The organism is Bdellovibrio sp. (genome assembly GCF_036384735.1).
Taxonomy (GTDB): Bacteria; Bdellovibrionota; Bdellovibrionia; order Bdellovibrionales; family Bdellovibrionaceae; genus Bdellovibrio.
The window spans coordinates 114,550-172,220 of sequence record NZ_DASVLT010000048.1 but is presented as its reverse complement, the minus strand read 5'-3'; the positions used below and the strand labels follow the sequence as shown (position 1 = coordinate 172,220).

Here is a 57,671-nt window from a genome sequence, read left to right as displayed (position 1 = left end):
CCGCGTATCGCTGATCAAATAGCGGAATGGCTTCCGGCAAGTCATGCTCCGAATTGGTTCAAAGTTTTTGCAAGCTCACAAATGATTCCGAATTGGCAGACAGTTGCTTTCATCATCTTAGGCGTTGAGTTCGCCATCGCCATTTCCTATATCATCGGTTATGTGGTTCGGCCCGTGGCTTTGTTAGGTGTGCTTTTGTGTGTGACGATGTTGTTTATCGCGGGCCCCGGCCATGAAGATCTTTATAAAACATTCTTGGCCATTCATTTGATCCTAGCTTGGGTAGGCGCAGGTCGTTGCTTGGGACTTGATTACTATTTCTTCAAACGTCGCCGCGGCATCTGGTGGTAAGCTTCTATGAGACATTTTATTTTATTCATCGCGGTTATCTTCTTAGGGCTTTTCCTTGCAGTTTTAAATCGCACTGATCAGACAAGCATCAGTGGTGGGGTGCCAACATTGCGCGTGTTTGGCTATTCTTCATTCACGGGTCGCTGGGGACCGGGGCCGCTTCTTAAAGAGGCTTTCGAGAAGAACTGTAAATGCAAAGTGGAATTCATCGAGGGCAGTGATTCAGGAATTCTTTTGCAACGTTTGCGCATTGAAGGTGAAAGCCTAGGGGCCGATCTTGTTGTGGGCCTGGATCAATTCGATTTATCAAAGGCGATGGACGAACAGAAGTGGCGAAGCCTGAGCGTCGGCAAACTTGATGTCTATGACACTGTGAAACCTGCTTTGTCGAATAGTTATTTCGTGCCTTATGATTGGGGTGCTTTGACCTTCGTGACTCACAAAGGAGAGCTAAACCAAATGCCATCCACGATGGATGATCTATTAGCGCCGGAGCTTGCGAAAAAAATTGCTTTAGAGGATCCGCGCACAAGTTCCCCAGGCATGCAGTTTTTGTACTGGGTGATTCGTTCTAAAGGGGAAGAGGAAGGGTTTAAATTCATTGGTAAGATGATGAATCAGGCCCATAGCTTTTCACCGACTTGGTCAACGGCCTATGGTCTTTTCACAAATCGTCAGGCTAAAATGGCGTACTCTTACGTGACGTCACCTCTGTATCACGAGATTGAAGAAAAAAGAAAAGACTTTATTGCCATTCCGTTTACAGAGCCACTTCCGGTTCAATTCGAATTTGTGGGCATTCCTGATTTCTGTCGTCACTGTGAGTTGGCAGAACAATTCGTGAATTTGATGCTTTCAAACGAAGGGCAGAAGATCATCATGGAAAAAAACTATATGCTTCCGGTGATGAAGGGCGTTCGTGATAACACTCCGTTTGCAACAATTCCAGTAGTGAAAACCATGGATAAGTTTGAAATCCTTCCGACCGCTGAAGTGGATCGTTTGTTGAAGCGTTGGACTGATATACGTCGAGGCGAGCTCAATTGAAACTGCGCGAGATCCTGCGAACTAGCTTAGTTCTCTTTTTGCTTTTTCCATTTTTGTTTCTGATCACGCAATTTCGTTTTCATGGAAACATCAATTGGGGAGAGCTTGTCTGGGCATTTAAAAACAGCTTTCTTCAAGCCTTCTTTTCATCCCTGATATCGTTGCTTTTGGGGTTCTGGGCTGCTTTGGGTATTTTGAGTTTTTCAAACAATAATCGCAAGCACTGGCGCTTTATTTTAGAAATCCTGTGTCTGCTTCCTAACTTCTTGCCGCCAATATTTATTCTATTAGCGACTTTAAACATCGTAGACCCATTTCCCATGGGAGTGATCGGCATTGTATTCATTCATACCTTGATGAATTTCGGTTTGGTGGCGGTTCTTTTGGCAGGAATCATCGAAACCAAAGTGGGCGGTGTCATCGAGCTGGCTTACGTTGAAGGGGCCTCGCGCTTTGCCTTCTTAGGTAAGGGCCTTGTGCCTATGATTAAGAAGGATCTTTGGCTCATCGCTTTATTTATTTTTGTTGTCTGCTTTGGAAGTTTCGCAGTTCCTTTGGTCGTCGGTGGAGGAAAAGGAACAACTGTTGAAGTCTTGATTTATGAAAAGATCCGCCTTTCAAGTGATTGGAGCAATGCCGTTTTGTTAGCCTTCTTGCAATCGGTATTTATTTTCAGTCTTTCTTTGATCGCAAGTCGCGGCAAAGGAACTCACCGCACTCGATTGGCGAATTTGAATCTGATCCGCATGCCGACTGGAATCTTTGTTGTCATAGGGATCTCGCTTTTGTATTTAGCGGGGTATGCACAGGGATTTGTTGCGGGCATTGGAATGATTTCGACTTTCTACGATGTGCAGTCAGCCATCCTTTGGAACTTCCTGGGAAGTCTTTCTGTGGGCTTGTCTGTAGGAATTCTTTGTTATCTAGGGCTCATGGCCATTGCTTTTTGTTGGCCCAAGCGTTGGTTTGAAAAATTCTTAAATGGTTATGTGGCCCCATCGACATCGCTGGCCTGCTTTTCTTTATTACTACTTGGTTCCAATGAAGGCGTTTGGCCTTTTATCAAAATTCCATTGGCTTTGACGTTATTGAGCCTAAACAGTCTCTTCCGCATGGGATGGGACGGTGAGCTTCAATCACTTCATTCGCAAATGACGGTAGCCTATGCGATGGGCGCTTCTCCAAAGCAGATTTTCAAAGAAATTCTTTTTCCGCAAATTTCTTCTCGGGCGGGGATTCTAGCTGGGATCGCTTCGATTTGGGCTTGCGGGGATTTCGCGGTTTCTAGAATTTTGGCCCATCAGGACATCAGCGTGGCGATGATGACTGAAACATTGATGTCAAGTTATCGACTCAATCAAGCCACTGTGTTGAGTCTTTTGATTGTTATTGCCGGTCTTATTTGTTTCGCAGCCTGTGTAGGGGGGAGTCGTGTCCTTCGTCGAAAATTTACGTCGTGATTATGGTGACTTTAAAATTGAGATTCCACAGTGGGAAATCCTGGATGAGGGAGTCACTGTTCTTTGGGGTCCGTCAGGCTCTGGCAAAACCTCTGTTTTCAGAGTTCTTTTAGGACTTGAATCATGTCCTGGCATGAAATGGACTTTTAATGGAGTGGATCTAGCGAAACTAAAAACTCCACAGAAAAAACTGGGCGTTGTTTTTCAAACGCTAGATCTATTTCCGCATATGACTGCGAAGGAAAATATTCTATTTGCGGCAAGAGCACGCGATGTCAGCGATGAAAAAGCTCGCAATCGTTTGAAAGAGCTTGCGACAGTTTTAAAAATGGAATCTTTCTTAGAGCGTCCTGCCGCCGTTTTATCCGGCGGTGAAAGACAACGGGTGGCTATTGCTCGGGCCATTATGGGAGAGCCGCGCTTGTTACTGTTAGACGAGCCATTCTCGGCCCTTGATCAAGAGTTGCGAGAGGAAAGTCGTCGTCTTGTAAAACATGTGATTGAAGTAGAAAAAATTCCGACGCTGCTAGTAACTCACGATCAGCGGGATGTCGAGATTTTGGCAAATAAAGTTAGCACGATTCGCAACGGAAGAATTGTCGAAGAATCTCGTGTGAACTAAGTCACATAAGTCAGAACTGTTTTAAATAGAATATTCGAATCGATTGGTTTCGTTAGATAATCGTTGCAGCCCGCAGCCAAGCAGCGATTTCTATCTTCCATCATGGCATGCGCCGTCAGTGCGATGATGGGCTTTTTGAAGCCTTTTTCGCGCAAAGTTTGAGTCGCGGTATAACCGTCCATGATTGGCATCTGCATGTCCATCAAAACTAAGTCATAGTTATTGGTAAGTGCCTTGTGGACAGCGGCCGCTCCGTTATCGGCGAACTCGGAATGAATGCCACGCTTTTTCAAATAAAGCTGTATTAAAAGTTGGTTGTCATTCGAATCGTCGACGATCAGAACTTTCTTACCAATCAAATGGTCAGCATGAGTGACTGCGCTCGGCACCGGTTGGATGGGTTCCATCTTCGGTGCCGGTTCTGCCTGGCTGTCTTTGGAAATCGTAATTCTAAATGTCGACCCACGGCCTAATTCGCTTCGCAGAAGAACAACGTCGCCACCAAGTGATTGCGCAATCCTTTTAGAAAGAACCAGTCCCAAACCTGTCCCTTCATAGCGACGTGTGCTTGAAGAATCAATTTGTGAAAAAGTTTTGAAGAGATCTTTCTTAGATTCCTCTGGAATGCCAATGCCTGTGTCGAAGACATCGAAGTAAACCAAATCTCCATTCATGCCGTAACGAATTTGAATCAGTCCATCTTGTGTGAACTTGATGGCATTGTTTACAAGATTCAAAAGAATCTGATTCAGTCGGCTGCGATCGGTTTGAATGAAATTTGGTACTGCTGTTTCTTCAACAACCTCGAAGGTGTTGTCATGCTCTTTCGCTTTGATTGACATCATCGAAGAGATCTCTTTCAAAACTTCTGGCACATTAACTTCGCTTCGTTGAATTTGCAGATGGCCGGATTCCACCTTCGTGATATCTAGGATATCGTTGATGATGCGAGTAAGATTGCGGCCTGTATTTTCGATAATCTGAATATATTTAAGACGCTCGTCTGAATTTAAATCTGGATCTTTAATGATCTCAGTTAAGCCGATGATCACACCCAATGGAGTGCGAATCTCATGACTCATGTTCGCAAGGAAAAGGGTTTTAATTTGGCTGGCATTTTCGGCACGTACTCGCTGTACGATACTTTTGTCCAAATCCTGTGTCATTTTGTTCAGGGTCTGTGCAAGTTGTCCTAGCTCGTCGTTTGAGCGAACGGGAACTGATTGTGATAGATTGCCCTCGCCGAGATCTTTTGCCGCTTGACTGATTTCAGTCAGACTACGACTTAGATTTCTATTGAAAGAAATAGTAAGAAGGATGCCGGTTCCCTCTACAGTCATCACTGCGATGATCAAAATCACCATCAGGATGTGCTCAAGCCAGCGTGACCCGCTTCCTAAGGTCGCGGAGAAATCGTCTTCCAAAATGGAAAGCTGAATATTTAATTCGTGAGTGCGCGCCACAACAGATTTTGTTTCAGGCGAGTCAAACTGACCGGCTTTAATCAATTCATGAAGTGTGCGAGCATTATCAATCAAGTCATCAAGAAGGGCGTCGGCTTGAGCCCACACTTGCAATGCGTGACCGATGTAAGGAGCACTGTGAAATCGACGAAGCATATTCACAACTCCGGGCACATCACTTTCTGCAATCGTTCCCTTTACGAAATAGTCAGTGACCAATTTTTCATCAAAGTTCGGCTTTTGCAATTCAAGGCGCGCTTGGCGAAGACTCATGTTTACAGAAAGATTTTTATTAAAACCGTCGTAGAAGCTTTCATCTTTCGTGTACATGTAAAGGTAAAGATCATGAATGGCATTTTTTTGTGCTTTTGACCAAGAGCTTTCTCCACCGACAAAGGCACGCAAAGTGGACAGTGTATTCATCGCGAAGAGCAGCGTCAGAAGTTCCATAGCCACAAGGAAGGCCATGACACCTACGACAACATAAAGCTTCTTTACGACTGAAAGGTCTCGCCAAAATCTAAACATCTAGGGCTATATTAATGGACAATCAGAGAGTATCAATAACTTCCGATTTATCTGAACATTTTCCTAGATGGTGTATCTTTGCACCATTTCAAGAAGTGCAGTTTTCTTAACCGGTTTTGTGAGATGTTCCGTGCAACCTGCGTCCAAAGATTTTTGGACATCTTCGGCCATCGCATTGGCACTGACGGCAATAATAGGAATCGGCTTCTTTTGATGAACCTTTTCCCACTCCCGAATCTTTTGAGTGGCAACATAGCCATCCATGACTGGCATTTGGATGTCCATAAGGATCAAATCGAAGCTTTCTTTGGTAGCTTTATCAACAGCTTCTTTACCATTTTCAGCTTGAACGACGTCGAACGGATATTTTTTTAGATAGGTCAAAAGCAAGAAGCGATTGTCCTCGGTGTCGTCTACAACCAAAATGCGGGCGTTACGCGTAACGTCTTTTTCCGTCACGGCTGCAGGAGCGGGCTCTTCATAGACTCGTGATATTTCAAAGTTCGCTTCTGCTTGAACGTAAGGAATTGTGAAATAGAAAGTACTTCCCTTGCTTTCTTCGCTGGTGAACCAGATACGTCCACCCATCAACTCGACGAGGTTCTTAGAGATAGTTAAACCGAGGCCGCTACCACCAAACTTACGCGTGATAGAACTGTCGGCTTGTACGAAGTTTTGGAAAAGCAGATGCTGTTTGTCTTTCGGTATGCCAGTTCCTGTATCGCGAATGGCGAAACGAACAAACCGACCATCACGATTTTCGAAATCCACAGATACGGTGATTTCACCAGTCTGTGTAAACTTGATAGCATTGCCGATCAAATTGAAAAGAATCTGACGCAGGCGAGTTGGATCGCCCACAACCATGTGGGACTCGCCCTCACCCAGACTGACCTTCAGGTTGAAGTGCAGATTTTTCTCGTTGGCTTTTTGCTTCAAGATGTCGCAGATATTTTTCGTTGTTGCTTCTAAGTCGAAGGCAATTTTTTCTAAACGCACTTCACGAGCTTCGATTTTCGAAATATCCAGGATGTCATTGATCAAAGCCAAAAGATTTTCACCCGCATTCGCGCAAACTTTTACCAGTTGTGCTTGATCGGGCTTTAGATCCGATTCAGCCAAGATATCTGTGATACCGATGATCGCATTGAGTGGAGTTCTGATTTCGTGACTCATGCGAGCCAAGAATTCTGATTTTGCCTGAGAGGCCTTCACAGCTTGCTCGCGAGCTTCGATCAAGGCATTTTCTGCTTGGATGCGATCCGTGATGTCTGTGCACACAAACACGAATGTCAGATCTTTACTTGTATGACTTGGAAGAGCGGCCCAATTCATCAAGATGGGAATGCGACGTCCTTCGTGATTGATGATCTCAGCTTCGATACTGTGGCGAGTTTGCAAAAGCCATGTGTAATTTTTGAATTCGTCTTGGGCATGGATCAAAGTTTTCAAGTCAGTTCGAGAAACTTGTTGCGAAGAAAGCCCTAACAGTTTCAAGGCGGCTTCGTTCGCCGTGGAAATCATGTATGAACACTGGCGCCAATCATCGTGATGCGATACGCGCACGATGAAAAGAAAAGCTTTGATGGACTGAATAACGCTGTCAAGGAACTCTTTGGAAACCGTTGTGGTTTCCAAGCGGTCTGCCAGCTGGTTGTATTTTGCCACCAGCAAACCAATTTCGTCCTTCGAATGATAATTAATTTTTTGTGTTAGATTGCTTGTACCTAGTTTTTCCAAGCGATCCGTCAAAAGTTGAATCGGCTCGACGACTTTTCCTGTTGCCGCGAAGGTAGCAAAGAAGAACAAGATAAAGATCAATACGGCAGCTGCGCTGGATGCAATGGCGATGCGATCTAAGACAGCAAAGGCTTCACTTTCATCGATCTTCGTTTGGATGTACCAAAGTTCTCCGTTGGGAAGATAGATCTTACCGATGGAGCGAATGACTTTTTGATTGCGGTAATCGATACCCAGTTCGCGAACCTCACTAAGATTTTCGATTTTCTTAATGTCCTCGTCGCCGCGATTGCTAGTTAAGATTTCCGCTTCGTTGCCGTTGTTGCTTGCTCCGTTTTCGACACGGAAGCGGCCGGTATTGCGCAGAGACCAATCTTCTCCGTAAATCAAAGTTTCGCCGGTTTGACCCATCCCGTGCGTCGCCCAAGCAAAGTTATCGCTGGTGATGCGATCGATTTCAGAAATGGAAATTTTTAAAATCACTGCGCCGAGAAATTTACCACGACGGTAGATAGGGGATGCCACAAAGCCCGTTGTAATTTTTGGATTCACTGAGTCTTTGTCGAAATCTAGGAAAAGCGTTGAACCATCTTGAGCCTTAAGGGCCCAAGTGAAAAGATCTTTCAATTTGCTGCCGTTGGGAATCCCTTTATAAACGGAGGTGCCATCTTCGATGTCCTTGCGGGTGGTGTAAATGATCTTTCCTTTAGGATTGATCAAAGCCATATCGTAGATATTGAAATCCAAGACATAGTTATCCAGAAGACGACGGAATTCAGGTTGAGCGTCAGGAGCTTCGCTTGCCAACAAGTCATCTGTTAATTCATGACTTGAGATCAGATTGATGGCCATCTGCAAATCACGAAAATAGTTTTCGATGGCAGTTGTTTTGGCGATGCGAATTTGCGTGAGGCGTTCGTAGGTACTATCTACGACAGTGGACTCTACGATCTTGAGTCCAATGATGGCAACAACAAAGGTCGCAAGAAAGACCGAGATCAAGTTGAATAAGAAAATTCTTAGTCGTAAAGTCATGCTTAAAGTTGCCCCGCAAAAACATTGATAACTTACAGGCATGCTCACTTGCAACGAGTACTTGCAAAAGTAGGCGAAAACAGGTCGTTATTTTTTGGCGTTAAATGAATGTAATGAAATAGGCTCTCAAGAATGCGAGTAGGGTGGAAAAGTAAAGACTGCTCTGAAGCCTGTCAATTTTAAACGCCGGTTACTGATAGTCTCCTAGAGCTGGTTTCCTAAAGCTCTGCCAATTAGGGGCACCTTTCTTGACAATCTTGCAAGGTTGGCAAAAGCCCTTTGTGTTTTTCACGAAGCTCCTGAAATAATCCCACAGTTTTGTTATCTATGTGGTTAACGAAGGAGGAATCATGACCGCAATGAAGTCTGGCTTAATGCTCATCGCATTCGCTTTGTTGTTAGTGTCTTGTGCCGCTTCGAAAGCTTCCGACAGCGGAGTTTTAAGTCCGACGATTTACTACAAGCCTACAATTCATATCGATCGTACAAAGTGCGACTCCAATGATTTGATCGACATGAAAGATCCTCATGACAAAATTTTAGCTACGATGTGTACCAAGGATTTCAATAACTGCGTGATGCAGGGATCATGCTTTGTTGTGACTGAAGACAATCGTATGCGGTCGTTCAATTATTATGCACGCGGAACAGATACGATTCCTCGTTTTATGGAAGTGGATTTGCGCAAATGTCCTTACGGATTCGGCGTGCGCAATACTTGCCTTGATCCTTACTTCACAGTGGCTGCCGACTTAAAGATCTACAAGGTGGGGCAAGTTATCTTCGTACCTCGCTTGGTCGGAGCTGTAATGCCTGATGGGGAAACTCATGATGGTTACCTGATCATTCGCGATGCGGGTGGTGGAATTAACGGGTCGAATCGCTTCGACTTTTTTACGGGTTTCTACAATCATTTATCGTCCGTTAACACGATGGCACGCCTAGGTTTTGGAGATAAATCTAATGCTTTTGAATTTCGTCTTGCTACGGAAGAAGAAGCTCGGCAAGTGCGCGAGAAGCGTGGTTACCCGGGCCTTAAGCAGGAAGTCGTTGTAAAGCCCGGCGGAGGCCCTTCTTAGTGCTTCGAAAGTTTTAAAAAACGATGAAGTTTTAGTCATCGTCATTCGTACCTCTGTAACATAAATCCTTCATAAAAATTCGCATTCAGTGCCTTGGTCGAGGTCTTCCTGGACCTTTGTCTTAACTTTTTTAAAATTAAAATTTCAATGAATTCGCGGATTAAGCACAAACTTCCAAAAAAACCTAGACCTTGGGCTAAAGTTTTCTGGACCTTCGTCGATAAGTAACCTCGTACACGTTGGCAGCATCCGAATGAGACTCCCTTCTCTGTAAAACGAGAATCCTCCTCGGACAAGTTCCTCGACGATGACGTCAGTCACCGTTGTCTTCGAGGAACCTGCTCCAACCTTTTATTTAAATTTAAAAATTTAGTTTTGGTTTTAGGAAAAGAAAAAACAAACGCAGATCATAGGACGTTGTTGGATACCGGAGTTTTCTGAAGGTAAGTGGTGCGACCACAGATCCATTCCGATTCCCTCGAAAAACAGCGAACTAGGTCTCAAAAATCCCAAGGAGGATTACTATGGGCTTAAGAATCGCGACTAATACTGCTTCGATCGCAGCACAGCGTGTGTTGGGTACTCAGCAGAAACGTTCAGAACACTCGGCACAGGCTTTAGCTTCTGGTAGCCGTATCGTTCATGCCGCCGACGACGCTGCCGGCTTGGCAATCTCGGAAAACTTCAGAGGACAGTTAAGAGGTATCTCTTCTGCCCGTAACAACGCCAACAATGCGATTTCATTTGCGCAGGTGGGTGAGGGTGGTCTCTCTGAAATCTCAAATATCTTGATTCGTCTTCGTGAGCTCGGTGTTCAAGCCTCATCTGACACTATTGGTGAAAAAGAGCGTGGCTTCCTGAATAAAGAGACACAACAACTTCTTCAAGAGGCGGATCGTATCGCTAAGACGACGACTTTTGGTAATAGAAAACTTCTTGATGGTTCTGGCGGCGAGTTGCAGTTCCAGGTGGGACCAAATGCCGGCAAGGACAATATGATCAGTGTGACTTTTGATGCCGATGCCTCGGCAAGCAACTTGGGTATCGATGGAATCGCGATGGCCGACAAGGGTGATGCGCGAGACTCTCTAGATAAAATCGATAAGGCTTTGGTGAAAGTTAGTGAAATGCGTGCGGGTTTTGGTGCGACTCAGTCGCGCTTGGAATCGACGGTCAGTAACTTAGATGTATCTTACGAAAACTTATCTGCTGCGAACTCACGTATCCGTGATACTGATATCGCAAAAGAAACTTCAGACATGGCCTCTGCTAATATTCTTCAAAATACGGCAGTGTCTGTTTTGGCTCAGGCCAACCAGATGCCGAACGTAGCAATGAAACTTGTTGGTTAGTTATTAATACGAACTAACTTTACAGGGTCCCCGTATCCAAACTAAGTTCCCACGCTCAGATTGATCCTCACAGGATCGATCTGTGGTGGGAACGCTTAACGAAAAAAACTAAACCACTTTAGCAATTCGAGAGGGTGTTCTTGGGATAGAGCCCTCTCAATGAGTAGTCGCCCACAAAAACTGCTCATGTTAAGCCCAGCCCCAGAAGGCCCCAGCCTTCTGGGGATTTTTAGGGTGCCTGCCGTTTTTTTGGGTCTACAGTGCGTCAGTCTCTAATATCGAGGAACGCTTGTTGATTTTGCTAAGTGTGAACTCGGGCCTTTTAAGAGCCTTTCGTACCAAATCCCAATTCTCACCTGTTGGAGCTGCATTTAGCCATTCTAATGTCGCATCTCTAGTTTCTAATAGTCCCCAATTTTCATCCTCTTGAACCGGCACATCCAACCAAGTATTTCCCAATAGCCCTTGCAGTGAGCTGAATTTATAGTCCTCAACTCTTTCTACTAATTCTGCCATGACAGGATTTCGATAAACATATTTATAGGCATGCAGGTAATAAAGCGGTGATGAGATGAGTGATCGATGATAGCGACTTCCGTAGCAGTGATTAATTCTTTTGCTTAGTTTTGAAATCTCTTTACTTGTCGAGGTCATAAAGAAAGTCATCGCTTCACTCAGATTCGTGTCTGGAGCGCGAACAAGCATGTGAAAGTGATTGTTCATTAAAACAAAGGCGTGCACTCGCAAGTTGAATGCATGATTGATGAAAAAAAGATTGCGAGTCATGACCTCCCAAATAACTTCTGGTTCATGGCCGAACCATTCTTTGTTAATGCATCTTGCGGTGATGTGATAAGGAAATTCGCCTTGATTGATAAATGTTTTTCTTCCCATTCATCTTTGTGAAGCAAACGGCATTCTCCTCTGTAAATGACGGCAATAAAAGCTGGTCTGAATTTAAATCCGGAAATCAGTAACGCGCTGTAGACCCGAAAAAACGGCAGGCACCCTTTTGGCGGGGGAGGCGTTGGTCGGGGCTGGGCTTTGGTCTGGGATTTTGCCGGGTTTTGGGCTGGTTTTCAGGATCTTGGTCTAGGTTTTTCTGGATGATGGTCTAGTTTTGCTGGACGCGACTAAAGCCTTCACAGACCTCGCCGAAAGGTATGTCAGAAGCAACGACGGAACTAAAGTCGAAACGCTCGAGAGACTCAAAGGGAGTGACTGCCTGATGAGAATCGTTTGCAGAGTGCTAGATGGAAGTGAAGTCCCAACGTGTACAACAGGCAAGCCTAAGTAGGTATAAGGCTGCCGCATATAAATGGGGGTCCCAAATGGGAATGAGAATTTCTACAAATATTTCTGCCGTGAATGCGCAAAGAACGATGAGCCAGTCTCAACGTGCAATTGGCAAATCTATGGAGCAATTGGCTTCTGGATCGCGCATCAATAAAGCAGCCGATGACGCTGCCGGCTTGGCGATCAGTGAGGGTATGAAATCCCAAATCAGATCTTTAGGTCAAGCACAACGAAACGCGAACGATGGTATCTCGATGGTACAAACTGCTGAGGGTGGTTTGAATGAGGTTTCAAATATCTTAACTCGTATGCGTGAGTTGGGTATCCAAGCATCTTCTGACACTATCGGTGATACAGAGCGCGGTTTCCTAAATAAAGAGGTTCAACAACTTAAAGCAGAATCACAACGTATCACTCAAACAACTAAGTTTGGTAATGCGAAATTGATCGACGGTTCTGGCGATAAGTTTGATTTCCAAGTAGGTATCGGTAACGACGCTGAAGCGGACCGTATCACTTATAATGCATCTGAGACAAACGCATCTATCGACAACTTGGGTATCGCTGGTTTCGACTTCTCCTCTAAAGAGGGAGCACAAGAAGCTCTAGCGAAAATCGACAAAGCGCAAACTCAAGTGAACGGTTTCCGCGCAGGTCTTGGTGCCCTTCAAAATCGCTTGACGTCTACAGTTGATAACTTGGGCGTGCAAAACGAGAACATCTCTGCAGCGAACTCTCGTATCCGTGATACAGATATCGCAGCAGCATCTGCTGAGTCAGCTCGTAACACAGTGTTGATGCAAGCTAACACTAGCGTTCTCGCTCAAGCGAACCAAATGCCACAAGCGGCATTGAAATTGATCGGTTAATTGTTGTTAGATTTGAAAGATTGATCTGAAGGGACGCCTCCGTGTCCCTTCGGTACCAACCTACCCAGGATGTCTAGCGACTTCCTGGGGTACTTAGGATGGCAGTTCGGGTTCGGGCAGAGCGTAATAAATCTGTCCTTTTGTTTTTTAATGAGTTGTTCGTGGCTGATCATTTTCTTTAGAAGATGAACCAAGCAAGGAAATATCCACAGAGCCAGCGGCAAAGACCTCAATCATCTTTGCATTGAAGGCCGGAATGTCATCAGGTTTACGACTTGTGACCAAACCGTTATCAACAACAACTTCAGTATCCATCCAATCCGCTCCCGCATTGAACATGTCAGTGCGCAATGAATGGTAGCTTGTCATCTTTCTTCCACGAAGCATTCCCGTCTCAATCAAAGTCTGAGGACCGTGGCAGATCGCCGCAATTGGTTTTCCTGCATCTACGAATTTTTGCACAAATTGAACTACGTTTTCGTCATCGCGAAGTTTGTCGGGATTCATAACTCCACCGGGTAACAACAAGGCATCGTAGTTTTCTGCGTCGGCCTGATCGACTGTCACATCCACCTTGATAGGTTTGCCCCAATTGCCTTTTTGCCATCCTTTAATTTCACCGGCCCTCAAAGAAATAATATCCACATCAGCACCGGCATCTTGAAGTGCTCTCAGCGGTTCGAAAAGTTCTGATTGTTCAAAGCCGTCTGTGGCAACAAGAGCGACGTGTTTTCCTTCGAGTGTTTTATCCATAGAGCCTCCTGGTTATAGAATAAAGTCTGGGGCCACGCGGTCCCAGCTTCAATGACGACGGCGAGAATTTGGAGAATGACAGGAGCCTTCTGTGTAAGAAGCCACGCTAGGCCTTTCCAAATGGATATTTACAAAGACCTTCAGGAAAATAAGGGGAGGAGGATCCATGACTCGCTTCCATCAAAACACACAATCGATTTGGCAAGAAGACATCGTACTTTCCGACATGCCGACACTTTCTAAATCTGTCAGTGCGGATGTGTGCATCGTGGGCGCTGGATTTGCTGGACTTCTTACCGCTTATCAACTTTTAAAAAAAGAATTCAAAGTGGTCGTGATCGATCGCGATGATTTGGGCCATGGAGAGACTGCCTTAACCTCGGCGCATATTTCTGATGTGTATGACGATCTTTTTACTCAATTAATTAAGAAGTTTGGAAAAGACAAAGCGCGGGTGGCCTATGCAAGTCATAGGGCAGCCATTGACCTTATTGAAAAAATAATTTTGGAAGAGGATATAGATTGTGACTTCAAGCGTGTGAATGGATTTTTATTCCTTGATCCAAAGCATGATCCTAAGTTTTTAGAAGAGGAATTCTATGCAGCGCTTGATTGTGGTGCTGAAGATTCTCATTTGCAGGGACATCCTAACGATGTGTTCTTCGATACAGGTGCTTGCATTCGCTTCGGGCATCAAGCTCAGTTTCACGCATTGAAATTCTTGAACGGGTTGTGTGAGCGTATTCATGCGATGGGGGGACAGATTTATACCCGCACAAAGGCTGAATTTATTCAGGACGGGAAAAATCCCCGTGTTGACACATCGAATGGCTATCATATCTCTTGCGATCATGTATTGGTTGCAACCAATGTTCCGATCAACAATATGTTGTCGTTGCATGTGAAAGAAGCGGCCTATCGTTCTTATGTGATCGGTTTAAAAATTCCTCGAGGCCAGGTGCCTTTGGCGTTGTATTGGGATACAGAGTCACCTTATCACTATATCCGCGTCGACTCTGCCCCTGAGAGGGATTTTGATGTGCTTATTGTGGGAGGTGAAGATCACCGCGTGGGGCAAGAAGCTCATCCAGAATTTATTTTTCAAAAACTGCGAGATTGGGTCGACATTCGCCTCGGAATCAAAGATGCAGAAGTTGTTTATACTTGGTCTGGACAGATCATTGAGCCAGCAGGGGGCCTTGCTTATATCGGTCGCAATCCCGGTGATAAAAATGTCTATGTCTGTACGGGTGATTCAGGACAGGGAATTACACATGCGGGAATTTGTGCGATTTTGATTCCAGCCTTGATCGAGGGTGCCGAAGATCATCCTTATGAATCTGTCTATGATCCCAATCGCATTGTCTTGCGCAATCTTTCCCAAGTTATCAGAGAAGGAACACAAACCAGTTTGCAATATGCTGACTGGGTTTATCGAAATGAAAAAGACGTTCACGATTTGGTGCCAGGCGAAGGCTGTGTGTCGACACAAGGGCTTTCGAAAGTAGCTGTGTATCGTGATCATGATGGAGACCTACATCGTTTTTCTGCTGTGTGTCCGCATATGAATGGCATAGTAAAGTGGAATTCGGTGGAAGAAACATGGGACTGCCCATGCCATGGTTCGCGTTTTAGTAAAATGGGCGAAGTTTTGAATGGCCCGGCCATTCACGATTTATCTCCACACAAAGGTGAAGAACGTTCGATAGAAAATATTTCTATTAAGAAGAAATCTGACAACGATATCGATCTCACTATGCGTGGATCGCGTTAGAAGTTGGTCCTGAAATTCCCGACCTGAGACGAGTGTGCTTAAGTGCTGTGCACAAAGAGCCGAAGAGTCTTTCAGAATGAATATCAAGGGACTGATTCCAAATATTTTGCCGCAAGAAGTGAAAGCGATTGATCGCGCGGGCAGAGCTATTCAGTCTGATTCAACTCATGATCGAGATGCCAACGGGCAAGAGTCTTATTCGCAGCAACAGCAAGAACACAAAGAGCCAATGAATGAAGAGCAGCTGGAAAAAGCGATGGAGCATTTACGCTCTCTGTCTTCTTTCAAGGAGCATCGTTGGACGGTAGAACTTGAAGATGGCGAGAAGGGTTCACGCTTTGTCTTAGTGAAAGATAACTTGGGAACTTTGATTCGTAGAATTCCAGAGTTGGAGTTATGGACTTTGCCATCGGATGATTCTCCTCGAGGGCAGCTTCTAAAGCGTTCTGCTTAGGACCTTTTTGAAAGAATGCTTAAATTTATTTTCTATTCTGCATTTACTTCCTATATGTACGTCCTGAAAAACAGGCCCCTGTCAAAACCGCTGCTGCATAAAACGCATTAGAGGCGTTTTCATTCTTACGCTGGCCCTAGCGACGGACATTTAATTGACTCACGGTCACTGTATGAATTTGAGACGATGAATTCATGGCAGGGATACGTATCACAGGCATGGCCTCTGGATTACCACCAAATATCGTGGAGCAGCTTATGGAAGCTGAGCGTATTCCTGTGAAGCAAATGGAGACTCAGAAAGCTGGTAAAGACGAAAAGTTGAAACTGGTGACTGAGTTGGAAACGAAGGTCAACGACATCACGAAAAATTTGAGTGAGTTGACCAACACTCGCGGCTTTGCGGATAAGAAATTCACAAGCAGTGATGACACAGTTGTTGGCGGTCAGTTGGATCCACAAGCAGCGGTGCCAGGTGATTACTCTTTGGAAGTTGTACAATTGGCAGAACAGCCGGGTGCTCTTTCAAATGGCTTCCCTGATAAAAATGAAACGCAAATTGGAACTGGATACATCAAGTTCGAGACTTCCAAGGGCACAAAGGAAGTTTATATCAACGGGAAGACGTCTACGTTGGAAGGTGTTGCTCATCAGATTAACAACGCCGGGGTGGGGTTGAAAGCCCAAGTGCTCGAGGACCGCAAGGACAAAGAAAATCCATTCAAGCTTTTGGTAACAGGCTTGGCAACGGGTGACGATAAACAAATTTCGTTCCCGAAAATTTATCTCTTGGACGGTGATCAAGACATGTACTTCGATCAAACTCGTCCGGCGAAGAATGCCAAAGTGAAAGTGGATGGATTTGAAATTGAGCTTCCGGAAAACAAATCGACGGATTTGGTTCCTGGTGTGACGTTGGATTTAAAGTCCGCAGCTCCGGGAAAAGTCATTCACATGACGGTGAAAGAAAACTTGGAAGTCATCAGCGGTAAGGTGAAGAGCTTCGTTGATGCTTATAACGCGGCATTAGGTTTCATTCAAAAGCAACATCAGTTGCAGCCTGGTGAAAAGGGTGGAAACCCGAAACTGGGTCCTTTGGGTGGTGATGGTTTACTTCGCACGGTGGAACAAAGCCTGCGCAGTACGATTCTAAATCCGGTGAACGGTGTGGAATCGCCTATCGTTCGCATTAGCGAATTGGGTATTACGTTTAACAGAAACGGTACATTGGATTTCAGTCAGGACAAGTTCAATAAGGTCTTGAATGCCAATCCAAATGGAGTCGCTCAGTTTTTCCGAGGCGACGGTTTCAAAACGGGCTTTGTTGCAGTCGTGAAAACAGCGATTGGCAATCTCACCAACGGACAGTGGGGTGGGATCGCGAATCGAAAGAAAGGTTTGGATGATCAAATCAAACAAATCAATTCACGTATCGACACCAAAGAAAGACAGCTCGAGAAGAAAGAAGACAGCTTGCGGATGAAGTTCGCAAATCTCGAGCAAAAGATGTCAGAGATGCAGGCGCAACAAGCGAAGTTTGCAGCGATGGCACATCAAGGATGATTTTGAAAGGTTAGAACTAAGAGGGGACAATGAACAAAAACGCATATCAAAAGTATAAGCAAACGTCGGTACAAAGTGCGAGTCGTGAGAAAATCTTGTTGATGCTCTACGAAGGCGCAATCAAATTCACAAAGCTTGCTATCAAAGCGATTGAGGAAAAAAAGATCGCAGACCGCGGTATGAACATCGGTCGTGCTTTTGATATCGTGATGGAGCTCAATAACACTCTAGATCACAAAGTAGGTGGGGATATCGCGTCTCAGCTTGAACAGCTTTATATGTTCATGATGGAGCAATATACGAAAGCCAACATCAGTGGTGATGCAGCACCTTTACAAGCAAATTTAAAGCTGTTGAATACATTGTACGATGGCTGGGTTCAGGCAGTAGAAAAGTTGAAAAAAGAAACAGACGATTCAGGACAGAAAGCGGGCTAATTCTCATGGAGGAGAACATGACAAGAATCATCACGTTGTTGAACGAAAAGAATCATTATTTGGAAAAGTTCTACTCTTTGAATGAGGTAGAATTGGCAAATTTCGCTCAGGGGCAATTCGATAATCTCGAATACTTCTATCAAACTCGCGAAAGAATCCTGGAAGTGCTTAAATACGTCGATGCACAACTGGATAAAGCGCAATCAGAAATGGAAGCAACTCAAACAAATCTTGATGAAGCGGCACGCGCTGAAGTCAGAGAAGCTCTGACGATTAAAGATGAATATGTTACTCGTATCATTGAGCAGGATATTCAAGTGTTGGCTTGCATTGAAATGGCGAAGAACTCAATTATTAAAGAGTTGCAAGAAGTGCGTCGCAATCGTAAAGGTCTAGGCGGCTATAAGACGAAGACATTCACAAATCGTCTTGATGAAGAAGTCTAGGAAAATTTTTCCCGAACATGACTCCGACGAAATCGGAGGGTAGACAAAATACTGACGGCAAGTAAGACCAAAGAGTCAAACCCTTGGGCGTAACTTGCCTCAGTTCTAATTAAAACCAAAAAGAAGTATTGGCATCTGTGTTGCTCCATCACATTGGCGAAGGAGATCCATGCAGATGTTGGAAAATCAGTTCGTTCAAAAGTCCAGTGAAACATACAGAGATCAAAACTCTGTTGAAAGCCAAGGCGAAGGCGCTGGCAAAATCTATTTTGATCCACAACAAGCCATTCAAGAATTTGAGGCAGAGACTTCACAGGATCAAGTTGCAGCAACAACGCGTGACGCTCGTATTCCGACATACCTACTTAATGCACGCATTCTAGCGAAGCATCGCGAATACAAATTAGCTTTGAATCTTTTGCGTGAAGCAAGCAATCGTGACTCTCATAACGCAGAGACTTTGAAGTTATTGGCGTTCTGCTTGGAAAAAACAAATCATCTTCCTGAAGCTTTGATTGCACGTAAAACACTGGTTTCTGAGGATTATGGATTTGAAAGTCTTTTTGGCCTGGCGACCGTCTACTATAAATTGGGCCGTGACCAGGAAGCATTGGAAAGATACTTCGAGGCTTTGTCTGTATTGACCGAAGAAAACGACAACCTGTTCGAGCTTTACAAAAACATGGGCAACATCTTCGTTCGTCAAGGCGACTTCGATGGCGCGGAAGAATATTATAACAAGGCTTATACTGTGAATACTCAGTCTGATGTTCTTCTTGTAAACTTCGGAACCTTGGAAGTACAAAGAAATGACTTTGATAAATCATTGTATTGCTTCCGCAAGGCTGTGGAAATCAATCCTGAAAATGATAAAGCGTGGGTTGGTCTTGCAATGGTTCACAATCAATTCGGTGATGCTGAGCTTGCCTGGGCTAATCTAGAGACCGCTCTTGATATCAATCCACAAAATCGCACGGCAACTCACTTGGCCGCAAACTGGGGCCTTCGTGATGGAAAAACTTCGAAAGCCATCGAGGCCTTGGAAAATTATCTGGGCTCTGTGGAAGAAGATGAGGATATGTCCCTTGTTTTGATCAATTTATTCTGCACAACAGGGCAAATGGATAAAGCTCTTCTAGAGATGGAGAGAGTTCTTCTATGGAATCCAGATCATAAAGAAGTTCGCGCATTGAAAAAGAAAATCACATCATCGCAAAGGGCAGCATAATTATGTCAATGATCAGCTTTTCAGAAAACCATGAATCGTCTCTAATTTCCTTCGAAGAAGGTCAAGCGTTGGCTTCTTTGCGTGACCCGCGTGGTGAGGCGTTGAAATGGGTTTACTCTTTAGGCGCATTTCCTTCAAATCATATCGTCGTGATTGGTTTGGGTTCGGGCTTCCATATTTCAGCGTTGGCGGATTTAGATCCAGGTGTGACGATCACCGTTGTTGATTCTCGTGAAGCTTTGATTCCTGTTTTCAGGTCTCAGTTTCCAGAACTTGATGGTCGCGTGAATATCTTGATTGCAGAAAACGTTCAAGATCTTGTGAGGTCTGATCTTTATTCAGACGTTGTTCGTGACAGAGCTTATGTTTTGTCATTCCGCGAGTGCTGGGGCAACCAGGTGAGTCTGTATTCCGAATTCTTTGCTCACTTGACGGGCAGATCTGCCGAGTCTGTGAAATATCATTTTGAAGAGTTCGGAATTAATATGAAGGCTTTGTACTTCCAAAATAATAATCTTCTATCTATCAAAGATGTTCTTCCTGTTGTGGAAGCCTCTGTGATGCCCGAGAACAAGAAGCAGATCTTCCGCGCCCTCGGTGAATTGGTGAAATAATGAAAATATTGGTCGTCTCGTTATTGCGGTTAGGTGACATCATCCAGCAGGAACCGTTGCTTCGTGGTTTGCGCGAGCAACATCCTGAGGCTGAGATTCATCTGCTTTTGAATAAGCAATTCACAAGTATTGAAAGATTGCTTTCGGGAGTAGTGGATCGTTATGTCTGCTTTGATCGCGAAAGCCTGCAAGCAGGTTTAGGAGAGGCGGCTTACAACATTCTATGGTCATACACTCAGCTCGAAAACTTAGTGAGTGATTTGAATAAAGAGAATTACGATCAGGTGATTAACTTCACCCATAATAAACTTAGCGCCTATCTGATTGGAGCTATCGAAGCAAAAAAGAAAACCGGTCTTTATCAAGAAGACGGAAAATTCCAGGGTTTGGACAATCGCTGGCTTCGTTATTTCAATGATCGGTTTTCTGGTACACAGAAATCTTTGTTCCACTATGTGGAGCTTTTGGGAAATTCTTTCGACATTCCACTGCCACAAAAGATTGCAGCAATTCGAAATAAGTCAAAACTTGTTTTGTTTCAATGTCTGACAAGTGATGTGAAGAAAAATTGGGGACTTTCCAATTTTGCGCAGCTAAAAAGAACTATCGAAAGATCTTTGGTCGACTACAAAGTCGCCGTTCTTGGGGCTTCTTTTGAGCGCGAACAACTGGAAAAGGTTTTTCCGGCGGACTCACTTTTAATCTGTGATCTTGTTGAAGCCAAAGAACATCTTAAGAATGCAGCTTTGCTTGTCACAGGAGACACTAGCATTAAGCATTTAGCAGCTCAGGCGGCTGTGCCTGTGGTCGAGATAGCTATCGGCAGTAGTGACCCACAAAAGACGGCAGCCTTCGCCGCAAACAACACTGTAATCAAGACAACTGTACCGTGCTCTCCGTGTTCGCACTCTCAAAACTGCAGTCAAATGTCGCATCTCTGTGCTGATGAAATTTCTGTAGATCAAGTGTTTGCGGCAGTTTGGGATAAGTTAAGCGGCGAAGTGACAACGAAGAAGGCAGAGCTTCGTGATTTTGAGCGCGCTGTGTGGTCTTTGTATCTTGGAAAAGAGCATAGAGATTTAGGTCCTTTCTATTTCGAAGCTGCTCGTACCTTCATTCAGGAAAATTCCAACGCAGCAGAGGTCATGAATCAATCGGCACAAAAAGCACAGTTGATGAAATCGTGGTTAGAGAAAGCTCGCAGAGCTTTGCCATCCCGCGAATCATTGCTTTCAAAAAAGACAATCCAGTCGAACGAGTTGGCAGAGCTTATTATGGTGGGCCAAGACATTCTGCGTTCGAAACAAGATGAAGCGGGTTACTTCCAAGTATTCTTAGAATCTTTATTGGGCCGCTTCTCTCACCCCGTGCAAATTTATGACCGCGTTCACGTGGCTCTGAATGAAGTCAGTGAGCTTCTTGAGATCCGCGCAACTTTAACTCGTTATATTGAATCTCTATCCAAGGAAGGAGGCTACTATGCAGCAGGATTTGGACAGCTACCTATCAGTGGCTTTGAAGAGACTGGAACAAGCCTACAACGAACTGACGAACAGTCAGCCCTACGACGAAGAGGCAGAGAAACTGAAACTCTTAGCTGAGTTGGCAAAGGAACAGGTTAAAAATGAAAATTCTCATTCTGCAACTCGCTAGATTAGGCGATATTTACATGAGCTGGCCTGTAATGCGGGCCATTCGTCGTCAATATCCTGATGCGCAAATCGATCTTTTAACACGCCCTCGTTTCGAAGGTGCTGTAGAGGGTTTAACTGCGATCAACCGTCATTTGTCTTTACCGTCCGCAAATATCCTTGAGCCTTTGGTTCAAGAGAATGCTGACATTGAAGCCTCTATGGAAAGACTGACGAATTTCCTTAATCCTTTAAAGGCCGAAAATTATGATTGGATTATCAATCTAACTTTCTCGCCGTTTTCGAGCTATTTGACTCATGCTTTAACTGGTGAAAATACAAAAGTAAATGGCTACACTCGCTTTTCCGATGGTTACTTCAATCCCTCTGATGAAATGAGTGCTTACTTTTATGCACAGGTGGGCGTTGATAAGGCAAATCGTGTGCATCTTGCCGATATTTTTACTTCGATGCTGAATCTCGAATACATCGAAGAGGATTGGGCGGCACCAGTGATTGCTGCAAATAACTTCAACTTGCCGGCGAATTATATGGTTGTGCATGTGGGCGCCAGTGAAAAGCACAAAGCTCTTTCACCTGCGAAATGGGCTGAAGCCTTAAATACAATCGCAGCTGCCCGTGGAAACCTGGCGGTGGCTTTGGTTGGTGCGGCTTCCGAGCATTTAGATGCGCAAGAGATCATTCGTCAGACTTCAGGTCTGCGCATGTACGATCTTGTTGGTAAAACTAAAATTTCTGACCTGTTCTCGATCATCAATTCTTCAGATTTGTTGATTGGCTGCGACAGTGCTCCGATTCATATGGCATCTTTGACTGATACTCCGACACTTAATATCAGCATCGGCCACGTAAATTTCTGGGAGACGGGTCCGAAAGCAAGCATAGGCTTTATTTTACGCGCTGAAACCGAGGAAGCGCTTTCTGGCACAAAAATCGGTCAAGTGGTGAGTCAGTTGATGGAGGGCGTTGTCGACGATTCATTGATTGTTCGTACAGCCGGCCTTGCAAGTTTCGCAAAAGAAGATGAGTCTGCTGCGGATGCGTTCCAATGGAATTTGGTTCAAGCCATTTATCTGGGAACTCCATATCCGATGGCCGAGCGCCTGGAAACTATTCAAGGTGCTATGAAGCTTGATGAAGTAAATCGCTTTATGATCGAGCAATTTGCTTTGATTCCACAATTAGGTTTGGAAAAAGTTGCAGGTTTAATCGAGCGTGGCGAAGAAATTATTAAAGCCGTTAGCCGAATTGTGCCCGAACTGAGTCCTCTTATTAACTGGTATCACGCGGAGAAGGTTCGCGTGGCTCCAGGAACTCAAGAGGAGATTCGTACCGCAACTGTGAATGTTCATGAGCGCTTTGGACAGCTTCTTCGTATTTACATCCCTCAAGAAGAGATTTTGAACGAGGAGGCTATCGATGGAACGCTTTAAAGTATCTGGCGCGGAACTTCGCAATTTCTATAATGGCAATGTGGATCTATCCCGCGTTTTCAACGATATCGAAAATGATCTTCGTTCAACAAACCAAGTGGTGTGTCGGTACGTAGTGAACGGACTTGAAATCAGCGAAGCGGATGAGGCAAAGTTCGGAACCGTATCGTTGGATCAGGTCGAAACCTTGGAATATCTGACAGAAAACAGCCGTGACTTGATGGGTGCGGTTCTTCGTGGTTGGCTTGAGGCATTGCCCGAACTGATTCAAAGAACGGAAAACCTTTCTCAACGCATGCGTGCCCAAGGACTGAGTGGTCTTTTAAAATCCATTCACGATCTGGTGCAAAACTGTGAATTTCTGATTGATAGCGTGATGTCTTTAAAGGAGCTGATGGGTGATCAGTATCTGGTGGCTAGTCCAGTTGATTGGATGAAGGCTGAAGGCGAAAGCAAGAAAACCGTTTTGGAAGCTTTGCGCGCTTTGGAAAATAAGGATTTTGTTCTTTTAGCTGATGTTCTCGAGTATGATTTAAACAATGTTTTGCAGATGTGGTTTGAGCATTTGCAGGCTTTGGAGAAGTCACTAAATGGGGAATACACAGGACCTACAATCGAATCCAGCAAAAATGGACCCGATCTTGTGGGTAGGAAACGTCTCGCCAATTAGACTTCCGCAGTTCTTTCCCTTCCAAAAACGGGAAGTGGAGATTTGGATCAGGGATTCCATTGCGGAAGCCCTGCCTCTTTTACAAAATCAGAAATTTTCCTCGATCTTAGTCCAGGACGCCGGCAATGGCGAGGGCCTTGAGCTGCTCGTGGCGGCTCGTCTTTATCAGCCGATGGCGCCACGGTTTTATATTTCATCAGATCTTTCAGAAAGCGAAGTGCGTGAGGGCATTAACAAGGCCCAAGTGTATCGCTTTATTCGTTGGCCATTAACTGAGCGTGAAGTATGGCAACAGCTTGAAGAGGCTTTGCAAACCCACGCCAAGTTTCAATCCCGCTCGGTACTTTTGCGCGAGTCATCGAATCAAAATAAAGAATTGGAAGCTTTGACCCATTCCTTAGAGGGATTGGTAGAAGAGCGCACCCAATACATTGAAATGTCCCATCAAGAGGAAGGCGACAAACTCAACCGTGAAAGACAGCTTGTTCGCTTTATCAAAGATTTAGCGACGCAAACTTCTTTTGAAGACATTTTGGTTATTTTAAGAAGGGAACTTCGTAAGTTCCATAAGATCGGTGATCCGATTTTGGCGTATCGCTTGGATGACACCAAAACTGTCTATATGAGTTTTCAACTGGGAAATCTTCATCAGTCAGAATCCGCTGTCATATTTGAATTCCCCAAAATTCCGCAGGTTCCTTCGGCGGAGTTGATTCGCCACTTCGCGAATCACTTTGGCCGCCCCTTTATTAAAACCTATGTTGTTCCGTTAGAACTGCGCATGACACTGTCGGGGCAGGGTGAAGCGATCTTAGTCATTGAAAACTCTTTATCTGATAAAGAAATGGGACCCTTCGTTGATTTCATGGCAGATCGCATGCGCCCACTTAGCATGGCATTGGACCGAGTTCTTTTGGAAAAGCAATTGCAGAGTTTTTCATACCGCTGGGAAAAAACTTTCGATGGCATGCGTGATCCTATCGCGATCGTTGATATCGACTACAACGTGGTTCGTGCTAATAGAAAATTCAGCGATAAGTTTTTGCAACATCGTTGTTTTGAGAGCTTTGCGCAAAGAAATTCTGTGTGTGAAGGATGTCCTGTGGCTCAAGCATTGAAATATGGAAAACCTCATAGCGGGCAAATTCAAGTGGATGGCCGTATTTTCCAGGTGCACAGTTATCCTGTGCAATTGGATCAAGGAGGTAATCCCACGAATGTTGTGAATCAGTATGTGGATATCACCCAGTCCCGTGAGTTATACTTGCGCATGCTTCAGAATGAAAAAATGGGAGCCATCGGTATGCTTGCGGGCAACATTGCTCACGAGCTGAATAACCCGCTGACGGGTCTTCGCTCGCTCAGCCAAGTTTTATTGCAGGAAGCAGATCCGAAGACTCATCTGTATTCCGATTTGTTAGAGATTGAAAAGGCAGCGGCTCGGTCGCAGAGAATTATTAAAAATCTTCTGGATTTTTCGAAGGGCGAAGATCAACCAGCGGAATTTGTTTCTGTGGATGAGGTCGTCGAAAGAACGCTGCCGATGTTAAAGTCGGCTCTGCGCACTCATCGTCTGGAAGTAGATTTACAAACTTTAGATAAAAATGTTTTTGTCGAGCCTCATCTTTTACAGCAAGTGGTCTTTAACTTGATTAACAACGCCTGCCAGGCGATGAAAGATCCGGGACGTCTGAGAGTCACTTCCCGTTACGCAAATTCGAAAGTTATTTTAGAAATTGAAGACACGGGGCCGGGCATTCCTCCCGAAATCCAAAGACGTATTTTCGAGCCGTTCTTTACCACAAAAAAAGAGGGACATGGTACAGGTCTTGGGTTAAGTATGTCTAAGTCCATCATTGAAAAATTCGGCGGGACTATTGAATCTCGAAATGTCGATCCTCGTGGAGCTTGTTTCGTCATTACTCTTCCGCATAAAAGTTCTTGAGGTTGATCTGTGAAGGTGTTGATCGTTGATGATGAAGCTTTAGTACGTAGGTCTTTAAGTCGTGCGTTGCGCGCGAAAGGTCATGAGGTCATCGAAGCTGTTGATGGGAATGAAGGCTTGAATCAGTGGAAGCAGATCAAGCCAGATTTGGTTTTTCTTGATGTCCTCATGCCTGGACTGAATGGGCCCGAGGTTTTGAAGGAGATGGGATCGGAGCGTCCTGGCAAAGTGATCTTGATGTCCGCTTTCGCCGGTGAGCATAACATGGAAACGGCCCAACAGATGGGAGCCGATCTTTTCGTTCCGAAACCATTTGAAGATATTTTCGCCGTTGTCAGAATGGCCGAGGATTTGTTGTCATGAGAATTATTGCTGGAAAATACCGTGGGCATCAATTGGTCGCTTTTCAGGCGGACCATATTCGTCCAACCACGGATCGAGTCAAAGAGACTCTTTTCAATAAGCTGCAATTCAATATTGCGGACTCTAGAGTTGCCGACCTGTTTTGCGGGACAGGTAATTTGGGGATTGAATCTTTATCTCGTGACGCGACCTTCTGCACATTTGTGGAAAAGAATCCGAAATCTTTGACGATCACACGCCAAAATCTGGAAAAGCTTAAAGTTCCTGCTGCTTCTTATAAAATCATCAACATGGATGTCATTTCATTTTTGAAAGCATACAATGGAGAAGCTTTTGATATTATTTTTGCTGATCCTCCGTTTACTGAAAAGATGGCCCATGCCGTGATGGAAGCGGCGGCAAAGAGTGCTGCTTTTGGCTCGCACACACTATTGGCCATTGAATCTCAGGCGAAAGAGCGAATGGAGGATCGATACGGATCCCTGGTTCGCTATAGCAAAAAAGAATTCGGTGATAAGCACTTAAGTTTGTTCTGTCACGAAGATGCTTTGAAGGAAGAAAACCAGGAAGAGGAAAACCATGAGTAACATTGCAGTCTATCCCGGCAGTTTTGATCCGATCACGATGGGACATGTGGATCTTATTAACCGGATTTCTCCTCTGTACGATCAAGTTATTGTCTTGATCGCAAAGTCTTCTCAGAAGCAGGCGATGTTTAATTTGGACGAGCGTAAAATTTTGATTGAGAAATCTTTATCGCACTTAAAGAATGTCAAAGTCGATTTCTTCGAGGGATTGACCACTGAGTACATGAAAAAGAACAAGGCCCAGGTTATTGTCAGGGGTCTTCGTGCGGTTGTTGATTTTGAATACGAAATGACGATGGCGAACATGAATAAGAAAATTGCTCCGCATATCGAGACTCTTTTGATGTTCGCGAGTCCCGAGTACTACTACATCTCTTCACGCGGAGTGAAAGAGTTGGCTGTGAATGGCGGCGCATTGGACGGACTGGTTCCTGAAGTTGTTGTCGAAGCTATGGCGAAAAAATTAAAAGGTTAATTTAGCAAGAGGAGACGATCTTGGTTCAACTGTCAAAAAGAGCACAAAATCTAAAAACATCTCCCACTCTTTTCCTGGTCGCAAAGGCTAAGGAACTGGCGGCTCAGGGACATGACGTGATTTCTTTGACTGTAGGTGAACCGGATTGGCCGACATTTGAAGTGCCCTCGAAAGCGGGTATCGAAGCTATTGAAAAAGGCATTACGAAATACACACCAGCGAATGGTACAGTGGAGCTTCGCCAGGCTATTGCGGAAAAAATTAAAAACGAGCTGAACCAGAGCTATTCTACCAAAGAAATCACCGTGGCATCAGGCGCGAAGTATATCGTGTTTGCAGCATTGCAGATGATTTGTTCGCCGGGTGATGAAGTGATCATTGGTACACCTTATTGGGTCAGTTACCCCATGATGGTTGAGCTTGCCGACGGCGTTCCTCATATTGTGGAATGTGGTGAGTCTGAAAATTTCAAGATCACTCCGGAAAAGCTCGAAGAGGCGATCAATGCAAAAACAAGAGGCTTCTTATTCTGTTCACCAAGCAATCCAACAGGTTTGTTGTACTCGGAGGAAGAGCTTAAAGCCTTGGCACAGGTTCTTAGAAAGCATCCGCAAGTGGTGATCATTTCTGATGATATGTACAATCGCTTGGTTTTTGATGGTCGGAAAGTTGCGCCGCATATTTTGCAGGTGGCTCCTGATTTGCGAGAGCGCACGGTTGTTGTGAATGGCGGATCAAAAGCCTACTCAATGACGGGCTGGCGCATTGGTTGGGCTGCGGGACCTGAGAAACTGATCACGGCGATGGCGGACTATCAAAGTCAGTCGACGGGATCGCCCTCAAGTATTTCTCAACATGCGGCCTTGGCTGCATTAAAAAACTGCGAACCGGATATTGCTGAAGTCGTAAGAAAGCTGATTGCTAGAAAGAATTCCGGCATCGAGGCGTTTGCAAGTATTCCGCAATTTAAAGTTTCAAATCCAGAAGGTGCATTTTATTATTGGGTGGATATTCGTGCGTGCCTGGGTAAAAACTTTGGCGATACTCACATCCGTACGTCAAAAGACTTCTGTGATATCTTGCTAGAGAAATTCTTTGTAGCAACAGTGCCAGGGGCCGAGTGCGGATCAGAGGGATTCATGCGCTTAAGCTTCGCAGTGTCCGAAGACACTATGAAGCGTGCTATTGGCCGTATGAAAGAATTTGTAAGTCAGCTTTCGTAAAGTTTCGCTGGTTCGATCGCTTGAAGAGCTTTCGACAAATCTTTATGCTGCTGCTCTGTCATCTTGGCAAAAACTTTTGTGATAGAGGCATAGTATTCCGGCATTACTTTGTTCAATAACTTCTGACCTTTTGTTGTCAGGCTGATTTCATGAGCGCGACGATCTGTCTTGCAGGTGTTGCGCTTCACATAGCCTTCTTCTTCCAAAGTCTCAAGCAAACGACTGAGAGTTGCCCCGGTGATTCCAAGAACCTTTGTCAAAGCCGTGGGGGAGAGTGTGTGCGTTTCTTCGCGCATCAAAATGACAAGAATCAACCAACGGTTTTGTAGAAGACCGTATTTCATCAATGACTTGTCAAGAGCCGTGGATAGTTCGGTCGCTGTGCGAAGAAGCATAAGAAAGCTCATCACGGACTTGCTATCAAGTTCGGGATATTGCTTTTTTAATCGTTCTAAGTGAGCCTCTGTAGGCAAAATCAATAAATTAAACATAAATCTTCCAGTTAAAATTTTATATCTGCTGCGACAGGCCTTTGCAAATAATTTGAGCTACGGTAATGTTAGCATGCTAACGAATGGAGTAAAAATGGAATTTATTAAGCTGGGTAAAACGGATCTTAAAGTGTCAGCCCTCGGTTTAGGCTGCATGGGTATGAGCGAATTCTATGGTGATGCAGATGAAAAGGAATCTATTGCAACGATTCATAAGGCCATAGACCTTGGAATAAACCTGTTCGATACAGCTGATATTTACGGGCCATTTACGAATGAAATTCTTGTTGGAAAGGCCTTGAAAGAGCAGCGTTCCAAAGTGATTCTCGCGACTAAATTCGGAATCGTGAGAGATCCGCAAAATCCCGCAGCGCGTGGTGTGAACAACAGTCCTGTGTACATTAATAAGTGCGTTGAGGACAGTTTGAAGCGTCTGAATACAGATTATATCGACCTGTACTATATGCATCGCATGGATCCGAACACTCCGATTGAGGAAACAGTAGGAGCTATGGCGAAATTGGTAGAGCAGGGAAAAGTTCGCTATCTGGGATTGTCAGAGGTTTCGGCAGCAGTTTTGACTCGTGCAAATAAGGTGCATCCCATCACGGCATTACAAAGCGAATACTCTCTGTGGAGTCGTGATCCCGAAAATGAAATTCTTCCGACCTGCGACAAGTTGGGTGTAACATTTGTCGCTTATTCCCCGTTGGGGCGTGGGTTTTTAACGGCAAAAGTAGATCCATCAAAGCTGAGCGCAAACGATTACCGCAAGAGCAATCCACGTTTTATGGGCGAGAACTACGAGCATAATCACCAATTGGTGGAGAAGCTTGAGGAGTTCGCAAAGCAAAAGAATGCGACCCCTGCACAGATTGCCCTGGCTTGGGAGCTTCATCGCAATCAGTCGTTGATGCCTCTGGTGGGAACAAAACGTCAGAAGTACATCATCGAAAATGTTCAGGCATTGGAAATTAAATTAAGCGAAGCAGATCGTCAGTTCTTGAATGATCTTTTTGCGCCTTCAAAGATCGCGGGGGATCGTTACGCCGCCGAGGCGATGAAGCTATTGCGTGCGGAAAATAAAAGCGCCCTTTAAAAGGGCGCTTCGTTCAGTTCAGAATTTAAATTTAAATTAGAAGAACAATTTTTTGAAGAAGTTTACGATGCGGGCAAAGAAGCCTTCTTCGTAAACTTTCGGTACAACGCCCTTGATCGAGCTAGGGCTGCGATCATCAGAGTTGCATTGGTAAGCGACATTCAATGTTCGACCTGCAGGAATCGCCTGGCTGAACACTAATGTCATACCTTGGACAGATGCTGTTATGGAACCGATTGTTGGCGTTACTGTCACGCTAACATTACCCACCGGAGTACACTCTAACGCGATCGAATTCAAAGAGTCCGTGATCTTATCAATAAACAGGTTCATGTTCGTCGAGAAGTCAGAATCACAGATAGATCCCACACCACCGCCAGTTAAATAAGAAAGCTGATTGTAGATGTTGCCATAGTGACTGATTGAACCTGAGGCATCCTGTGAAGCCTTACAGGCCGTATCACCTGGTTTTACGATGATTGAATTCACAGTAAACTTCTTGTCGCTACCGAACGTACTTTTCACGTAAGAGATAAAGTTAGCCGGCAAATCTTGAGTCTCAAGAGGCTGATACTCACTTGTGTAAACTGCTGCACTTTGATCGCCACCTACGCTACGTTCATCTTCGTCAGAGATAATAATGTAAGCAATCGCCGCGCCATCACGGTAACAACCGCTGGCGCCTGAATAGTGGTAGTCGCCATTGTAAACGTGATTGTAGGCCGCTTTAATCGCGCGCTCGTCATCCGTTCCTGCCCAGCCAGCACCAATGTAGTTAATTGTGTTAGCAAAGATTGTCGGAAGATTTGTTTGGCCTTTTTTAAGAATATAACCAAGACTTGTTGAAACCGAAGTCGTTGCTTGCCAGTACATTGAAGCGCCCCAGGCAGGTTGAGTGTTACCACCCATCGGCACTGCATTTGTGATAGTCACACAAGCTTGCCAATCCAAATTCGCATTGTTTTCCAAAGTCGATACGAAGTTAGAAAGTTTTGCCGCCAACTTTTGGTTGTCCGGAAGCATCGAACCCGAATCATCGATAATAAGAATGATATCAAGTTTGTTATTAGAAGCTGTGACGGTTGTTGAATATGTCACATCACGAAGACTGCTCGTTGTCGTTGTATCAGTCGAAGTAGTTGTAGTACCTGGAGTGGGAGTTGCAGGTGTCACGGGGATCGCTGAACCCGCATCTGTTGAAGAATCCGTGGAAAATTTTACGGGCCCGCACGCCGCTAAGAAAAAAAGAAAAGTCGCCGGCAAGAACATCCACGACAGATTTGAAAGCGATCTCGACATATTTCCAACTCCCCTTTCATGCAGAATAACATGGAAGGCGATTCCGTCTCAAAACTCTCCAGGTCCAGTCTGGCTTTGAAACAAAACAGACCTTGGTCTCATTGTGAGACGGACCTTAGCCAGTTTAGAATTAAATCTATGTTTGTCCGAGGAGGCCGAGCGTGAGTTTCTGGTTCTTGCTACAACTATTAGTGAACATCATCCTTTTAGCGGGGATTGTGGGTTTATGGGTCCGTTTAAATCGTCCTCCAAAAGATGATCCACGTTTAAGCAAAGGCCTGCAGCTTTTGCAAAGCAAGATCGCCGTATTAGAAGATCTTTCAGATCGCACTGAGACTCAGGTGAATCAGTTAACGGCTTTATTGGAGCAAAAAGTAAAAGACATTCAGGCGAAAATTCAAACTTCTGAAAAGCAAATCGCGAAAATCGATCAAAGCATGCAAAAAAGTTTGGAAGTGGCGAAGATCTTCCAAGATCGAATTCCTCACACCGAAATTGTCGAGCGTCAAAACACTATTAAATATGTCAAAGCCGCTCGTTTGGCTCATCAGGGCCTAAGCGTTGATGAGATCGCTCAACAAGTGAATGATTTATCTCGTGGTGAAATCGAGTTCATTGCGAAAGTGAACCGTGATCAATTGATGTTCTGCGAAGAAAGCCTGCCTGAGTGGGCGAACAGTGCGGAACAAACTGAAGCTCTCGAAGAGGCTTCTGATTTGAGTGACGTTGATAACATCTCTTTCATGACTCCGCTTCAACGTGATAAACAACAAGACATCAGCGCGGTCTTTGAGGTCCCTAAAGCCAACAACGATGCGATGAAAAAACTAGGGGAGGCATTCAAAGCTGCATGCCTCGAGGCGGAAGAGCAAGAGCAGAAACCAGTGGCTCCAAGCATTTTAAATGTGACTCAAGATATCGCGCAAAATTTCCTGGGCGAAAAACCTCAAGGTACGAATCCCGGTAAAGCAAGTCCCACAAATAGAAAAATGGATGGAGTGATTCGTCCTGTGGAATTCCGTCGTATTGATATGACGAACGATTTGGGCTAAGCATGGCGACCCAGGCCTTTTTTAGATCACTAAAAAAAGGCCAAGTCCTCCGCGCGAAAGTGGAGGACATATCTTCTATTACCGGAATACTTTTAAATTTCGACGGCGATCTTCTTCGCATATCCAATCTTACTGGTTCAATGATTGCCAAGGGGCAAATGATTCAACTGCAAGTTCGCAGTGTGGATCCTCTGGAGTTTCAGGTTTTTTCTGTCAGCTCGCCACGCTTCGAACGACTCGCATAAATTTCCCGCATAATTCACAAAATTTAATTTCTGCTAAAAAGCAACTGTCTTTAGGACCAGAAATTGAGGACTAGGTCCTGCTTTTGTTTGAACCTAAGTCTAAAACCCTCAATCCTGAATGGGTTGTTTTGAATGAATCAAAACTTAAAGAGGGGAAAACATGAAAGTATTAAACCATCTATTGGTCGCGGGTCTTATCTTCGCTGCGGGCGCTGTTCAAGCAGCTCCGATTACAGGAAAAATCGTTGGCGGTTCTGAAGCTGCTATCGGCGAATTCCCATATATCGTATCTCTACAAGCTGCTTCTTACGGTCACTTCTGCGGTGGTTCTTTGATCAAAAAGAACTGGGTGTTGACGGCTGCTCACTGTGTAAAGGGCGGAACTATTAAAAACGTCGTGATTGGTCTTCACGATCAAAAACAAACTGCGAATGCAGAATTCATCGCTCCGAAACGCATCATCGCTCATCCTTCGTACAATTCTTCTACAACTGATTGGGATTACGCTTTGATCGAGCTTTCTAAAGACTCTTCTTACACTCCAGTTCCGTTGAACACGTCAGAGATCGCTATCTCTGACGATGGCACTCCTGTGATGGCGACTGTTGCGGGTTGGGGTACAACAAGCGAAGGCGGATACTCTTTGCCAAATCTTTTGCAAAAAGTTGACGTTCCATTGGTATCTCACGATTCATGCAACAAATCTTATTCTAACAAAATCACGGACCGCATGATCTGTGCTGGTTACGCGGATGGTGGTAAAGATTCTTGCCAAGGTGACTCTGGTGGTCCACTTGTAGCAAAAGGTGACGACGGTCAAACATACTTGATCGGTGTTGTGAGCTGGGGTCGTGGTTGCGCTCGCGCAGGTTATCCAGGCATCTACTCTAAAGTAAATGCAGCAGTTGATTGGATCAACGCTAACGCAAAATAGTTTCAAGCCAATTGAAACATTCAGCCCATCTTCTGAGGGGGAGGTTGGCTGAAAAAGAAAACCCACAATCTTGCGATTGTGGGTTTTTATTTTCTAAAATTTAAAATCAGAATTACTTCGAAGACTCTTTAATGAAAAGGGTCAGATAGTGGCGAACCATGTATTCCAATTTCAATGGTTGGTTTTGGTAAGTCCAAATGATCTCGCCGAAAGCACCCCATTTAGCTTCTACAATATGTTCATCCATCACGTTTGTTGCAGCCGCTTGAGCTTCTGAACCTGGTGTTGGAATGTAGTTTGTACCGATGAAGTTGAAACGGATGCTGATTTGTCCCGGAGCTTTCAAAGAGAAAATCATTTTGAAACCGTTACGGAACAACATGAAATCCGCGTGCGTCTTAGCGATGCCGTAGATTTTGATTCGACCCAAAGCTGAGGGCTTCAGTTCGTTAAAGGAAGTGGAGGCGTCTACAAATTCCGTCTTAAGCTCAAGCAAGAACTGAATGGTTTCGTTGATAAGAATCTTATCAGCGTCGAAACCGAAACTCATATCAACGAGTCCCGACTCTTCCATTTGTTGTTCAGCTTTCACAAGTTCTTTAATCCAGCTGATCTTTTCCATGACCCCTCCATCAACAGGCAACATCCTCGCCGCTAGTTGTCGTTATCTTCAATAATTTCGAGGGCCTCGCGCTTTGTCAAGACTGGGTAGTTTGGCTCGGCGCGATGAAGATTAAAGTCCGCTGATTTGAAGGGCTGTTCCCACGACATTTTCGGGGCCTGCACCACCATTGAAGGCTTGATAGAAGCCAAGAACCAGAGTGACCGGGAATGAATAGCCTACGGTAGTTTCAAATCTCGCTTCAAGACCCGCACTCCAGAAGGAGCGTTTCATACTGATGGATTCGGCAACTCCAGTTTGGTCATTTAAGAAAATGCCGTCAGCGGCCACTCCGTCGCCCACCAAGGCGCCAGAAATCCTGCGAATAAATAAAGGATCTGTTCCTGAACCGCCATAAATATTCCAGAATGGAAAACGATATTCCAAGTTCACGTTCACTAGGTTTCGCCCATAGAACTGACCTCGTTGGTAGCCGCGCATGATGTATTCAGGCAGCGGGTTATCAGGAATATAAACCAAAGAGTCGGTTGAAACCCCATATACCGATGGAATGCGGTCCACGGTATAGACGCCCTTTGCTCGAACCATGAGGGCGTGATGTTTTGGCAGAAAATAACTAAAGTATTTTTCACCGCCGACGAGAAACTGCCAAGTATGCAGATAATCTTCGTAAGGAACATAGTCATAAGCTCCAAGATAAACACCCAATCCTGATTCGGGAGAGATCTGCGCACCAGCCTGTGTATAGTTTGTGTAGGCCAACATCGCAAACGGCCCCATGCGTTTTGTGGAAGCATTTCCTGTCGGAGTTTCCGTCGTTCTTTCAAAGTGCTGAACGCCCACTTGCAAGCTTGCGTAACGAGACATCCAGAACATGTCAGGCAAAACGGCCGCGCTAATAGACGAGTCCTCGATCTGATTATTCACATCGCCCAAGTAAGAACTCGTATGATAAGCACCGATTACGAAAGGCAATGAAGTCGTTTGATTCAAATAAGAACCCACGATGCTGCCTTTGTTAATCAAAGTATCCCAAGATCCCAAAAGCGTGTACGAGTGCTTTTTCAAAGGATCAAATCCCGAAGTCTGCGCTTGAATCACAAGGCCTGTGTCGCTGGAAGAACTCACAATGAACGGAATCCAATATTGAGGCCACAAATAATGATAAGGGGAGTAATCAGAAATGTCGGCCTTCGCAACCAATCCCTTTGCCGTGTTCGTTGCCTCAGAGTCATTCGTCACAGCAGGGTAACGATCGTTCATTAAGGGTTTAATATAAGGCAAGTCTTTTGGGGTTTTCTCCCAATCTTCTTTTTGCATGGTTGCGATTTTAAATCCGCCAGAAGTCATTGTTGTTGCAAACAAGTCTTTGCGAGAAGGATCTAAATCCGACATGAAGTAAGCAGTCAGGGTGTGTGTTATGGGGTGAGCGGTTGAAAGGTCTTTCGACGCCAAATAAACGTTATGAGTGCCGTTGCGACTTGAGGTAAAGATCAAGCCTTCGCTTGTCATTTTTGCGAAACGCGCATCGGGGAATTGGCTCAGTATTTCTGAAACTTTATTTGTCTCGGCATTGTAGCGATACAAATGCTCTTCACCGATGGCATTTCTGTATGAAAAGACAATATCGTGATTGTCGATGAACGTCGGATAAGAGACACGTTCTTCAAGAGCGGGACTGAAGACAATGTGATAAGTTTTCTTCACAGCATCCAGTTTTAAAGTCGCAAGCTGTGTTTTCCCGCCTGAAAGTTTAATAAATGCCACAAGTTTTCCGTCAGGGGAGACTGCGGGTTCGCGAGCTCTTAGACCACGGGTTAGATTTTCTGTTTTCTTTGTTTCAAAGTTATAGACATGCAGATCCGAAAAACTTTCCACACGATTTACTAAATTGATCTTGTCATAAATCAAACGAGTTGAATCTGGAAACCAGCTGACACGTTGAATACTGCCAGACATCGGTTCGTCATTTTGCATCGGTGGCGCTAAGTTCTGGTCAAATTTCTCGATGGTGTCGGCTTTTTTGGAATCAAGAAAACTTTGGCTTAGGTCATCACGGGAAAGAATTTTTACCGAGCGATTTTTACTGTCATCTTGAGTGATCATTGCCAATTTTTTTCCATCCGGAGAAACCGCTGGCGCACTCAAATACTGGTAGCTGTCTTTGGCGATAACGGCCGGAGTTGGATTTACTTCGCGTAAAGTCTTTAATTGCTCCAAGGCCAATTCAGAGGTCTGTTTTAACGCATCTCCATATTGGGTGACATAATTTTTGCCGAAGTAATCACGAGCCGGTTGCTCGACGAAATATGGAACACGACCCGCTTGGCGTTGATTGATTTCATCGATCACTTTGTCGCCGTGTTCGGCGATGATTTCACTCCACATCAAAGAGCCAAACAAGTAAGGACGAGCTCCTTCAGGCCATGATGGCATGACTTCATTGACCTGCGCGAGATCAAAAGTGAAGAATGTTTCATCATCAACCATGGCACGAATCGAGGCATCTTGATAGATCGAACGAAGACGGCCATGTTTTCCAAGGCGCGTTTCCATTTGCACAGCCAAACCCTCTTTCCACCATGTTGGTAAAAGTAGATTTGGCGCGATGATATTCCCGAAGATAAAACGCAACGGCTTCATGATGCCGCGAGCGGGTTCGAAATTTAAAATGTGCGTGTACTCGTGAGCTAAAAGTTCGAAGGCCCAATCACCCGTATCGGCCAAACTGTCTTCGGGTCCCGGCATAACAGGATAAGCCATGATGTGAGGATAAGGAATGCGAGTCGCATAACCGTTTGTTAAATCCGTTTTATCATTTATGACCACAGAGAGTCTTTCCGGAGCTTCGCTAAAGAATTCCTTAAGCTGGAAGTAAGCTTTCTCGAGTTTTTCTGCGTAAAGAAGACCCAAATCTTGCTGCCCAGCATTATAAATCACATCAAAGTGCTCGCTGTGGATTACTTTCCACTTAATTTCAGGACGAACTTCCCACTGCGCGTAAGAGATTGGAGCGAAAAAATTAAATCCGATGAGGATGAACAAGATCATTAAATAATTGCGCATACTGAATCCAAGCTAACGCAAGTCCACTTTGGTAATCTAAGGTTTGACAATGGACTGCTATAAATTAAAGTTTCCTTAATCATATAGATTCGAACTTCCTAGGAGGACATCATGGTTCGTAAATTGGCTCTTGGTCTTGTTGCTTGCGCTCTTGTAGCAGGTTGTAAATCTAAACAAACACAATCTAACGATAACATCGAGACTGCGCCAACAGGCCAATCTACTGCAATTGATTCAGCTCCATTGAGCTTTGACCCAATGGGTTCTGACTCTGGTAAAATCGATGGACTTGTAACTGTTCACTTCGGTTACGACAAATCGAACTTGGATGCTGAGGCGAAAAAAGACATCGCTAAAAATGCAGATTGGATGAAGAAAAACGCAAACGTAAAAGTTCAAATCGAAGGTCACTGTGACGCTCGTGGTACGATCGAGTACAATGTCGCTCTAGGTGAACGTCGTGCGAACGCTGTAAAAGCTTACATGGTGAGCCTTGGTATCCCTGAATCTCGTTTGAGCACAATCAGCTACGGTAAAGAAAAACCAATCGCAACTGGTGATTCTGCAGAGGCTTACGCGAAAAACCGTCGCGCTAACTTCGTACCAGCTCAGTAATTTCGAAGGGTGAGAAGTGAGATTAGTTAGACTATTCGTCGGAGCACTTTTTCTTGTGATCCTTGGTTGTCAAACTACTCCTGCACCCATTGAAGACTACTCATTGGCTCGGGCCGCTATTGATGCGGCCCGTTCTGTTCAAGCCGCCCGACATTCACCTGGGTACTGGCATCAGGCTGAAGAAGCCTACCGTAAAGGTCGTATTTATTATGACGACCGCGATTATAGTAAAGCGAAAGAACAATTTGTTCGTGCTAGAATTTCTGCTGAAAAAGCGGAGAATTCTGCTCGTTTGATTCGTCAAAGAACTGGAGATGTTCTATGAAGTTAGAGATTTTTTGGAAAAACCAGCTGACAGCATTGTTCTTCGCCGATGTACGAGGAGTACACCTTCCTCGTCGCGCCTTGCATCTGGTCTTTCCAAAAAATCTCTTTGTGGCTGCAATGACCGGCCTTATGTTGACAGGCTGTCTTCAGACTCGAAATGACGTTCGTGAAAACGAACAAAGAAACGTCATGCAACAACAAGTGACAACTTTGCAGAAATCTAACGCTGATGTAGGCAATCGATTCGCTGACATCGAAGATTCTATGCGCAACTTGAACGGTCGCGTGGATGTGATCGAAAATAAGTTGGGGCAAAACAGTTCTGGTATCGATTCTGCTTTGAAAGCTTCACAGCAACAAAACCAAGATTTGAATCAAAAAGTGGCTTTGTTGCAAGATGCCTTGGGCAAAATGGAAAAAGAGATTTTTCAATTGAACACGGATTTGCAATCTGTGAAGGCAGCTCAGGCTGCGGCTGCTGCTCAAGCGGCGACTGAGAAGTCATCTCGCCACTCTAAAGATAAAGACGCTTATGAAAATGGCCAAGAGTTCTTCAATAAGAAGGACTGGAAGCAAGCAATTCTCCAATTTCAAAAGTACCGCGACGAAAACCCAAAAGGGGCGAAATTTGCGGATGCTACCTACAAAATTGGCGTTTCTTTCCAAGAATTAGGTATGAAAGACGAATCTAAGACGTTCTATGACGAGGTTGTTGGTAAATTTCCTAAGTCAGATGAGGCCCGTCGTGCTAAGATCCGTCTTAAAGGATTAAAAAAATAACCAGTGATTGATAGAGTTTTAGCCATTGAAACCAGTTGTGATGATACCTCCGTAGCGATCGTCGATCGCTCAGGTTGGGTGCACTCTGTGGTGGCGGCCTCTCAAGATCTGGAACATGAAATGTACGGCGGTATCGTTCCTGAAATCGCTGCTCGCAATCACTCCATCGCTTTAATTCCACTTATCGAAGAGGCTTTTAAAAAAGCTGGTATGAATTGGTCCGATGTTCAAGGCATCGCTGTGACCAATCGACCTGGTTTGATTGGCGCTTTGATCGTTGGACTTGTGACTGCGAAATCCTTGTCGCAAGCGAAGCACCTTCCTTTCTTAGGTGTGAATCACTTGGAGGGGCACTTGCTTGCTCCGTTTTTAAAAGATGCACAGTATGCTCCGCCCGAGGACTTTGATTATCCTTACGTGGGACTTGCAATCAGTGGAGGTCACACGAGCCTTTATCACATCACGGCTTTGGGTGAATACCATGTGCTCGGGGCAACAAAAGATGATGCTGCTGGGGAATGCTTTGATAAGTTTGCAAAGATGGCAGGCCTTGGTTTTCCAGGCGGTGTGCGCATTGATCAGCTGGCAAAAACCGGAAATCCCCACGCCTATGAGTTTCCACGCAGTATGATTCACGATGATACTTTTGCGATGAGCTTTTCCGGTCTAAAATCTTCTGGCCAACGTATGCTTGAGCAAATGGGACCGGACCTCGTGAAAGAAAATCTTCCAGATCTATGCGCTTCTTTCCAAGAAGCTATCGTGGATGTGTTGATTGCTAAATTAGAAAAAGCGGCGAAGGCCTACAAAGCAAGGCGTATTATTTTGACTGGCGGGGTGAGCGCGAATTCTCGTTTGCGTGCTCGTGCTGAAGAATTCGCGGCGAAAAAAGGTCTTCGTCTGGTGATTCCACCAATTCGTTACTGCACAGATAACGCAGCAATGATTGGGTACGTGGGTGCCTTGCGCATGGCCCGCGGTGAAACTTCGAATATTGATTTGGGGCCATCGCCTCAAGCCCTTGCATCGGATTTTAGATGAGCCAAGCCCGTGAAAGATTGTTAGCGACACTAGAGCAACTAGGCGTCACTGCCAAAAAATCCCTAGGACAAAATTTTTTGGTCAGCGATGTGGTGATCGGTCGAATCATCGATCAAGTAAAAGCTTTTAAGCCCGATTCATTGATTGAAGTGGGGCCAGGCCCTGGTGCTTTGACTTATTTTCTAAAACAAATGGAAGTGCCACTTCAGTTGATTGAGTTGGATCGTGTGATCGCGGCTTACTGGCGCGAACAAGGTATTCCGGTTATTGAAGAAGATGCTCTTCGTTTGGATTGGGAACAATTTTATTCAACCCCCGTCGGCAGTTCGGCGGAAACCGGCAGAACTGGAATCCCGGCAGGGGTGCAAGCTGGAGCAACTCGAAACATCGTTTTCGTCAGCAATCTTCCCTACCAAATTTCTTCAAGTATCGTGATTGAGCGATCGCTGGACGAGGTCGGTGTTCAGCACATGGTTTTGATGTTCCAAAAGGAAGTGGCACAAAGAATTCGTGCGGTTGCAAAGAGTGAGCATTATGGCCTCCTCAGTGTGATTGCACAAACCTTCTGGAAAACAGAAATGGTCACAGAGGCGGGGCCAAGGGATTTTTCTCCTCCGCCAAAGGTGAATAGTCGTGTTTTAGCGTTTACTCGCATTCCAACGGAAATAAAGAACCGCAAAGCCTTTTTAACCTTCGTCAAAGCGGGTTTTGCTCAAAGACGTAAGCTTCTGAAGTCAAATTTATCTGGTCTTTTAAACCAAAAAAAGCTAACAGAAGAGCAGCTGATTGGCTGGCTTGCCGAGCTTGGATTTAAAGAGACAGCCCGCGCTGAAGAACTCAGCCCAGTTCAGTTTGTGAAGCTTTACCAGAAATTTGGATTTGAATGAGCAACATCTTGATTATTCAAGAAAACAAAAAAGCCCGTTTCGATTACACCATCGTAGAAACCTACGAGGCGGGTCTGGTATTGATGGGAAGTGAAGTGAAAGCCTTGCGCGCGAAAGACGTGCAGTTGAAAGACTCGTACATCAGCTTCCGCGGTGACGAAGCGTTTTTGCAAAATGCTCATATCGCTGAATATAAAGCCTCAAGCTATAATAACCATGCGCCAGAACGCTTACGTAAACTTCTTTTGAATCGTAAAGAGCTTGAAGAAATCTATGGTGCTTTACGCGAGAAAGGGTACTCGTGCGTACCCTTGAAAATCTATTTTAAAGAAGGCCGTGCTAAATTAGAGATCGCTTTAGTGAAGGGTAAGAAAACCCATGATAAGCGTGAGGCGATTAAGAAACGCGACGTTTCCGATCAAATTCGCTCAACTCTACGACGCTCTCGTTAGAAATAAACTCTTCTTTTATGCCCAAGCGTGAACGTTTGATGGTAAGCAAGTTTTTCCATGCAGCATAGGCTTCACGGTTTTGCGGATCGATGCTTAGCTTTTCGAGCAAGCGAAGTTCTGTCTCGGTATTTGCTTTCAATGAACGATAGAAATAATCATAAGTCATCGAAAGATCGCGGAAGTCGTCTTCGTCAGGGATGTGGTAATCGGGAATATTCCACTGTCCCAACATCAATTGATGCATGTGTTTTTCCATTGTCACCAGAGGTGACAAAAGATTTTTCGTCATGCGAATACTTAAGAACAAAGTCACGCCTGTGATGAATGCGAATGCCACACCTAAGAAGACCTGTAACCATGTTACTTCGCGCTCAAGATGCTCTACAAGCTGAGGTTGCACATCGTAAGCAAGACTTTTGAATAGCTCATAATTTTGCGTGATGAAGTAATAGGCGGGAAGTAAAAATAAAATGGCTCCGCCGGCTACGGCTGTGATCATGTACCAACAATATTTGTATTGGAAGGCCTTGTTCAAAATGAAGCGCTTCGGACCATGTCCGTGTGGAACGCGTTGAGGCTCGATCACTCTTCTTCCGTAAAGCATATCTTCCTTATCGGTGGGTTGAGTTTTTCTGAGAGTCCAATTACTCTCAATAAAAGACATAATCAGGTTTGTCGCTCGTAAGGAGAACATAAATGAGCTTATCAACGGCTAGATCATTTGAGGCGTCCGGATTTGCTAAGACGTTGGTCCTAATTTTACTTTTGATAACTGCAGCTCCTCTGGTGCATGCAAGTGATGATTCTACTTTGGTAGACGACAAGTACTCTTTGAAGGCAGACCGCGAAGCATTCGATAAACTGCGTAAGGACATCCCGCCAGAAATAAAAAAAGAAAACGATGAGAAAGCTTTTATGGATCAGATGATGACGGACGTGACAGTACCGCCTTCAGATGTGCGCAGTAAATTTCAATCCATCATCAATAAAAAGCGCGAAACTTTTAATAAAGACATGACGAAGAAGCGCGAGGATTTCCAAAAAGGCCAAGCGAAAGAGCGCGAGACATTTACGAAAGAGCAAGGCGATCAACGGAAGGACTTTATCGCGAAAAAAACCTCCTCGTCAGAGCGCACGGAATTCTTCGATAATCTTGAAGAAAAACGCAAAGACTTCTATGAAGGCCAGCGTGAAAAGCGCGATGCCTTTGAAGATGATATGCGCGATAAAAGAAAGAATTTCGACGATTACATTCGCTCTAAAACAGATGAGTTCAACCAGCTTCATCGCGACTACACAAAACGCTATGAGGAAAACAAAAAAACTCGGGCGGACCTAAAGAAACAAGCGGAAGAAAAACGCAAGAATCTGGAAAAATCAGTCGACGAAGAATACAAAGACCTAAAAAACCAACCCCCAACCAACCTAAACGAATAAGGTACGCCGTACCTTTTTGCGATGCGCTTGGTTATGATGGGCGTTTGAAGAGTTCTTTGTGGATTTCTAGTGTGATTGCGAAAAGTTTATTTTCCATGACCGATTGGAGTGGTGTGAACTTAATTCCAAAAGTCTGAATTACTTTATTGCCCTCGTCGACTTTTATGTGTCGAATTTCACCTTGAAGTTCTAGAGGTGCACGCTTGCCAATTATCAGGTGGCCGACAACCTTGTCGCCCACCTTCATCAGCGGATTGTCCATACGATAAACCACGCGGCACCCTTGGCTGCTAAGATCGGCCACTTGTCCTACGATAGTTTTTGGAGACCCATTAACGCTCACGATGTTGTAAGAGGACTGATAACTTGCAGGCACCTTCACGCGATAGTTTTGACGGCGTTGAAGATGGTAAAGTTCTTTCGGAAGCGGTAGAGAATATTTTCCAGAGTGAACCAGTGCGGCACCTTGGAAATAATACTTTTCTCCGCCTAAAAAGAAATAGCCCACAAATTCTTCGTTATTTTTTAAAGCGGCATTAGCGGACTCACGATCGCATTCGATGAACTGGGATTTGTCGTTATAGTTGGTCACGCGCAGTTGGACAAGATTTTCATCGCTGCCTTTGCAAAGAAGCTCGCCACGGATATGTGCTAGATCCATGAAGAGTTTAATTTTCTCTTCTTCCTTACTAATTAGGGAGAAGACTTCCTTATCCATACGGTGACCTCGTGCTTGTTGTGATGCAAGTGCTGGATACGCGCATTCTCTAGACGCTGAAACTCTGCTAAAGTTTCAAAGTCGGTCTTACCTTGGAATTTTATCGTGCAAACAAAGTTCGCGCATAGTCCTGAACTTTGCCAATTCTTCACGAGCTCTAATAATTTCGCCGGATAGCAGATGATGTCCGAGAAAAACCAATCAATGGCACCAATGTCCTCAGGTTTGACATTGAATGCGTTAGTTTTCATGAACTGAATGCGAGGAAGCTTGGCGATCTTCTCATCCAGTGGCGCGCGGTCGATACTGACGACATTGCAACCCATCTGCTGAAGAACCCAAGTCCATCCGCCTGGGCAGCTACCGAAGTCCACAACCCGCTGACCTGGAGACGGCTTAACGCCATAAACTGTGAAAAGCTCCCACAGCTTTAGATAAGCGCGGGATGGCGGTGTCTTTTTATCTTCATTAAATTCAATATTTCCCAAAGGAAAAGGGGAGTTGGTCTCACTGGAAACAAGCAATGTGTTCTTATCAAGCAAGGTCCAGGCACCGATCGGATCCTTAGGGAGATCTCCCAAGAAATTCATAACTCGGGAACGAAGTTTTGGAAGCTGTTCTTGGATCAGCTCTGTGCGGCGATGATTTTCAAAAGAATAGTGAGCCCAAAGCTTACCCTTGCTTTTCAGAATTTTCGCGGCTTGAGAGATAGACTCAAATGGGATGATTTCGGCGTTCAACCAAATATTTTGGGCCCAAACAGTATTCTGAATGGGCCCATTGGTTAGAACCAGACTGCCGTGAACTGATTGGACGTCTTTAAGTTCCTTCAGCAGTTCAGGCAAAAATTTTTCGGTGGCTAAATAGGCTATCATTTTCTAAAGCAGTCCAGTCTGCGCGAAAAGCGCACTGACATCCTCGGCACTCGCCGTTATGCTGCTTTAGTTGCCACAGCCGGAGTCAGAAGTCCACGGTTGTTCCATGTCGTCATCGCATCCGCCCAGAATTTTTCTTTTAGTTTAATGTCTGCAGGGCCCATTTTTACCTTCGGGAAGTCTTGTTTCTCGAAGTGCTCAGTGAACTGAGATTCGTTGCAACCACGGACAACTTTCATCATCAAATTGAAATGGGCTTCCGTGAATGGCTTATTATCTACAAGCATTTTTCTGAGACCGCCCTCTGGTGTGTGAGTTAGGAAATTATAGAGGTTCGGTACATCATATTGCTGACTCATCTTGATACTCCCTTTTTATGAGTAAATTGGTATCGATCTCCTATCGGATTTCCTCTAGCGGTTCTTGAATATTCACTAGGCTATGGTCGCGTTCCTCTCTGCATAGTAATTCTACATTATTTTAAACAAGACTATTTTACAGGAAAAATGGTCTAGGAAGCCTTAAGTCGCAAGACCTACCTCCGATCTAGGAGGTATGAAAACACAAGCCAAAAAAACGAACATCTTGATGGGTCTTCTTGTAACAACTTTGATTTCTTCTCAAGCGCTTGCGATGGCGAAAGCGCCGGTGACAGACACAACGGATACGACGGACAGGTCAACAACGACAACTCCTTCAACACCAGTTGTTCGCGAGCCAGCAGCTTACACGGGTTCTATCACGCCTGCTGACTTTAATGTTTTCACTGAAGTTTCTTACCCGGTCGGAAGTCTGGTTGATTCTAAATTCCAATCTTACCGTGAATTGATTCCAGAAAGAAATGCACAAGAAGGACAAACAACTGACGCTTGCGATACAACTCCTGACGGCCAGGATCGTTTTTCTGATCGCATCGCTTATGCGGTAGAAGTGAAAATGCATCCTTCACAGGCGGGACTGGGTTACGTGGGATCTTATTATGGTCTTAGCAGCGATGAAAGCACTTATACGCCAAACAGTTTGATCTCTCATCCGCTGTGTAATGTGACTGCGGATACTTTGAATACAACTTTGGGTGGTAAGAAGATCCCTTCGGCAGCCACAATTAAAAAAGCAAATACATTCGTAGATACAATGAACAGCTATCGTCGTGCCGCTTTAGCCGGTGACCGCGAAGGTTACGTAAAGGCCTCTAAATTGTGGTCGAAGTTTATGATGTGCGTATCTTATACAGAATCTTTGACGACAGCGAATACATCGACTTCTGACCGAGTGGCTGCGAAGTATGCCCCAGCAGGTTACCGTCGTCCTGCCAGCGTTCTTTTTTATGAAGATCCTTATCAAGATGCCGCCTCTAGATTGAACATTGGTCTTTTCCAATTCACTCCGAACTCTGCCGGTAACGTGCAGGCTTGTATCCGCGAGTGGAACAAGCTTTACCCGAAGTGCACAGTTTCTACAAAAGCAAGCCAAGGTGACATGATCAGAGTTTTGGGAAGCTCGCTGCAAACCTTCAATGCTTTCTGCGGGGCTGCGAAAGTGACAGGCATGTTCTCCGTACAAATCAACACAAAGAGCTCTTCATTCACTCATCCGTATAATGTCGTGAACGGAAAATTGAAGGCTCCAGCGGATCGTTGTGTGAGCCCTCACTTTGCGGCGGGCAAATCATACAATCACTTCGGTCCATTCCAAAACTCAGTCGGCACGAATTTAGATGAAGTTCTGTCTTGCACACTGAACGGAGAGTACTAAGCAGTAACTCTTCATGACGAAGCAAGAGCAGCCTTTATCCACGAAACAAAATTTTTCGAATCAAATTAAGACGACTAAAGCCCTGCGCCAGACGGGGCTTTTTTCTTTGAATTGAGTTCCTGGGAACAAAACTATATTTAGTTTTCTTTATTTGCATTACGAATTCAGAAGAAACCTCTAATAACTGTGGACCTGAGCCGAATTAAATTTCATGGGGAATTCTGTCTTGTACTTGCTTGCCTGTCTCATGTTTTCGCTTGTCGTTCATGCGAGTCCACCGACGTTGACCTATCAAGGGCGCATTGTTAAATCCGACGGAGCGGGTTTTGAGTATAATCAGACACGATTCAATTTCCAGATCACGGGGCCTGACGGTCCTTATAGCAGCTGTGTGATTTACGATGAAACAGTCGCCGGTGTTGACTTGACCAACTCGGACGGTATGTTCGATGTCTCCATTGGCGCAAGTCATAGCTTCCCGTCTGATTCCACATTTTCAATTTTAGATGCATTCAACAATTCAAATAGTTTTTATTGCGAAGGTGGATCTGCCACAGTTCCAGGTTATATTGCCTCATCGTCAGATGGTCGTAAATTAAGAGTTCGTTTTTACGATGGTTCAAGTTGGCAAACGATTTCTCCGGATATAGCGATTCGTTCAGTTCCGTACGCGGGCTATGCATTGTCGGCACAAAAACTTGGTAACTATCAAAGCACAGACTTCACCTTGAAGCCCACATTCACATCTTGCACTAGCGGAAGTTTTTTGACTTGGGATTCAACGATGGGCTTTGGTTGTACCGCAGCCCCCGCCGGCGGTGGTGGAGGAGGAGGAAGTGTTTCCGACTCGACTTATTCCGTAAAAGGAATTGTGCAATTTGATACTGATGCGGCGACTTCGGGAATGGTGTATACATCATCTGGTGTTGCAAAAGTGAATATCGGGACGAGTGCCAACCAAGTTGTGGCTTTGGACAGTTCAACAAAATTGCCCGCGGTAGATGGCTCAGCGTTGACGAACATAAACGCGATGAAAATCCAAGGGAAGACTGTGAATTTGTCTTCGCCGACCGCAAATCAAGTTCTTCAGTATGACGGAACAAAATTCGTCAACGCTTCAATCACTGACAATGATACGTTAGGAAGCCTTCCATGTGCAGATGGATATGTCGCCTATAAATCTGGCGGAGCATGGACCTGCTTGCCAGTTTCTTCGACCGATGTGAGCAATTCGATTGTTTCACGAAGTGGTTCTGGCGGATTTGCTGCGGCCTCCGCTGATCTAAATAGTTTGATTCTTCGTGACGGTGCTACGGCGGGGACTGTTACGCTCTCTGTCCCCACGGGATTTACGGCGTACAATCTCGTGTGGCCTGCAACTGGAGGGACGACTGGGCAAGTGCTTACAAAGGGTTCCGGAAATAATCTTCAGTGGGCGACGGTTCAATCGAACTCTTTGGCATCAGGAAATATTTGGATTGGAAATGCTTCGAACCAGGCAATAGCTGTGACGGTCTCCGGGGACGCGACGCTGGATTCATCGGGTGTCTTGACATTATCGACGACCGGAATCGCTGGGACTTATTATAAGGTGACAACAGATTCTAAAGGTCGTGTGACCTCAGGCTCGAATTCATTAGCATCATCTGATATCCCTGCGGCTGCTGGAGATGTCAGTGGCTCATTCGGCTCTTTGAGTGTTGATAAACTCAAGGGCAAGGCCATCGACAGCACCGTACCGACGGTAGATGGACAAATTATTGGTTGGGATACAACGACAAGTAAATGGAAAATCTCGACAGCCATTGCGCCTGCGAACGGTCAGGTTTTGAAATGGAATAGCACTTCAAGATCCTGGGAGCCAGCGGCGGATGCTACAGGAGGATCTGCAATTGATTCATCTTACACTGCGAAAGGCAATGTTCAATTCGACACAGATGCATCAACGTCTGGAATGGTCTATTCATCTTCAGGTGTAGCAAAAGTAAATGTTGGTACAGGAGCAAATCAAATTGTGGCTCTTGATGTTTCTTCGAAATTGCCGTCTGTTGATGGTTCTGCTTTGACGAACGTGAACGCGACAAAGATCAATGGTGTCGCGACAAGTATTGCTGCTTTAGCGAATGGACAGATTCTTCAATACAATGGCACAAACTGGGTGAACGTTGCCGTTCCAACAGACACACTCGGTGGGATGTCTTGTGCAACCGGGCAAGTTGCTTACTATAACGGATCTGCTTGGGTTTGCCAAAGTGCGAACGCTCAGAGTAGTAGCAATACACTAGTGATGAGAAATGGATCTGGCGTTTCTGAATTTTCTGGCGTTGCTTTAGCTAATGGCACGACAAATGTCACGATGGCTGCCGCTACAGCTGGCGCCGCTTATACATTAACTTGGCCAAGTAATTTGCCTGGCTCTAACGGAATGGTTCTAGCATCGACAACTTCAGGAGTGTTGTCGTGGGCCTCTGTAATGACAAGCTCACTCACTAGTGCCTACATATTTGTCGGTAATAGTTCTAATGTGGCAACGGGTGTTGCGATGTCAGGTGATGCAACTTTGGCTAATACGGGGGCTTTGACGATTGCAAGTGGTGCAATCACTGATGCCAAAGTTTCTTCCACAGCTGCGATAGCAAGAAGTAAGTTTGCGAATGGCACTGCGAACGGTCTCGTTATTAACAATGCAAGCGGCGGCATGACAGACATGACGTGTTCTTCAGCTGGACAAGTTCCTTCATGGAATGGCACGACGTGGACATGTATTATACCTCTGACGACCTTACCTTCACTTGCGAGTGCGAAGATCTGGGTTGGTAATGGATCTAATAATGCAACGGCTGTTTCTTTGAGTGGTGATGTGTCTATCACAAATGCTGGTGCTGTGACGGTTTCTAAAATCAATGGCGTGGCGCCAACAACGAATGCGGCAGCAAACGCAGTATTGCAACTTGACTCATCAAGTATCGCGACAACGAAGGGTGTGAATATCTCAAATGGAGCAAATGCGGTTCAAATGCGTGCCCCGGCCTCATTTACAACATATACAATGACGATGCCCACCACTGCTGGAACAAACGGACAATTCTTGCAAACAGACGGGTCTGGCAATTTGGCTTGGGCGAGTGCCAGCACAGGTGGGGGCGGATTTGTTAGCAAAGCAGCAGATTTCACAGTTCAGACAACAGAGAATAATTATATTTATGCGATTACAGGTGTTGCGGCTGTGACTCTTCCTGCGGCCTCTTCGGTGACTGCAGGATTCAAGGTGACTTTCAAAAACGGCCGTGCAGGAAATGTTACGATAAGCCCGAGCGGTTCTGACTTCATCGACAATGGACAGCAAGCAACAATCGGAACAAATGGATATACAACGCTTGTGTCTGATGGGTCTGGACTATGGTATGTCCTTGCGGGCAGCCCAACAATCTCGGCTGCAACATGCACGTCGGGAACTCAAACATTCTCATCTCTTTCATCGATCCAGACTTTGACTGTGAGTGCGCCCAATGCCATGGCTTGCAAATATACAATCACGGTTCTTGGGGCTGGTGGGGGAGGAACTTACGGTGGGGCCGGCGGTGGCATTACGATTTCAAATCTTAAACTGCCATCTTCAGGTACTTTGAATATCGTTGTTGGTAAAAAAGGTCAGAAAGTTTCTGCGGCAGCAAATGCGTACGGTGGTGGTGGTGCCGGTGGTACCAGTAGTTGTACTGCGGCTGGTGGTGGTGGTGGTGCGAGTGCAGTGCAAATCAATTCTACCATCCTTGCAGTCGCGGGAGGTGGCGGCGGCGGCGGCACCGGAAACGCGAGCTATACCGGCGGCGTTGGTGGATCTGCTACGACGATCGCCACTGCGGGCGGAGGAATTTCGGGCATGACTGCTGGCGGAGCTGGATACAACAACTCTGGCGGTTCAGCAGGTAATAATACATATGGTATCAATGGCGGCGCCGGAGGTAGCTCAGGAGCTTCCGGCGGATCTTCTAATGGTTCTGGAGGAGTCGGTGGTACTAATATTTCATCAATAGGTATTAGTGGCGGTGGCGGAGGATATGGTTCTACTGGATTCAATTACTGCGGTGGAGGCGGCGGCGGCGGTTACGGAGGCGGAGGCGGTGGCTCCGCAGATAACATGTCAACCACAGGCGCCGGCGGAGGCGGTGGTGGTGGTTACATCAACAGCGCCGTCATTACTGCGGGTGCCGGAAGTGCGGCTGATACAACGGGCTCAGCTGCGGGAGCAGATGGCTCGGTCGTCATCACCTGGAACTAATGTTTGAGCTAAGACCAAACATTTTAAAAAATTAAAAGCCCCGGTTGAAACGGGGCTTTTAATTTTGAGTGCGAAGAAAATTTTTACTCTACTTTAGTAGGTGCATATTTTTCGACATCTTTTCAAGGATGGTGTTCAAAGTTGTTTTCTCTTCTTGAGTCAGTTGGGCCCAGAAGCCCATGATGCGCGGATACCACTCGGGAGCGAGCTTCTGAATCAAGGCATTTCCCTTCGGAGTTAACTTGATAACAAACGCACGGCCGTCTTTTTCGTGTGTCTCTCTGGCCACAATTTCAGATTTCTCAAGGCTATTGATAAGTCCTGAAATGGTCGCTTGAGTTACACCAACCTTTTGCGCAAGCTCGGAAGGCATTAATCCTGCTGGGTTTTTCTTCAGCAACATAATAAGAGTGAAGCGTCCAGGTGATAGATCAAACTGTGCGAAGAAGTTGTCATAGTTGATCTCAATGTCGGTTGCTACTTTACGGAATAACAAGTTGCTATAAAGCGAGAGCGGTTCAGCTTCCGGAAAAATTTGACAGGCAGTTTGATGAAGCTCTTCTTGAGACGGTATTGTGGTGAGAAATAACTTAGCCATAGGCTCTCTCCAATTTCTGAGGACGTTTTCACTTAGTGTCCAAAAACGGACAAATGTGAAAGCGAGGATTGACAATAATTAGATACCTAACTATATTAGTTAGTGTCCTAACAAAAATCAAGAAAAATTGGTGATTCAATGAAAAGCGTAAAATTTTTAGTTCTCTCTCTGGCTTGCGCTCTCGTGCAGGCTGCGAGTGCTGCTGAGCTCTCTCTTACGGATGCTTTGAAAGTCGCGGAAGATAATTCGCCACAAATCAAAAAAGCAGAAGCTGCAAAAGACGAAGCGAAGTGGAAAAAGGTAGAAGCATTTTCAATCTTTCTTCCGAAAGTGACTGCTGGTGGCTCACATTTGATGGGCGAGCGTTTCATGTTTGAAGACGTGACGATGCCAGGTTTGGGAACTTTCCCTTTCACATTGCCCTCACCTTATACAGTCTGGTCTGCGCGTGCTGAATGGATGTTCTTCGATGGTTTTGCAAACTACGACACCTACTCTTCATACAACTACGCGGCGAACGCAGCAGATAAAGAAGCTGACTGGGCTCGCTTCCAACTTCGTCAAGACACGAAGATGAAATTCTACAGAGCACTTGCGGCAGCTCAACTTGAAAAAGTAGCGCACGAAAATGTGAAAACTCTGCAAGAGCACTTGGATCGTGCGAAAGCATTCCGTCAAAGCGGTGCTGGAACAAACTTCGACGTTCTTCGTGTGGAAGTTCAATTGAATGAGGCACAATCAGAACAGTTGAATGCAGAAGACAATACAATACTCACGAAACTGAATGTATTGAACGATTTGGGTGTTGAAGATCAGGGGCAAAGCCTAAGTGGAAGTCTTCCTGTGCCAGATGCTTCTAAAGTGACGTCTTTGAAGAAGCCCACGCAGATTGAACGCCTTGACTATCAAGCGATTCAAGATCGCGAGTTGAGTGCGCATAAAGCACACGTTGCCGCTTACAAGCATTGGATTCCAAAATTCTCTCTATTTGGTGAGTGGGATTACTACAACCTGGAATCAAAAGGTCTTACTGATCAAGATTTTCACGATGCCTACTCTGTAGGGATCTCGATGATTTGGAATTTGTTTGACGGCTTTGCTTCGACAGCAAGATCTGCTCAAGCGGATGCACGTCAAGTTCAAGCGGCCGAGGCGACAAGACAAGCTCGGTTGAAAGACAGTTATGATTTCGATTTCTGGAAACGTCGCTACATCTATTCCGCTTCTTTGTATAAAGCGAAATTGGCAGACGTTGAAAAAGCTCAAGAGAGTGTGCGTTTAGCAGCTCAATCATTCAAAGCGGGAACTCGCACAAGTTCTGAAGTTTTGGATGCAGAGCTTGATTTGTTCAGAGCCCGCGCCGGCGTTGTGACGTCTCAGGTGAATGCGGCTGAAGCATTGGTAAATTTAGAATTAGCTTTAGGGAAGGAATTGTAATTTTATGGAAAAACTTAAGGGTAAACGTAAACAGGTCATGACCATTGGCGGTATCGTAGCCGCAATCGTGATCGTGATCTTCGGCTGGTATGAATGGTCGCATGTTTCTACAGACAATGCGCAGATTCAAGCGCACACGCTGATGCTTTCATCAAAAGTATCAGGCATCGTTATGGAAGTTCTTGTGAACGAAAATGATGTTGTGAAAGAAGGCCAGGTTTTGGCTCGTATCGACAGCAAGGACTACAACAACTCTCTTCGACAAACAGAAGCTGAATTGGAATCTGCGAAAGTAAAATTCCGTGATGCTGAAACGAACTATCACCGTATGTCTGAGTTGTATAAAAAGAGCGTTGTCTCTCGCCAGCAATACGATACGGCTGAGGCAACTTACCGTGAGTTGAATAAGCGCGTCGTTGCTATCCAAGCTCAAGTGGCACAAGCGCAATTGAATGCAAGCTACACTGAAATCAAAGCTCCATCGAATGGTGTGATCGCTCGTAAGTCAGTAGAGCCGGGTATGGTGATCCCAGTGGGTCAACCATTGTTTGGTTTCGTAGATTCATCAGAGCGTTGGGTTGTTGCGAATTTCAAGGAAACTGAAATTGCGCACATCGAAAAAGGTAAAAAAGTTTCTATCGACGTTGATGCTTTGCCAGGCAAGGATTTCCACGGCGAAGTTGAAAGCTTGAGTCCAAGCACAGGTGCGGTGTTCTCTTTGCTTCCTCCTGACAATGCGACTGGTAACTTTACAAAAGTGGTTCAGCGCGTGCCTGTGAAGATCAAACTTTTGGATCTAACTCCAGACGATATCATGAAATTGCAGGCGGGTTTGTCTGCGAATGTGACTGTAAGAGTTCGTTAATCTCAAGAGGGATGTGAAATCATCCCTTAGTGAAAGCGATTTAATATGAGTGCGAAATCTAGACTGATAGTGCTTGTTGCCGTGATGGCGTCGTTGCTTGAAATCATCGACAGCTCCATCGTGAACGTAGCACTGCCAACAATGATGGGTAACTTGGGCGCCACGCTGGAAGATATCAGTATGGTCGTGACAGGTTATGCGATTGCCAATGCCATCGTCCTTCCTGTGTCTGCATGGGCTGGGGAACGTATCGGTCGACGTAAGTATTTCTTGGGTTGTATTGGTCTGTTTACACTGACCTCGGTCGCCTGCGGATTTGCTCCAAATCTTTACACGCTTATTTTCTTCCGTATCCTTCAAGGTTTGGCAGGTGGGGCTCTTCTTCCTACTTCTCAAACATTGATCTACGAACAATTCCCTAAAGAAAAAGCGGGTACAGCGGGTGCAATCTTCGGTATGTCCGTGATGATTGGACCGACTTTGGGGCCGACTCTGGGCGGTTGGCTGACTGACAACTTTGGATGGCGTTCGATCTTTAACGTGAACTTGCCAATGGGAATCGTCGCGATCTTGATTGGTTTAGCAGCGATTGAAAATCCTCCATTTGCGATGGGTGGCAAGGAAAACAGAAAGAGTTTCGATACGTGGGGCTTGATGCTTCTTGTATTAGGTATTGGTGGCTTGCAATACATGCTAGAGCGTGGTGAATCCGACGACTGGTTTGACTCTAAGATCATTTGCATGTGTGCCTTCTTTGCGGTGACTTGCTTGCCTTTGTTCATCTGGTGGGAAACAAAAGTGAAAGATCCTATTATGAACGTGCGACTTTTCAAAAACTCTATCGTGGCAAACGGTGTGGCTTTGCAAGGTCTTTTGGGATTCTTCCTATACGGTCTGGTCTTCGTTCTTCCGGTGTTTGTAGGCCAAACATTCCATTACGATGCGACTCAAACAGGTATGCTCTTTATTCCGGGATCAATTATCACGGCCATGGTGATGCCATTTGTGGGTAAAGCTATGGGTAAAGGTGTGAATACGAAACTTCTGATTTCAATCGGGATCACTGGAGTTTTAGGAACACTTTACGCTATGACGCTTTTGACATCTCAGTCATCACAGAGTGACGTTTTAAGAGCGCTCTACATCCGTGGTTTCGCAATGGCCTTCTTATTCGTTCCGATCAACTCATCGATTCTTTCCCAGTTCACGGGAATCACGATGGGACAAGTATCAGGTATGTTGAACTTGTTCCGTCAGATTGGTGGTTCTATCGGCATTGCCTTCATTTCCACGATGCTGACAAAATCAGGTAAGCAGCACTACTCGGATTTGATGCCTCATGTGAGTCTTTTAGATCACAATACATGGAATACCTATATGCAGGCCATGGGTGGTAATAAGATGACGACAGCCACGGGTATGGCGTCACACGCGGATATTGCTCTTCGTAGTATTTATGGCCGTGTGCAAGCTCAGGTGTTTGTATTAAGTTTCCGCGAGATCATGTTCATTATCGCCGCGGTTATGTGTTGTGCCTTCATTCCATTGTTCTTCTTGAAGTTCCAGAAGAAAGTGGTTGCAGTGTCAGATTCTCACTAAGACTTGTGGTGAATTTTAGACGAAAAAAAGGGAAGCATGAGCTTCCCTTTTTTATTTTAAGCATCTTCCAAAAGAAGAGCGATTTTTATTCCATCGTGTAAACAAGAACTTTTACGCTGTTTTGGTTTTGCAAAGCACGTTGCAAGCAAACTTTTGCAGTTTCAAGATTTGTTGTAGAACCCTGAGCTGCGCGACCGAAAGTGATAGACATGAAGCCATTTGCGGCGTCAGCATCGACACGGCATCTGTCGTCAGAGAAACGAATCATGCCGCCTTTAGTAACAGGAACTTCAGTTGAAGATTTCAAATAGCTGAAACCGCAATAGAAGAACGACTGATCTTTCGAAGTGTCGCCCATAAGACTTTGAAGACAAGTTTCGTAGATGTTTGTGATTTCGCGTTCTACGGCAATAACGTTTCCAAGCTTGCGATCATTTGCTTGAGCAGAGAATGCAATAACAGTCGCGGCGATAGCCAAGATAAATTTCATAAATCCCTCCTAAAAAAATTGAACACGATAAGCGTTTCATCTTTTCGCTAGAGGTCCTAGCATTATGGCGCTGTGTCTAGAGGGAATTATTCCGAAAGAAGTCTTCTTACTGTTTTTTAAAGTGGATCGGGATACGTAACAATGAGGGCGCGGTCTTTTAAAACCACCATGGTGTGCTCGAACTGAGCGGTGCGATGCTCTTTGCCAGTTACAAGGGTCCAACCATCCGCCTCTTCATCAACACCAAAAGCACCCGTAGAAAGGAAGGGCTCAATGGTAATGACATGTCCCTCTTTTAGGACGCGCTTGTCGCGCTTATCATAGAAGCCTGCGATGAATTCAGGTTCTTCATGAAGACTTTTGCCAACGCCGTGACTGCCTAAGTTTTCAATGATGGAAAAGCCGTACTGGTCTGCGATCTTCTCGATATTGGCGCCAATTTGATTGATAGCAGCGCCCGCCTTCACGCCAGAAATGGCATTTTCCAGGGCCTTCTTAGTGGCCTCTAAAAGAAGAAGATCTTTTTTGGTTCCAGGAGGTATAATCATCGAGCCGCCGTTGTCAGCGTAGTAGCCATTAAGCTCTGCAGAAACGTCGATGTTAAGCATATCGCCCATTTGGATTTTTTTTGTGGCAGAAGGTACGCCGTGGGCGGCTTCATGATTAAGGCTGATGCAATTAAACCCTGGGAAATTATAAACAAGCTTTGGCCCAGAGCGAGCGCCATGACGCTCAAGATAAGCGCCACCAAGATCGTCCAACTCTTTCGTTGTCATTCCTGGTTCTGCTTTTTGCATCATGTACTGAAGGCAATTGGCAACGATTTTGCCAATTTTTTTAATTCCATCTAAGTCCGCGTCACTCTGAATAATCATGAGGTAGTTATATTATAGATCCTCATAGTAAGGAACATCTTCTTTATCAAGATAAGGCAAAAGAAGTTTCTTCAAGGTGCCGTCTTGTTTCATGGCCTTAATTGCCTCGATAATTTTATCGTGCTCCAGTTTTGTCAGCTTCTTTTTCGATAGATAAATGCCCACTTCCAGCTTGTGGGAGGGGTCGCGAAGAGTTTGCATCTGTGGCGCCTTCACTGGCCCCCTAAGGAAATAGCGATGCAAAACCGGTGAAGAGAAAAATCCTTGAATTCGATTGGCCTTGATAAAACGGTAGCTTGAAATTGGATTCGGAGCTTCAATCAGGCGGTTGGATTTTCTCAGCAAATCAAGCTCGGCGGGTTGGTAGAAAAAGCTTCCCCCAATCTGGTCGGCAAAAGTCATACTTTTAGAACGTAGATAGTCTTCAATAGTTTTCTTAGGATCGTAGAATTTTTTATTAATTACCAGGATACGTGCTGTTTTGTAGAGCGGCACATACTCCCCCCACTGATCGAGCATCGCGACGTGCGGAGAGAGGCCTGCAATGTCGGTACGATAATTCGAAAAATCATTGATTGCCCGAGGTGCAGGAACAGCCTCAAGCACAAAGTCACAACCAATGCGGTTTTTAAGTTCTTCAAATAAATCGTGAGAATAACCCGCGGGTTTATTATCCTTCGTCAGAAAAAAAAGCGGAGCATAATCGTTACTTGAAACACGAAAGATGCGGACACATTTTTCAACTTGAGCAAATGATGACAGAGAGAAAAACAATACGAGTACAGCGAGGACTTTTGACTTCATACAAACAATTTAGCACGGATTGCGATTGCCACAAGTACCATGGCAGAGGTGTAATACTGGCGAGTCAACTTTACGCGCCGAGGAATGAAGGACTAAAATGGAAAAGATGAAGAGTGACCTCATTTACAACTTTCGCAAAAAAGCGGCGGCAAAATTATTACCGGCTGTTTCTTCAACAGACAATAAGTCTCGTCGAGGCAGAAGTTTATTATTAGCGGGAAGCTCGCAATACCCAGGGGCCGGAGTTCTTGCTGCGAAGTCCGCTCTTCGCATGGGAAGTGGCTACGTCGTGTTGGCGCAAAAAGGCATTAATGTTTCCTCTTTAGAAAATCCAGATTTTCTTGTTGCTGATTTGGAACAACAGCATTGGCAGGAATTAAAATTTGATTCCATTTTAGTGGGACCGGGTTTCGGAGTGAACGATTTCACCGCACAAGTGATTCGCGATTTGAAAAGACGAAAATTCGACAAGGTGATTTTGGATGCAGATGCCATCACGGTATGTGCGCAGCAAAGGTTGTTTCCATTGCTGCCCTCTTGGATCATCACTCCTCATGCAGGGGAGTTGGCT

At 45.1% G+C, this 57,671-nt stretch carries 54 protein-coding genes (2 of these 54 only partly in view); 38 read left to right on the top strand and 16 right to left on the bottom strand.

Going from position 1 to position 57,671, the window contains the following annotated elements; all coding sequences use genetic code 11:
- The 4 genes from VF412_RS14700 to VF412_RS14685 all read left to right on the top strand — a co-directional run.
- Window positions 1-351: the 3' portion of a DoxX family membrane protein gene (locus tag VF412_RS14700; RefSeq protein WP_331340010.1), read on the top strand. 132 nt of this gene lie to the left of the window's left edge; 351 of the gene's 483 nt are visible here — the last part of the coding sequence; its start codon lies off the left edge, out of view; its stop codon occupies window positions 349-351.
- A gap of 6 nt (window positions 352-357) precedes the next feature.
- Window positions 358-1,398 (top strand): thiamine ABC transporter substrate-binding protein, encoded by a 1,041-nt coding sequence (locus tag VF412_RS14695; protein WP_331340009.1) that lies wholly within the window; start codon window positions 358-360, stop codon window positions 1,396-1,398.
- Between the two features lie 167 nt (window positions 1,399-1,565).
- Complete coding sequence (locus tag VF412_RS14690; RefSeq protein ID WP_331340008.1) at window positions 1,566-2,858, top strand: ABC transporter permease subunit; 1,293 nt, start codon at window positions 1,566-1,568, stop codon at window positions 2,856-2,858.
- The gene (locus tag VF412_RS14685) at window positions 2,830-3,480 is read left to right on the top strand and encodes an ATP-binding cassette domain-containing protein (protein ID WP_331340007.1); all 651 of its coding nucleotides are present in this window, start codon (window positions 2,830-2,832) and stop codon (window positions 3,478-3,480) included. The genes VF412_RS14690 and VF412_RS14685 overlap by 29 nt, the downstream gene beginning before the upstream one ends.
- Here VF412_RS14685 and VF412_RS14680 read toward each other — a convergent pair.
- Window positions 3,477-5,471 carry a response regulator gene (locus VF412_RS14680; protein WP_331340006.1) on the bottom strand — a complete coding sequence of 665 codons (1,995 nt, stop codon included), beginning with the start codon at window positions 5,469-5,471 and terminating at the stop codon, window positions 3,477-3,479. The genes VF412_RS14685 and VF412_RS14680 overlap by 4 nt on opposite strands.
- Before the next feature lie 63 nt (window positions 5,472-5,534).
- Entirely contained in the window at window positions 5,535-8,246 is a 2,712-nt protein-coding gene (locus VF412_RS14675) for an ATP-binding protein (protein ID WP_331340005.1), read from the bottom strand.
- A 350-nt stretch (window positions 8,247-8,596) separates the two neighbouring features.
- Here VF412_RS14675 and VF412_RS14670 point away from each other — a divergent pair, with 350 nt between their 5' ends.
- Together VF412_RS14670 and VF412_RS14665 are read left to right on the top strand one after the other, a co-directional pair.
- Window positions 8,597-9,325, top strand: coding sequence for a 3D domain-containing protein (locus VF412_RS14670; RefSeq protein WP_331340004.1), 729 nt, complete (start codon window positions 8,597-8,599; stop codon window positions 9,323-9,325).
- Window positions 9,326-9,849: 524 nt separating this feature from the next.
- Window positions 9,850-10,677 (top strand): flagellin, encoded by an 828-nt coding sequence (locus VF412_RS14665; protein ID WP_331340003.1) that lies wholly within the window; start codon window positions 9,850-9,852, stop codon window positions 10,675-10,677.
- 255 nt (window positions 10,678-10,932) lie between these two features.
- On the opposite strand, the gene VF412_RS14660 is transcribed toward VF412_RS14665, so the two are convergent.
- Window positions 10,933-11,571, bottom strand: coding sequence for a transposase (locus VF412_RS14660; protein ID WP_331340002.1), 639 nt, complete (start codon window positions 11,569-11,571; stop codon window positions 10,933-10,935).
- A 437-nt stretch (window positions 11,572-12,008) separates the two neighbouring features.
- Here VF412_RS14660 and VF412_RS14655 point away from each other — a divergent pair, with 437 nt between their 5' ends.
- Complete coding sequence (locus tag VF412_RS14655) at window positions 12,009-12,842, top strand: flagellin (protein WP_331340001.1); 834 nt, start codon at window positions 12,009-12,011, stop codon at window positions 12,840-12,842.
- Between the two features lie 147 nt (window positions 12,843-12,989).
- Here VF412_RS14655 and VF412_RS14650 read toward each other — a convergent pair whose 3' ends face one another.
- The gene (locus VF412_RS14650) at window positions 12,990-13,595 is read right to left on the bottom strand and encodes a type 1 glutamine amidotransferase domain-containing protein (RefSeq protein WP_331340000.1); all 606 of its coding nucleotides are present in this window, start codon (window positions 13,593-13,595) and stop codon (window positions 12,990-12,992) included.
- 166 nt (window positions 13,596-13,761) lie between these two features.
- Between VF412_RS14650 and VF412_RS14645 the strand changes: the two genes are divergently transcribed.
- The 15 genes from VF412_RS14645 (at window position 13,762) to VF412_RS14575 (ending at window position 28,458) form a co-directional block, all read left to right on the top strand.
- Complete coding sequence (locus VF412_RS14645) at window positions 13,762-15,369, top strand: FAD-dependent oxidoreductase (RefSeq protein ID WP_331339999.1); 1,608 nt, start codon at window positions 13,762-13,764, stop codon at window positions 15,367-15,369.
- A gap of 76 nt (window positions 15,370-15,445) precedes the next feature.
- Window positions 15,446-15,823 carry a hypothetical protein gene (locus VF412_RS14640; RefSeq protein ID WP_331339998.1) on the top strand — a complete coding sequence of 126 codons (378 nt, stop codon included), beginning with the start codon at window positions 15,446-15,448 and terminating at the stop codon, window positions 15,821-15,823.
- Between the two features lie 194 nt (window positions 15,824-16,017).
- Window positions 16,018-17,385: a flagellar filament capping protein FliD gene (gene fliD, locus VF412_RS14635; protein WP_331339997.1), complete on the top strand. Its 1,368-nt coding sequence runs from the start codon at window positions 16,018-16,020 to the stop codon at window positions 17,383-17,385.
- A gap of 29 nt (window positions 17,386-17,414) precedes the next feature.
- Window positions 17,415-17,822, top strand: a complete 408-nt coding sequence (gene fliS / locus VF412_RS14630; protein ID WP_331339996.1) for a flagellar export chaperone FliS — start codon at window positions 17,415-17,417, stop codon at window positions 17,820-17,822.
- Window positions 17,823-17,839: 17 nt separating this feature from the next.
- Complete coding sequence (locus tag VF412_RS14625; protein ID WP_331339995.1) at window positions 17,840-18,268, top strand: hypothetical protein; 429 nt, start codon at window positions 17,840-17,842, stop codon at window positions 18,266-18,268.
- A 169-nt stretch (window positions 18,269-18,437) separates the two neighbouring features.
- Window positions 18,438-19,496, top strand: coding sequence for a tetratricopeptide repeat protein (locus VF412_RS14620; protein ID WP_331339994.1), 1,059 nt, complete (start codon window positions 18,438-18,440; stop codon window positions 19,494-19,496).
- 2 nt (window positions 19,497-19,498) lie between these two features.
- Window positions 19,499-20,110: a hypothetical protein gene (locus VF412_RS14615; RefSeq protein ID WP_331339993.1), complete on the top strand. Its 612-nt coding sequence runs from the start codon at window positions 19,499-19,501 to the stop codon at window positions 20,108-20,110.
- Window positions 20,110-21,711 carry a glycosyltransferase family 9 protein gene (locus tag VF412_RS14610; protein WP_331339992.1) on the top strand — a complete coding sequence of 534 codons (1,602 nt, stop codon included), beginning with the start codon at window positions 20,110-20,112 and terminating at the stop codon, window positions 21,709-21,711. The genes VF412_RS14615 and VF412_RS14610 overlap by 1 nt, the downstream gene beginning before the upstream one ends.
- A 23-nt stretch (window positions 21,712-21,734) precedes the next feature.
- Window positions 21,735-23,195 (top strand): glycosyltransferase family 9 protein, encoded by a 1,461-nt coding sequence (locus tag VF412_RS14605; protein WP_331339991.1) that lies wholly within the window; start codon window positions 21,735-21,737, stop codon window positions 23,193-23,195.
- A complete protein-coding gene (locus tag VF412_RS14600; RefSeq protein WP_331339990.1) occupies window positions 23,182-23,865 on the top strand; it encodes a hypothetical protein in 684 nt (227 codons plus the stop codon). Before VF412_RS14605 ends, VF412_RS14600 begins: the two co-directional genes overlap by 14 nt.
- A gap of 34 nt (window positions 23,866-23,899) precedes the next feature.
- Entirely contained in the window at window positions 23,900-25,810 is a 1,911-nt protein-coding gene (locus VF412_RS14595; protein ID WP_331339989.1) for an ATP-binding protein, read from the top strand.
- A 9-nt stretch (window positions 25,811-25,819) separates the two neighbouring features.
- The gene (locus tag VF412_RS14590; RefSeq protein WP_331339988.1) at window positions 25,820-26,173 is read left to right on the top strand and encodes a response regulator; all 354 of its coding nucleotides are present in this window, start codon (window positions 25,820-25,822) and stop codon (window positions 26,171-26,173) included.
- Window positions 26,170-26,760 carry a 16S rRNA (guanine(966)-N(2))-methyltransferase RsmD gene (gene rsmD / locus VF412_RS14585; protein WP_331339987.1) on the top strand — a complete coding sequence of 197 codons (591 nt, stop codon included), beginning with the start codon at window positions 26,170-26,172 and terminating at the stop codon, window positions 26,758-26,760. The genes VF412_RS14590 and rsmD overlap by 4 nt, the downstream gene beginning before the upstream one ends.
- The gene (gene coaD / locus VF412_RS14580) at window positions 26,753-27,235 is read left to right on the top strand and encodes a pantetheine-phosphate adenylyltransferase (RefSeq protein WP_331339986.1); all 483 of its coding nucleotides are present in this window, start codon (window positions 26,753-26,755) and stop codon (window positions 27,233-27,235) included. The genes rsmD and coaD overlap by 8 nt, the downstream gene beginning before the upstream one ends.
- 20 nt (window positions 27,236-27,255) lie before the next feature.
- Entirely contained in the window at window positions 27,256-28,458 is a 1,203-nt protein-coding gene (locus VF412_RS14575; RefSeq protein WP_331339985.1) for a pyridoxal phosphate-dependent aminotransferase, read from the top strand.
- Here the strand turns inward: VF412_RS14575 and VF412_RS14570 are convergent.
- Window positions 28,446-28,949 (bottom strand): MarR family winged helix-turn-helix transcriptional regulator, encoded by a 504-nt coding sequence (locus VF412_RS14570; RefSeq protein WP_331339984.1) that lies wholly within the window; start codon window positions 28,947-28,949, stop codon window positions 28,446-28,448. The two genes, VF412_RS14575 and VF412_RS14570, sit on opposite strands and share 13 nt — an antisense overlap.
- Window positions 28,950-29,043: 94 nt before the next feature.
- On the opposite strand from VF412_RS14570, the gene VF412_RS14565 reads away from it, so the two are divergent.
- Entirely contained in the window at window positions 29,044-30,048 is a 1,005-nt protein-coding gene (locus VF412_RS14565) for an aldo/keto reductase (protein ID WP_331339983.1), read from the top strand.
- A 36-nt stretch (window positions 30,049-30,084) separates the two neighbouring features.
- Here VF412_RS14565 and VF412_RS14560 read toward each other — a convergent pair whose 3' ends face one another.
- A complete protein-coding gene (locus VF412_RS14560) occupies window positions 30,085-31,347 on the bottom strand; it encodes a hypothetical protein (protein WP_331339982.1) in 1,263 nt (420 codons plus the stop codon).
- 161 nt (window positions 31,348-31,508) lie between these two features.
- Here VF412_RS14560 and VF412_RS14555 point away from each other — a divergent pair, with 161 nt between their 5' ends.
- Both VF412_RS14555 and VF412_RS14550 read left to right on the top strand, forming a co-directional pair.
- A complete protein-coding gene (locus tag VF412_RS14555) occupies window positions 31,509-32,399 on the top strand; it encodes a DUF2802 domain-containing protein (protein WP_331339981.1) in 891 nt (296 codons plus the stop codon).
- 405 nt (window positions 32,400-32,804) lie between these two features.
- Window positions 32,805-33,578, top strand: coding sequence for a serine protease (locus VF412_RS14550; RefSeq protein WP_331339980.1), 774 nt, complete (start codon window positions 32,805-32,807; stop codon window positions 33,576-33,578).
- 112 nt (window positions 33,579-33,690) lie between these two features.
- Here VF412_RS14550 and VF412_RS14545 read toward each other — a convergent pair whose 3' ends face one another.
- Together VF412_RS14545 and VF412_RS14540 are read right to left on the bottom strand one after the other, a co-directional pair.
- A complete protein-coding gene (locus VF412_RS14545) occupies window positions 33,691-34,200 on the bottom strand; it encodes a hypothetical protein (RefSeq protein WP_331339979.1) in 510 nt (169 codons plus the stop codon).
- A gap of 111 nt (window positions 34,201-34,311) precedes the next feature.
- Window positions 34,312-37,266: a hypothetical protein gene (locus VF412_RS14540; RefSeq protein ID WP_331339978.1), complete on the bottom strand. Its 2,955-nt coding sequence runs from the start codon at window positions 37,264-37,266 to the stop codon at window positions 34,312-34,314.
- Between the two features lie 111 nt (window positions 37,267-37,377).
- Here VF412_RS14540 and pal point away from each other — a divergent pair, with 111 nt between their 5' ends.
- Genes pal through smpB form a run of 6 tightly spaced genes read left to right on the top strand, consistent with a single transcriptional unit; the run spans window position 37,378 to window position 41,368 of the window.
- Complete coding sequence (gene pal / locus VF412_RS14535) at window positions 37,378-37,881, top strand: peptidoglycan-associated lipoprotein Pal (protein ID WP_331339977.1); 504 nt, start codon at window positions 37,378-37,380, stop codon at window positions 37,879-37,881.
- A 16-nt stretch (window positions 37,882-37,897) separates the two neighbouring features.
- Window positions 37,898-38,206: a DUF4398 domain-containing protein gene (locus VF412_RS14530; RefSeq protein ID WP_331339976.1), complete on the top strand. Its 309-nt coding sequence runs from the start codon at window positions 37,898-37,900 to the stop codon at window positions 38,204-38,206.
- The gene (locus tag VF412_RS14525; RefSeq protein WP_331339975.1) at window positions 38,203-38,988 is read left to right on the top strand and encodes a tetratricopeptide repeat protein; all 786 of its coding nucleotides are present in this window, start codon (window positions 38,203-38,205) and stop codon (window positions 38,986-38,988) included. The genes VF412_RS14530 and VF412_RS14525 overlap by 4 nt, the downstream gene beginning before the upstream one ends.
- Before the next feature lie 3 nt (window positions 38,989-38,991).
- Window positions 38,992-40,029 (top strand): tRNA (adenosine(37)-N6)-threonylcarbamoyltransferase complex transferase subunit TsaD, encoded by a 1,038-nt coding sequence (tsaD, locus tag VF412_RS14520; protein WP_331339974.1) that lies wholly within the window; start codon window positions 38,992-38,994, stop codon window positions 40,027-40,029.
- On the top strand, window positions 40,026-40,916 hold the full coding sequence (rsmA, locus tag VF412_RS14515) for a 16S rRNA (adenine(1518)-N(6)/adenine(1519)-N(6))-dimethyltransferase RsmA (protein WP_331339973.1): 891 nt from the start codon (window positions 40,026-40,028) through the stop codon (window positions 40,914-40,916). The genes tsaD and rsmA overlap by 4 nt, the downstream gene beginning before the upstream one ends.
- Entirely contained in the window at window positions 40,913-41,368 is a 456-nt protein-coding gene (gene smpB / locus VF412_RS14510) for an SsrA-binding protein SmpB (protein ID WP_331339972.1), read from the top strand. Before rsmA ends, smpB begins: the two co-directional genes overlap by 4 nt.
- Here smpB and VF412_RS14505 read toward each other — a convergent pair.
- Complete coding sequence (locus VF412_RS14505; RefSeq protein ID WP_331339971.1) at window positions 41,313-42,032, bottom strand: hypothetical protein; 720 nt, start codon at window positions 42,030-42,032, stop codon at window positions 41,313-41,315. The genes smpB and VF412_RS14505 overlap by 56 nt on opposite strands.
- Before the next feature lie 32 nt (window positions 42,033-42,064).
- On the opposite strand from VF412_RS14505, the gene VF412_RS14500 reads away from it, so the two are divergent.
- Complete coding sequence (locus VF412_RS14500) at window positions 42,065-42,805, top strand: hypothetical protein (protein ID WP_331339970.1); 741 nt, start codon at window positions 42,065-42,067, stop codon at window positions 42,803-42,805.
- Between the two features lie 31 nt (window positions 42,806-42,836).
- Here the strand turns inward: VF412_RS14500 and VF412_RS14495 are convergent, their stop codons facing one another.
- From VF412_RS14495 to VF412_RS14485, 3 genes are all read right to left on the bottom strand, one after another.
- The gene (locus tag VF412_RS14495; protein WP_331339969.1) at window positions 42,837-43,466 is read right to left on the bottom strand and encodes a PilZ domain-containing protein; all 630 of its coding nucleotides are present in this window, start codon (window positions 43,464-43,466) and stop codon (window positions 42,837-42,839) included.
- 32 nt (window positions 43,467-43,498) lie between these two features.
- Entirely contained in the window at window positions 43,499-44,368 is an 870-nt protein-coding gene (locus VF412_RS14490; RefSeq protein ID WP_331339968.1) for an SAM-dependent methyltransferase, read from the bottom strand.
- 86 nt (window positions 44,369-44,454) lie between these two features.
- Window positions 44,455-44,757: a hypothetical protein gene (locus VF412_RS14485; protein ID WP_331339967.1), complete on the bottom strand. Its 303-nt coding sequence runs from the start codon at window positions 44,755-44,757 to the stop codon at window positions 44,455-44,457.
- Between the two features lie 196 nt (window positions 44,758-44,953).
- On the opposite strand from VF412_RS14485, the gene VF412_RS14480 reads away from it, so the two are divergent.
- Together VF412_RS14480 and VF412_RS14475 are read left to right on the top strand one after the other, a co-directional pair.
- Window positions 44,954-46,153, top strand: coding sequence for a hypothetical protein (locus VF412_RS14480; protein ID WP_331339966.1), 1,200 nt, complete (start codon window positions 44,954-44,956; stop codon window positions 46,151-46,153).
- A 211-nt stretch (window positions 46,154-46,364) separates the two neighbouring features.
- Window positions 46,365-50,432 carry a hypothetical protein gene (locus VF412_RS14475; protein ID WP_331339965.1) on the top strand — a complete coding sequence of 1,356 codons (4,068 nt, stop codon included), beginning with the start codon at window positions 46,365-46,367 and terminating at the stop codon, window positions 50,430-50,432.
- A gap of 88 nt (window positions 50,433-50,520) precedes the next feature.
- On the opposite strand, the gene VF412_RS14470 is transcribed toward VF412_RS14475, so the two are convergent.
- A complete protein-coding gene (locus VF412_RS14470; RefSeq protein WP_331339964.1) occupies window positions 50,521-51,030 on the bottom strand; it encodes a MarR family transcriptional regulator in 510 nt (169 codons plus the stop codon).
- Window positions 51,031-51,168: 138 nt separating this feature from the next.
- Between VF412_RS14470 and VF412_RS14465 the strand changes: the two genes are divergently transcribed.
- From VF412_RS14465 to VF412_RS14455, 3 genes are read left to right on the top strand one after another with little or no spacing between them, the layout of a single operon-like run.
- On the top strand, window positions 51,169-52,467 hold the full coding sequence (locus VF412_RS14465) for a TolC family protein (RefSeq protein ID WP_331339963.1): 1,299 nt from the start codon (window positions 51,169-51,171) through the stop codon (window positions 52,465-52,467).
- 4 nt (window positions 52,468-52,471) lie between these two features.
- On the top strand, window positions 52,472-53,332 hold the full coding sequence (locus tag VF412_RS14460) for an HlyD family secretion protein (RefSeq protein ID WP_331339962.1): 861 nt from the start codon (window positions 52,472-52,474) through the stop codon (window positions 53,330-53,332).
- Between the two features lie 45 nt (window positions 53,333-53,377).
- On the top strand, window positions 53,378-54,931 hold the full coding sequence (locus VF412_RS14455; protein ID WP_331339961.1) for a DHA2 family efflux MFS transporter permease subunit: 1,554 nt from the start codon (window positions 53,378-53,380) through the stop codon (window positions 54,929-54,931).
- Window positions 54,932-55,016: 85 nt separating this feature from the next.
- Here the strand turns inward: VF412_RS14455 and VF412_RS14450 are convergent, their stop codons facing one another.
- The 3 genes from VF412_RS14450 to VF412_RS14440 all read right to left on the bottom strand — a co-directional run bounded on the left by VF412_RS14450 (window position 55,017) and on the right by VF412_RS14440 (window position 57,100).
- Entirely contained in the window at window positions 55,017-55,421 is a 405-nt protein-coding gene (locus VF412_RS14450) for a hypothetical protein (protein WP_331339960.1), read from the bottom strand.
- Window positions 55,422-55,537: 116 nt separating this feature from the next.
- Complete coding sequence (gene map / locus VF412_RS14445) at window positions 55,538-56,296, bottom strand: type I methionyl aminopeptidase (protein WP_331339959.1); 759 nt, start codon at window positions 56,294-56,296, stop codon at window positions 55,538-55,540.
- Window positions 56,297-56,308: 12 nt separating this feature from the next.
- Window positions 56,309-57,100, bottom strand: a complete 792-nt coding sequence (locus tag VF412_RS14440) for an ABC transporter substrate-binding protein (RefSeq protein ID WP_331339958.1) — start codon at window positions 57,098-57,100, stop codon at window positions 56,309-56,311.
- A gap of 97 nt (window positions 57,101-57,197) precedes the next feature.
- On the opposite strand from VF412_RS14440, the gene VF412_RS14435 reads away from it, so the two are divergent.
- A protein-coding gene (locus tag VF412_RS14435) for an NAD(P)H-hydrate dehydratase (protein ID WP_331339957.1) crosses the window boundary here: on the top strand, window positions 57,198-57,671 show its 5' portion. The gene runs 375 nt beyond the window's last position; only the first 474 of its 849 coding nucleotides appear in the window; the start codon lies at window positions 57,198-57,200; its stop codon lies off the right edge, out of view.

What these genes read in the sequence shown, in the direction of transcription:
- VF412_RS14695 (WP_331340009.1), top strand. Translation starts at nt 358, where the DNA reads ATGAGACATTTTATTTTATTCATCGCGGTTATCTTCTTAGGGCTTTTC.
- VF412_RS14680 (WP_331340006.1), bottom strand. Translation starts at nt 5,471, where the DNA reads ATGTTTAGATTTTGGCGAGACCTTTCAGTCGTAAAGAAGCTTTATGTT.
- VF412_RS14675 (WP_331340005.1), bottom strand. Translation starts at nt 8,246, where the DNA reads ATGACTTTACGACTAAGAATTTTCTTATTCAACTTGATCTCGGTCTTT.
- VF412_RS14670 (WP_331340004.1), top strand. Translation starts at nt 8,597, where the DNA reads ATGACCGCAATGAAGTCTGGCTTAATGCTCATCGCATTCGCTTTGTTG.
- VF412_RS14665 (WP_331340003.1), top strand. Translation starts at nt 9,850, where the DNA reads ATGGGCTTAAGAATCGCGACTAATACTGCTTCGATCGCAGCACAGCGT.
- VF412_RS14660 (WP_331340002.1), bottom strand. Translation starts at nt 11,571, where the DNA reads ATGGGAAGAAAAACATTTATCAATCAAGGCGAATTTCCTTATCACATC.
- VF412_RS14655 (WP_331340001.1), top strand. Translation starts at nt 12,009, where the DNA reads ATGGGAATGAGAATTTCTACAAATATTTCTGCCGTGAATGCGCAAAGA.
- VF412_RS14650 (WP_331340000.1), bottom strand. Translation starts at nt 13,595, where the DNA reads ATGGATAAAACACTCGAAGGAAAACACGTCGCTCTTGTTGCCACAGAC.
- VF412_RS14645 (WP_331339999.1), top strand. Translation starts at nt 13,762, where the DNA reads ATGACTCGCTTCCATCAAAACACACAATCGATTTGGCAAGAAGACATC.
- VF412_RS14640 (WP_331339998.1), top strand. Translation starts at nt 15,446, where the DNA reads ATGAATATCAAGGGACTGATTCCAAATATTTTGCCGCAAGAAGTGAAA.
- fliD (WP_331339997.1), top strand. Translation starts at nt 16,018, where the DNA reads ATGGCAGGGATACGTATCACAGGCATGGCCTCTGGATTACCACCAAAT.
- fliS (WP_331339996.1), top strand. Translation starts at nt 17,415, where the DNA reads ATGAACAAAAACGCATATCAAAAGTATAAGCAAACGTCGGTACAAAGT.
- VF412_RS14625 (WP_331339995.1), top strand. Translation starts at nt 17,840, where the DNA reads ATGACAAGAATCATCACGTTGTTGAACGAAAAGAATCATTATTTGGAA.
- VF412_RS14620 (WP_331339994.1), top strand. Translation starts at nt 18,438, where the DNA reads ATGCAGATGTTGGAAAATCAGTTCGTTCAAAAGTCCAGTGAAACATAC.
- VF412_RS14615 (WP_331339993.1), top strand. Translation starts at nt 19,499, where the DNA reads ATGTCAATGATCAGCTTTTCAGAAAACCATGAATCGTCTCTAATTTCC.
- VF412_RS14610 (WP_331339992.1), top strand. Translation starts at nt 20,110, where the DNA reads ATGAAAATATTGGTCGTCTCGTTATTGCGGTTAGGTGACATCATCCAG.
- VF412_RS14605 (WP_331339991.1), top strand. Translation starts at nt 21,735, where the DNA reads ATGAAAATTCTCATTCTGCAACTCGCTAGATTAGGCGATATTTACATG.
- VF412_RS14600 (WP_331339990.1), top strand. Translation starts at nt 23,182, where the DNA reads ATGGAACGCTTTAAAGTATCTGGCGCGGAACTTCGCAATTTCTATAAT.
- rsmD (WP_331339987.1), top strand. Translation starts at nt 26,170, where the DNA reads ATGAGAATTATTGCTGGAAAATACCGTGGGCATCAATTGGTCGCTTTT.
- coaD (WP_331339986.1), top strand. Translation starts at nt 26,753, where the DNA reads ATGAGTAACATTGCAGTCTATCCCGGCAGTTTTGATCCGATCACGATG.
- VF412_RS14570 (WP_331339984.1), bottom strand. Translation starts at nt 28,949, where the DNA reads ATGTTTAATTTATTGATTTTGCCTACAGAGGCTCACTTAGAACGATTA.
- VF412_RS14565 (WP_331339983.1), top strand. Translation starts at nt 29,044, where the DNA reads ATGGAATTTATTAAGCTGGGTAAAACGGATCTTAAAGTGTCAGCCCTC.
- VF412_RS14560 (WP_331339982.1), bottom strand. Translation starts at nt 31,347, where the DNA reads ATGTCGAGATCGCTTTCAAATCTGTCGTGGATGTTCTTGCCGGCGACT.
- VF412_RS14550 (WP_331339980.1), top strand. Translation starts at nt 32,805, where the DNA reads ATGAAAGTATTAAACCATCTATTGGTCGCGGGTCTTATCTTCGCTGCG.
- VF412_RS14545 (WP_331339979.1), bottom strand. Translation starts at nt 34,200, where the DNA reads ATGGAAAAGATCAGCTGGATTAAAGAACTTGTGAAAGCTGAACAACAA.
- VF412_RS14540 (WP_331339978.1), bottom strand. Translation starts at nt 37,266, where the DNA reads ATGCGCAATTATTTAATGATCTTGTTCATCCTCATCGGATTTAATTTT.
- pal (WP_331339977.1), top strand. Translation starts at nt 37,378, where the DNA reads ATGGTTCGTAAATTGGCTCTTGGTCTTGTTGCTTGCGCTCTTGTAGCA.
- VF412_RS14525 (WP_331339975.1), top strand. Translation starts at nt 38,203, where the DNA reads ATGAAGTTAGAGATTTTTTGGAAAAACCAGCTGACAGCATTGTTCTTC.
- rsmA (WP_331339973.1), top strand. Translation starts at nt 40,026, where the DNA reads ATGAGCCAAGCCCGTGAAAGATTGTTAGCGACACTAGAGCAACTAGGC.
- smpB (WP_331339972.1), top strand. Translation starts at nt 40,913, where the DNA reads ATGAGCAACATCTTGATTATTCAAGAAAACAAAAAAGCCCGTTTCGAT.
- VF412_RS14505 (WP_331339971.1), bottom strand. Translation starts at nt 42,032, where the DNA reads ATGTCTTTTATTGAGAGTAATTGGACTCTCAGAAAAACTCAACCCACC.
- VF412_RS14500 (WP_331339970.1), top strand. Translation starts at nt 42,065, where the DNA reads ATGAGCTTATCAACGGCTAGATCATTTGAGGCGTCCGGATTTGCTAAG.
- VF412_RS14495 (WP_331339969.1), bottom strand. Translation starts at nt 43,466, where the DNA reads ATGGATCTAGCACATATCCGTGGCGAGCTTCTTTGCAAAGGCAGCGAT.
- VF412_RS14485 (WP_331339967.1), bottom strand. Translation starts at nt 44,757, where the DNA reads ATGAGTCAGCAATATGATGTACCGAACCTCTATAATTTCCTAACTCAC.
- VF412_RS14480 (WP_331339966.1), top strand. Translation starts at nt 44,954, where the DNA reads ATGAAAACACAAGCCAAAAAAACGAACATCTTGATGGGTCTTCTTGTA.
- VF412_RS14475 (WP_331339965.1), top strand. Translation starts at nt 46,365, where the DNA reads ATGGGGAATTCTGTCTTGTACTTGCTTGCCTGTCTCATGTTTTCGCTT.
- VF412_RS14470 (WP_331339964.1), bottom strand. Translation starts at nt 51,030, where the DNA reads ATGGCTAAGTTATTTCTCACCACAATACCGTCTCAAGAAGAGCTTCAT.
- VF412_RS14465 (WP_331339963.1), top strand. Translation starts at nt 51,169, where the DNA reads ATGAAAAGCGTAAAATTTTTAGTTCTCTCTCTGGCTTGCGCTCTCGTG.
- VF412_RS14460 (WP_331339962.1), top strand. Translation starts at nt 52,472, where the DNA reads ATGGAAAAACTTAAGGGTAAACGTAAACAGGTCATGACCATTGGCGGT.
- VF412_RS14455 (WP_331339961.1), top strand. Translation starts at nt 53,378, where the DNA reads ATGAGTGCGAAATCTAGACTGATAGTGCTTGTTGCCGTGATGGCGTCG.
- VF412_RS14450 (WP_331339960.1), bottom strand. Translation starts at nt 55,421, where the DNA reads ATGAAATTTATCTTGGCTATCGCCGCGACTGTTATTGCATTCTCTGCT.
- map (WP_331339959.1), bottom strand. Translation starts at nt 56,296, where the DNA reads ATGATTATTCAGAGTGACGCGGACTTAGATGGAATTAAAAAAATTGGC.
- VF412_RS14440 (WP_331339958.1), bottom strand. Translation starts at nt 57,100, where the DNA reads ATGAAGTCAAAAGTCCTCGCTGTACTCGTATTGTTTTTCTCTCTGTCA.